Source organism: Neorhizobium sp. LMR1-1-1.1, assembly GCF_040675795.1.
GTDB classification, from domain to species: Bacteria; Pseudomonadota; Alphaproteobacteria; order Rhizobiales; family Rhizobiaceae; genus Neorhizobium; species Neorhizobium cellulosilyticum.
In genome coordinates this window covers 112,927-169,586 of the sequence record NZ_JBEGHE010000047.1, presented here as the reverse complement: position 1 = coordinate 169,586, position 56,660 = coordinate 112,927, and the positions used below count along the sequence as shown (strand labels likewise).

56 protein-coding genes and 2 riboswitches (2 of these 58 only partly in view) are annotated in these 56,660 nt (G+C 59.6%); of the genes, 40 read left to right on the top strand and 16 right to left on the bottom strand.

Translation table 11 applies throughout. The features are described 5' to 3' along the window. The 4 genes from uvrC to MRBLMR1_RS24050 all read left to right on the top strand — a co-directional run. A protein-coding gene (gene uvrC / locus MRBLMR1_RS24065) for an excinuclease ABC subunit UvrC (RefSeq protein ID WP_500066676.1) crosses the window boundary here: on the top strand, positions 1–1,661 show its 3' portion. Its footprint begins 406 nt before the window's first position; only the last 1,661 of its 2,067 coding nucleotides appear in the window; its start codon lies beyond the left edge, outside the window; its stop codon occupies positions 1,659–1,661. Between the two features lie 142 nt (positions 1,662–1,803). Next, positions 1,804–2,391, top strand: coding sequence for a CDP-diacylglycerol--glycerol-3-phosphate 3-phosphatidyltransferase (gene pgsA, locus MRBLMR1_RS24060; protein ID WP_148145375.1), 588 nt, complete (start codon positions 1,804–1,806; stop codon positions 2,389–2,391). A 10-nt stretch (positions 2,392–2,401) separates the two neighbouring features. Beyond that, on the top strand, positions 2,402–2,659 hold the full coding sequence (moaD, locus tag MRBLMR1_RS24055) for a molybdopterin converting factor subunit 1 (protein WP_500066674.1): 258 nt from the start codon (positions 2,402–2,404) through the stop codon (positions 2,657–2,659). 4 nt (positions 2,660–2,663) lie between these two features. Then, positions 2,664–3,128, top strand: a complete 465-nt coding sequence (locus tag MRBLMR1_RS24050) for a molybdenum cofactor biosynthesis protein MoaE (protein WP_500066672.1) — start codon at positions 2,664–2,666, stop codon at positions 3,126–3,128. Positions 3,129–3,140: 12 nt separating this feature from the next. Here MRBLMR1_RS24050 and MRBLMR1_RS24045 read toward each other — a convergent pair whose 3' ends face one another. Beyond that, positions 3,141–4,037: a branched-chain amino acid ABC transporter permease gene (locus MRBLMR1_RS24045; RefSeq protein WP_500066670.1), complete on the bottom strand. Its 897-nt coding sequence runs from the start codon at positions 4,035–4,037 to the stop codon at positions 3,141–3,143. A 65-nt stretch (positions 4,038–4,102) separates the two neighbouring features. Between MRBLMR1_RS24045 and MRBLMR1_RS24040 the strand changes: the two genes are divergently transcribed. Together MRBLMR1_RS24040 and MRBLMR1_RS24035 are read left to right on the top strand one after the other, a co-directional pair. Then, entirely contained in the window at positions 4,103–4,648 is a 546-nt protein-coding gene (locus MRBLMR1_RS24040) for a CGNR zinc finger domain-containing protein (RefSeq protein WP_500066668.1), read from the top strand. After that, positions 4,645–5,148, top strand: a complete 504-nt coding sequence (locus MRBLMR1_RS24035) for a hypothetical protein (RefSeq protein ID WP_500066666.1) — start codon at positions 4,645–4,647, stop codon at positions 5,146–5,148. The genes MRBLMR1_RS24040 and MRBLMR1_RS24035 overlap by 4 nt, the downstream gene beginning before the upstream one ends. A 55-nt stretch (positions 5,149–5,203) precedes the next feature. On the opposite strand, the gene ndk is transcribed toward MRBLMR1_RS24035, so the two are convergent. Further along, entirely contained in the window at positions 5,204–5,626 is a 423-nt protein-coding gene (gene ndk, locus MRBLMR1_RS24030; RefSeq protein WP_112457152.1) for a nucleoside-diphosphate kinase, read from the bottom strand. 128 nt (positions 5,627–5,754) lie between these two features. Further along, a complete protein-coding gene (locus tag MRBLMR1_RS24025; protein WP_500066664.1) occupies positions 5,755–6,447 on the bottom strand; it encodes a glutathione S-transferase family protein in 693 nt (230 codons plus the stop codon). Positions 6,448–6,597: 150 nt separating this feature from the next. Here MRBLMR1_RS24025 and MRBLMR1_RS24020 point away from each other — a divergent pair, with 150 nt between their 5' ends. The 5 genes from MRBLMR1_RS24020 (at position 6,598) to MRBLMR1_RS24000 (ending at position 14,328) form a co-directional block, all read left to right on the top strand. Further along, positions 6,598–7,110, top strand: coding sequence for a DinB family protein (locus MRBLMR1_RS24020; RefSeq protein ID WP_500066662.1), 513 nt, complete (start codon positions 6,598–6,600; stop codon positions 7,108–7,110). A gap of 125 nt (positions 7,111–7,235) precedes the next feature. Continuing rightward, a complete protein-coding gene (locus MRBLMR1_RS24015) occupies positions 7,236–8,270 on the top strand; it encodes a GGDEF domain-containing protein (protein WP_183827281.1) in 1,035 nt (344 codons plus the stop codon). 61 nt (positions 8,271–8,331) lie between these two features. Continuing rightward, a complete protein-coding gene (locus MRBLMR1_RS24010; protein ID WP_500066660.1) occupies positions 8,332–10,218 on the top strand; it encodes an ABC-F family ATP-binding cassette domain-containing protein in 1,887 nt (628 codons plus the stop codon). Positions 10,219–10,402: 184 nt separating this feature from the next. Beyond that, entirely contained in the window at positions 10,403–12,445 is a 2,043-nt protein-coding gene (locus MRBLMR1_RS24005) for a prolyl oligopeptidase family serine peptidase (RefSeq protein ID WP_500066658.1), read from the top strand. Further along, entirely contained in the window at positions 12,442–14,328 is a 1,887-nt protein-coding gene (locus MRBLMR1_RS24000) for a hypothetical protein (protein WP_500066656.1), read from the top strand. Before MRBLMR1_RS24005 ends, MRBLMR1_RS24000 begins: the two co-directional genes overlap by 4 nt. 11 nt (positions 14,329–14,339) lie before the next feature. Here MRBLMR1_RS24000 and MRBLMR1_RS23995 read toward each other — a convergent pair whose 3' ends face one another. Then, a complete protein-coding gene (locus tag MRBLMR1_RS23995; RefSeq protein ID WP_500066654.1) occupies positions 14,340–14,789 on the bottom strand; it encodes a DNA polymerase III subunit chi in 450 nt (149 codons plus the stop codon). Beyond that, a complete protein-coding gene (locus MRBLMR1_RS23990) occupies positions 14,789–16,273 on the bottom strand; it encodes a leucyl aminopeptidase (RefSeq protein WP_500066653.1) in 1,485 nt (494 codons plus the stop codon). The genes MRBLMR1_RS23995 and MRBLMR1_RS23990 overlap by 1 nt, the downstream gene beginning before the upstream one ends. Before the next feature lie 248 nt (positions 16,274–16,521). Between MRBLMR1_RS23990 and MRBLMR1_RS23985 the strand changes: the two genes are divergently transcribed. The 6 genes from MRBLMR1_RS23985 (at position 16,522) to rsmA (ending at position 24,099) form a co-directional block, all read left to right on the top strand. Continuing rightward, positions 16,522–17,700, top strand: a complete 1,179-nt coding sequence (locus tag MRBLMR1_RS23985) for an LptF/LptG family permease (protein WP_500066652.1) — start codon at positions 16,522–16,524, stop codon at positions 17,698–17,700. Continuing rightward, positions 17,697–18,785 (top strand): LPS export ABC transporter permease LptG, encoded by a 1,089-nt coding sequence (gene lptG, locus MRBLMR1_RS23980; RefSeq protein WP_148145391.1) that lies wholly within the window; start codon positions 17,697–17,699, stop codon positions 18,783–18,785. The genes MRBLMR1_RS23985 and lptG overlap by 4 nt, the downstream gene beginning before the upstream one ends. After that, complete coding sequence (locus tag MRBLMR1_RS23975; RefSeq protein ID WP_500066651.1) at positions 18,785–21,118, top strand: LPS-assembly protein LptD; 2,334 nt, start codon at positions 18,785–18,787, stop codon at positions 21,116–21,118. The genes lptG and MRBLMR1_RS23975 overlap by 1 nt, the downstream gene beginning before the upstream one ends. 140 nt (positions 21,119–21,258) lie before the next feature. Next, a complete protein-coding gene (locus tag MRBLMR1_RS23970; protein WP_394353680.1) occupies positions 21,259–22,191 on the top strand; it encodes a SurA N-terminal domain-containing protein in 933 nt (310 codons plus the stop codon). Positions 22,192–22,213: 22 nt separating this feature from the next. Next, the gene (gene pdxA, locus MRBLMR1_RS23965) at positions 22,214–23,254 is read left to right on the top strand and encodes a 4-hydroxythreonine-4-phosphate dehydrogenase PdxA (protein ID WP_500066650.1); all 1,041 of its coding nucleotides are present in this window, start codon (positions 22,214–22,216) and stop codon (positions 23,252–23,254) included. Next, positions 23,254–24,099: a 16S rRNA (adenine(1518)-N(6)/adenine(1519)-N(6))-dimethyltransferase RsmA gene (gene rsmA / locus MRBLMR1_RS23960; protein WP_500066648.1), complete on the top strand. Its 846-nt coding sequence runs from the start codon at positions 23,254–23,256 to the stop codon at positions 24,097–24,099. The genes pdxA and rsmA overlap by 1 nt, the downstream gene beginning before the upstream one ends. Before the next feature lie 35 nt (positions 24,100–24,134). Here rsmA and zigA read toward each other — a convergent pair whose 3' ends face one another. Then, complete coding sequence (zigA, locus tag MRBLMR1_RS23955; protein ID WP_500066647.1) at positions 24,135–25,340, bottom strand: zinc metallochaperone GTPase ZigA; 1,206 nt, start codon at positions 25,338–25,340, stop codon at positions 24,135–24,137. A 127-nt stretch (positions 25,341–25,467) separates the two neighbouring features. Then, positions 25,468–25,664, top strand: a riboswitch (cobalamin riboswitch). A 146-nt stretch (positions 25,665–25,810) separates the two neighbouring features. Here zigA and MRBLMR1_RS23950 point away from each other — a divergent pair. From MRBLMR1_RS23950 to MRBLMR1_RS23930, 5 genes are all read left to right on the top strand, one after another. After that, on the top strand, positions 25,811–26,830 hold the full coding sequence (locus MRBLMR1_RS23950) for an ABC transporter substrate-binding protein (RefSeq protein ID WP_500066646.1): 1,020 nt from the start codon (positions 25,811–25,813) through the stop codon (positions 26,828–26,830). Between the two features lie 78 nt (positions 26,831–26,908). Beyond that, the gene (locus MRBLMR1_RS23945) at positions 26,909–27,910 is read left to right on the top strand and encodes an ABC transporter substrate-binding protein (RefSeq protein WP_500066645.1); all 1,002 of its coding nucleotides are present in this window, start codon (positions 26,909–26,911) and stop codon (positions 27,908–27,910) included. Positions 27,911–27,984: 74 nt separating this feature from the next. After that, complete coding sequence (locus tag MRBLMR1_RS23940; RefSeq protein ID WP_500066915.1) at positions 27,985–28,938, top strand: FecCD family ABC transporter permease; 954 nt, start codon at positions 27,985–27,987, stop codon at positions 28,936–28,938. A gap of 8 nt (positions 28,939–28,946) precedes the next feature. Beyond that, positions 28,947–29,708, top strand: coding sequence for an ABC transporter ATP-binding protein (locus MRBLMR1_RS23935; RefSeq protein ID WP_500066914.1), 762 nt, complete (start codon positions 28,947–28,949; stop codon positions 29,706–29,708). A gap of 9 nt (positions 29,709–29,717) precedes the next feature. Further along, positions 29,718–30,497, top strand: coding sequence for a class I SAM-dependent methyltransferase (locus MRBLMR1_RS23930; protein ID WP_500066644.1), 780 nt, complete (start codon positions 29,718–29,720; stop codon positions 30,495–30,497). Here the strand turns inward: MRBLMR1_RS23930 and gmk are convergent, their stop codons facing one another. From gmk to fabD, 7 genes are all read right to left on the bottom strand, one after another. Next, the gene (gene gmk, locus MRBLMR1_RS23925) at positions 30,498–31,172 is read right to left on the bottom strand and encodes a guanylate kinase (RefSeq protein WP_183827318.1); all 675 of its coding nucleotides are present in this window, start codon (positions 31,170–31,172) and stop codon (positions 30,498–30,500) included. A 3-nt stretch (positions 31,173–31,175) separates the two neighbouring features. Beyond that, positions 31,176–32,063, bottom strand: coding sequence for a YicC/YloC family endoribonuclease (locus MRBLMR1_RS23920; protein ID WP_206826409.1), 888 nt, complete (start codon positions 32,061–32,063; stop codon positions 31,176–31,178). A gap of 52 nt (positions 32,064–32,115) precedes the next feature. Continuing rightward, entirely contained in the window at positions 32,116–33,372 is a 1,257-nt protein-coding gene (gene mltG, locus MRBLMR1_RS23915; protein ID WP_500066643.1) for an endolytic transglycosylase MltG, read from the bottom strand. 127 nt (positions 33,373–33,499) lie between these two features. Next, the gene (gene fabF / locus MRBLMR1_RS23910; protein ID WP_500066642.1) at positions 33,500–34,762 is read right to left on the bottom strand and encodes a beta-ketoacyl-ACP synthase II; all 1,263 of its coding nucleotides are present in this window, start codon (positions 34,760–34,762) and stop codon (positions 33,500–33,502) included. A 117-nt stretch (positions 34,763–34,879) separates the two neighbouring features. Beyond that, complete coding sequence (locus MRBLMR1_RS23905; protein WP_003502080.1) at positions 34,880–35,116, bottom strand: acyl carrier protein; 237 nt, start codon at positions 35,114–35,116, stop codon at positions 34,880–34,882. 286 nt (positions 35,117–35,402) lie between these two features. Continuing rightward, positions 35,403–36,140 carry a 3-oxoacyl-[acyl-carrier-protein] reductase gene (gene fabG, locus MRBLMR1_RS23900; protein ID WP_148145404.1) on the bottom strand — a complete coding sequence of 246 codons (738 nt, stop codon included), beginning with the start codon at positions 36,138–36,140 and terminating at the stop codon, positions 35,403–35,405. A gap of 16 nt (positions 36,141–36,156) precedes the next feature. Next, positions 36,157–37,101 (bottom strand): ACP S-malonyltransferase, encoded by a 945-nt coding sequence (fabD, locus tag MRBLMR1_RS23895; RefSeq protein WP_183827330.1) that lies wholly within the window; start codon positions 37,099–37,101, stop codon positions 36,157–36,159. A gap of 265 nt (positions 37,102–37,366) precedes the next feature. Here fabD and MRBLMR1_RS23890 point away from each other — a divergent pair, with 265 nt between their 5' ends. The 9 genes from MRBLMR1_RS23890 to MRBLMR1_RS23850 all read left to right on the top strand — a co-directional run bounded on the left by MRBLMR1_RS23890 (position 37,367) and on the right by MRBLMR1_RS23850 (position 45,165). Then, positions 37,367–38,410, top strand: a complete 1,044-nt coding sequence (locus MRBLMR1_RS23890) for an aldo/keto reductase (RefSeq protein ID WP_183827333.1) — start codon at positions 37,367–37,369, stop codon at positions 38,408–38,410. Positions 38,411–38,578: 168 nt separating this feature from the next. Further along, positions 38,579–39,004 carry a hypothetical protein gene (locus MRBLMR1_RS23885; protein ID WP_500066641.1) on the top strand — a complete coding sequence of 142 codons (426 nt, stop codon included), beginning with the start codon at positions 38,579–38,581 and terminating at the stop codon, positions 39,002–39,004. A 138-nt stretch (positions 39,005–39,142) separates the two neighbouring features. Next, positions 39,143–40,111, top strand: coding sequence for a hypothetical protein (locus tag MRBLMR1_RS23880; protein WP_500066640.1), 969 nt, complete (start codon positions 39,143–39,145; stop codon positions 40,109–40,111). Positions 40,112–40,122: 11 nt separating this feature from the next. Continuing rightward, the gene (locus tag MRBLMR1_RS23875; RefSeq protein ID WP_183827339.1) at positions 40,123–40,620 is read left to right on the top strand and encodes a hypothetical protein; all 498 of its coding nucleotides are present in this window, start codon (positions 40,123–40,125) and stop codon (positions 40,618–40,620) included. 259 nt (positions 40,621–40,879) lie between these two features. Further along, complete coding sequence (gene rpsF / locus MRBLMR1_RS23870) at positions 40,880–41,344, top strand: 30S ribosomal protein S6 (RefSeq protein ID WP_148145409.1); 465 nt, start codon at positions 40,880–40,882, stop codon at positions 41,342–41,344. A gap of 24 nt (positions 41,345–41,368) precedes the next feature. Beyond that, positions 41,369–41,617, top strand: a complete 249-nt coding sequence (gene rpsR / locus MRBLMR1_RS23865; protein WP_112457119.1) for a 30S ribosomal protein S18 — start codon at positions 41,369–41,371, stop codon at positions 41,615–41,617. 162 nt (positions 41,618–41,779) lie between these two features. Then, positions 41,780–42,757, top strand: coding sequence for a YybS family protein (locus tag MRBLMR1_RS23860; RefSeq protein ID WP_312404811.1), 978 nt, complete (start codon positions 41,780–41,782; stop codon positions 42,755–42,757). A 21-nt stretch (positions 42,758–42,778) separates the two neighbouring features. Continuing rightward, positions 42,779–43,354: a 50S ribosomal protein L9 gene (gene rplI, locus MRBLMR1_RS23855; protein WP_148145411.1), complete on the top strand. Its 576-nt coding sequence runs from the start codon at positions 42,779–42,781 to the stop codon at positions 43,352–43,354. A gap of 308 nt (positions 43,355–43,662) precedes the next feature. Further along, positions 43,663–45,165 carry a replicative DNA helicase gene (locus MRBLMR1_RS23850; RefSeq protein WP_183827345.1) on the top strand — a complete coding sequence of 501 codons (1,503 nt, stop codon included), beginning with the start codon at positions 43,663–43,665 and terminating at the stop codon, positions 45,163–45,165. Between the two features lie 52 nt (positions 45,166–45,217). Here MRBLMR1_RS23850 and MRBLMR1_RS23845 read toward each other — a convergent pair whose 3' ends face one another. Together MRBLMR1_RS23845 and MRBLMR1_RS23840 are read right to left on the bottom strand one after the other, a co-directional pair. Continuing rightward, positions 45,218–45,895, bottom strand: a complete 678-nt coding sequence (locus MRBLMR1_RS23845; protein WP_500066639.1) for an energy-coupling factor ABC transporter permease — start codon at positions 45,893–45,895, stop codon at positions 45,218–45,220. A 34-nt stretch (positions 45,896–45,929) separates the two neighbouring features. Continuing rightward, a riboswitch (cobalamin riboswitch) is annotated at positions 45,930–46,124 on the bottom strand. A gap of 86 nt (positions 46,125–46,210) precedes the next feature. After that, positions 46,211–46,735 (bottom strand): ClbS/DfsB family four-helix bundle protein, encoded by a 525-nt coding sequence (locus tag MRBLMR1_RS23840; RefSeq protein ID WP_500066638.1) that lies wholly within the window; start codon positions 46,733–46,735, stop codon positions 46,211–46,213. A 234-nt stretch (positions 46,736–46,969) separates the two neighbouring features. Between MRBLMR1_RS23840 and alr the strand changes: the two genes are divergently transcribed. The 6 genes from alr (at position 46,970) to MRBLMR1_RS23810 (ending at position 53,546) form a co-directional block, all read left to right on the top strand. Then, on the top strand, positions 46,970–48,142 hold the full coding sequence (gene alr, locus MRBLMR1_RS23835) for an alanine racemase (RefSeq protein WP_500066637.1): 1,173 nt from the start codon (positions 46,970–46,972) through the stop codon (positions 48,140–48,142). A 104-nt stretch (positions 48,143–48,246) separates the two neighbouring features. After that, positions 48,247–49,662, top strand: coding sequence for a DNA repair protein RadA (gene radA, locus MRBLMR1_RS23830; RefSeq protein ID WP_183827356.1), 1,416 nt, complete (start codon positions 48,247–48,249; stop codon positions 49,660–49,662). Between the two features lie 114 nt (positions 49,663–49,776). After that, positions 49,777–50,364: a CvpA family protein gene (locus MRBLMR1_RS23825; RefSeq protein WP_148145417.1), complete on the top strand. Its 588-nt coding sequence runs from the start codon at positions 49,777–49,779 to the stop codon at positions 50,362–50,364. 138 nt (positions 50,365–50,502) lie between these two features. Beyond that, positions 50,503–52,005, top strand: a complete 1,503-nt coding sequence (purF, locus tag MRBLMR1_RS23820; protein WP_500066636.1) for an amidophosphoribosyltransferase — start codon at positions 50,503–50,505, stop codon at positions 52,003–52,005. 110 nt (positions 52,006–52,115) lie between these two features. Then, a complete protein-coding gene (locus MRBLMR1_RS23815) occupies positions 52,116–52,856 on the top strand; it encodes an SDR family NAD(P)-dependent oxidoreductase (protein ID WP_148145419.1) in 741 nt (246 codons plus the stop codon). A 99-nt stretch (positions 52,857–52,955) separates the two neighbouring features. Further along, the gene (locus MRBLMR1_RS23810) at positions 52,956–53,546 is read left to right on the top strand and encodes a DedA family protein (RefSeq protein ID WP_500066633.1); all 591 of its coding nucleotides are present in this window, start codon (positions 52,956–52,958) and stop codon (positions 53,544–53,546) included. Between the two features lie 18 nt (positions 53,547–53,564). On the opposite strand, the gene MRBLMR1_RS23805 is transcribed toward MRBLMR1_RS23810, so the two are convergent. Further along, the gene (locus tag MRBLMR1_RS23805) at positions 53,565–54,179 is read right to left on the bottom strand and encodes a TetR/AcrR family transcriptional regulator (RefSeq protein WP_148145420.1); all 615 of its coding nucleotides are present in this window, start codon (positions 54,177–54,179) and stop codon (positions 53,565–53,567) included. Positions 54,180–54,337: 158 nt separating this feature from the next. Between MRBLMR1_RS23805 and MRBLMR1_RS23800 the strand changes: the two genes are divergently transcribed. The 3 genes from MRBLMR1_RS23800 to cysS all read left to right on the top strand — a co-directional run. Beyond that, the gene (locus MRBLMR1_RS23800) at positions 54,338–54,895 is read left to right on the top strand and encodes a hydrolase (RefSeq protein ID WP_500066631.1); all 558 of its coding nucleotides are present in this window, start codon (positions 54,338–54,340) and stop codon (positions 54,893–54,895) included. Beyond that, positions 54,888–56,000: an AbrB family transcriptional regulator gene (locus MRBLMR1_RS23795; RefSeq protein ID WP_500066629.1), complete on the top strand. Its 1,113-nt coding sequence runs from the start codon at positions 54,888–54,890 to the stop codon at positions 55,998–56,000. Before MRBLMR1_RS23800 ends, MRBLMR1_RS23795 begins: the two co-directional genes overlap by 8 nt. A 204-nt stretch (positions 56,001–56,204) precedes the next feature. Continuing rightward, positions 56,205–56,660: the 5' portion of a cysteine--tRNA ligase gene (gene cysS, locus MRBLMR1_RS23790; protein ID WP_500066627.1), read on the top strand. Its footprint extends 942 nt past the window's final position; only the first 456 of its 1,398 coding nucleotides appear in the window; the start codon lies at positions 56,205–56,207; its stop codon lies off the right edge, out of view.

The following is a 56,660-nucleotide window of genomic DNA, read 5'->3' as shown; positions in this document are numbered from 1 at the left end:
TGCGCCCGCGCTTCAACGTGCTTTTGCGCGACGACAAGTCGTTTCCCTATATTCTGATCAGCGGCGATCACCGCGCTCCTGCTCTATTGAAGCATCGCGGCGCGCGGGCACGCAAAGGCCAGTATTTTGGGCCGTTCGCCTCCGCCTCCGCCGTAGGCCGCACGATCAATTCACTGCAGCGCGCGTTCCTGCTGCGCACGTGCACCGACAGCGTGTTCGAGACGCGCACGCGACCCTGTCTTCTCTATCAAATCAAACGCTGTTCCGGCCCCTGCACGCATGAAATCAGTGATGCGGGGTATGCTGATCTGGTCAAGGAAGCATCGGACTTTCTGTCGGGCCGCAGCCAGAATGTGAAGAACACGATCGCTGCTCAGATGCAGGAAGCTTCGGAAGATCTCGATTTCGAGCGTGCGGCAGTCTATCGCGACCGACTGGCGGCACTTTCGCATGTCCAGAGCCATCAGGGCATCAACCCGGCCGGCGTCGAGGAGGCGGATATCTTCGCCATCCATCACGAGGGCGGACTGACCTGCATCCAGGTCTTCTTCTTCCGCACCGGCCAGAACTGGGGTAACCGCGCCTATTTCCCCAAGGCCGATCCGCAGATGACGGCGGCCGAAGTGCTGAACGCCTTCCTTGCGCAGTTCTACGACGACAAGCCGGTCCCGAAACAGATCCTGCTTTCCGAAACGGTCGAGGAACAGGATTTGCTGGCGCTCGCCTTTTCCGAAAAGGCAGGACACAAAGTGGCGATCCTGGTCCCACAGCGGGGCGAAAAGCGCGATCTCGTCGATCACGTTCTCGCCAATGCCCGCGAAGCGCATGGCCGCAAGCAGGCCGAAACATCCTCGCAGGCGCGACTGCTCAAGGGATTGGCGGAGACATTTGCGCTACCCTATCAGCCGCGCCGCATCGAGATCTACGACAACTCGCATATCATGGGCACCAATGCCGTCGGCGGCATGGTCGTGGCGGGGCCGGAAGGTTTCGTGAAGGGCCAGTATCGCAAGTTCAACATCAAATCGACCGACATCACGCCTGGCGACGATTTCGGCATGATGAAGGAAGTGATGACGCGGCGCTTTTCCCGCCTCATCAAGGAAGAGGGGATTCCGGACCGCAGCATTTCGGCTGGCACGAATGCCGAGGCCGCAATGGAAACGACCGGCGACGATATCAATGACGCCGCCTTCCCGGCATGGCCCGACGTGATCCTGATCGACGGCGGCCAAGGGCAGATGACGGCTGTCCGCGCCATTCTCGATGAACTCGGCATTCGCGATGTCGTCACCGCCATCGGCGTCGCCAAGGGCGTCGACCGCGATGCCGGCCGCGAGCGATTCTTTGCCGATGGCAAAAGCGACTTCTCGCTGCCGCCGCGCGATCCGGTTCTCTATTTCATCCAGCGCATGCGCGACGAGGCGCATCGGTTTGCGATCGGCTCGCACCGGGCACGACGCAAGAAGGAGATGATCAAGAACCCGCTGGACGAGATTTCCGGCATCGGACCGGGCCGAAAACGCAAGCTCCTGCAGCATTTCGGCACGGCCAAGGCCGTATCACGCGCGGGCCTCAACGATCTCATGGCCGTCGAAGGGATTTCAGAGGCTGTGGCCAAGCAGGTCTATAACCATTTTCACGAAACGAGGGCCAATTGATCCCGCTTCCGAGCCTCGATCTGGCCTTTCGCAACTCTCGGCGGATCGCCTGTCACAATCGTCTGTAAAAAAGCCGCGAAACCGGTTGACGCTTGGCCTTCGACGCATCAACTAGGGAACAACACGCACGCATAGGTACGATATGGCTTCCCGCGCATACAATATCCCCAATCTTCTCACCTATGCGCGCATCGTTGCCGTGCCGGTGATCGTTCTCTGTTTTTTCGTCGAGGGGAAGCTTGAAAGCTCTGACACTGCCCGCTGGACGGCGCTGTGGCTGTTTGTCATCGCCTCGCTGACCGACTATCTCGACGGCTATCTCGCCCGCATCTGGAACCAGACGTCGAATATCGGCCGCATGCTCGATCCGATCGCCGACAAGCTGCTGGTCGCCTCGGTCCTGCTGCTGATGGCAGCGGATGGAACGATTGCCGGCTGGTCGCTCTGGGCGGCGATCACAATCCTTTGCCGTGAAATCCTCGTATCGGGCCTGCGTGAATATCTCGCCGCGCTGAAAGTCTCCGTGCCGGTCACACGGGTCGCCAAATGGAAGACGACGATCCAGATGGTATCGATCGCCTTCCTGCTCGCCGGTCCCGCCGGCGACAAGGTCGTGCCTTATATAACCGAAATGGGTATCGCGCTTCTCTGGGTTGCTGCGATCCTGACCTTCTACACCGGCTACGACTACTTCAAGGCCGGCGTGAAGCATCTGGTGGATGCGGATTAAGGACTTTGGAATGAAGGTCAATCTCATCTATTTCGCCTGGGTTCGCGAACGTATCGGCAAGACCGAGGAGGAAATCGAGCTTCCTGAAAGCGTCGTGACCGTTGGCGATTTGCTGAATCACCTGAAGGGCTTGGGTGAGGTATACGAGGCTGCACTTGAATTTCCCGATGTGATCCGCGTGGCGATCAATCAGGAACATGTCGAGCATGACGAGGCGATCGCCGGTGCCCGCGAGATCGGCATATTTCCACCGATGACCGGCGGGTGAAACGGTGAGTATCCCCTCTCCCACCATCCGCGTGCAGGCGCATGATTTCGATCTTCAGGCGGAAGTCGATGCCCTGAGCGGTGGCCGCACGGATATCGGCGCGATCGTCTCATTCGTCGGGCTCTGCCGCAGCGAGCAGGGAAAGCTTTCGGCGCTGGAACTCGAGCACTATCCCGGCATGGCGGAAATGGAGATGAAGCGGATCGCCGATCTTGCAATCGAGCGTTTTTCGCTGATGGGGGCAACCGCCATTCATCGTCACGGCCGGATCGAGCCGGGCCAGAATATCGTGCTGGTCATCGCTGCCGCGCCGCACCGGCAGGCCGCCTTTGACGGCGCCAATTTCATCATGGATTACCTCAAGACCTCGGCCCCCTTCTGGAAGAAGGAACATGCGACCGACGGCACCGCCGGAGCGTGGATCGAGGCCAAGGGCATCGATGACCAAGCGAAGAACAAGTGGGACTGAATTCCACCTCCGTCAGATCGTTATCCGCTCCCGGCGGCTGAGAACAAGAAGCAGAACCAGCCCCGAAATTACCGCCAGATCGCGCCAGAAAATCGGGCCGTAGCCGCCCCATAGCGTTTCGGCTATCCCGACCAAAGCCGCCCCGGCCGCAGATTTGATCGGGCTTGAATGTCCACCCGCAGCGGCTATCAGCACGACTTTCAGACCGAAAAGCAGGCCGGCACCGAAATCCATCGTGCCGTAATAGGATGTCGCGAGTATGCCGCAAACTGAGGCATAGAGGGCCGCCAGCGCGTAAGCTGAGACGAAGATCCACGCGGAATTGACGCCGGACAGCTCTGCCGCAAGGGCATCGTCGGACACCGCCCGCCAGCAACGGCCGAAACGGCTATGCGCAAGCGCGATATGGCCGGCGAAAACCATCACCAGCATCAGCGCCGTGTTGATCACTTGCAGCATTGTCAGCCCAACGGAAAAGTCAGAACCCTGCCAGAAGACGATGCGGCCATTCAGGAAAGGCGGCAGCCAGAGTTCGCGCGTATCGGAAGCAAGCCGCGCACCTTCCATCAGCACCATCACCAGACCGAGTGAGGCGACGATCATGGCATTCGGCGATATGGCTGAAAGCGGCCGCATGACAAACTGCCCGATCGCAGCACCTGCCCCTACCCCACTGATCAATCCAAGCACCGCACCAAGCCCCAGCGATGCAGGCAGAACAAGCCACAGCCGATCCCAGCCTATATGGGCGAAGAGAAGATAGATGTGGCCGGAAAAGGCGAAGATCGCACCGTAGGTGATGTCAGCGCGGCGGGTGACGGCAAAGGCGATCGCATAGCCGAAAGCCAGCGCCGCGTAGAGCGATGCGGTCGGCAAAGCATTGGCGATTTGCTGCAGGAAATAGGCCATCCGGCGCTCCAATACGTGAGATCGAATATAACTGGTAAAAGGCATTTTGGAAGTTATAATCGCCCATGACCTTTTCATGGACACCACATCGTTTTGCCGGGGGTGCGCTGGCGCTGGACGTCGCCAACAGCGTCATCCTGCGTTTCGACCCTGCCCGCAGCGTGGATCGATTTGCCGAACCGGCGCAACTGAATGCATTTGCGAAAGCGGCAGGCGAATTCTCCGCGGAACGCGCGCTGTTCGGCACGCCTGCTGCCCTACCGAAGCCGAACGAGGCATCGTTCATTGCCATGCGTGAGGCGATCGACGGTTATTTTCGGGCCTGCGTAAGCGAGGCAGAAACACCGCTGCTTCTCGCCTCCCTGCTGGAGGCGGTAGCCGCGATACTGCGGCTGGGAGCCAGGGGATCACTCGAGACCGAGACGGCCTATTCGGCTCTGAGGCTGTTGTCCGACACCGAAAAAAAGAGGATCAGGATCTGCGGCAATTGCGGCTGGCTGTTCATCGACCGCAGCAAGAACCGCAGCCGCATCTGGTGCGACATGACTGTGTGCGGCAACCGGGTCAAGGCTGCGCGTCACTACAATGCCAGGAAGGATCGGCTGCCATGAAGGGCACGGCGCTCGCGGCCGCTCTCGCAATCCTTGCTCTCGCCTCCTGCCAGCGAGAAACCGAAGGCAAGTTGGTCGAGCTCTCCGGACGCATTTTCGTGTTCAACTATCGCGTGGCCACAGCCAACTATCTCGTTACGCTGAAAAAGCTTCGCCCCTTGCCGGAGGGCAGCATCGTTGCGGCGGAGTTCGAAAATCCGAAGGGCGGTAATGCGCTCACGGCTCGGGAAAAGATCTTTCCGATCGACGAAAAGATCGTCATCCAGAGCCCGCATCTGCAATGCGTGCGCAAGGATCACCCCTATGCGGTGACCATTCGCATCCTGTCGGCGTCGGGAGATACGCTGCAGGAGATCGAAACGAGCATCACCTCGGATGTCGACCAGAGCGTGCTGCCCGCCAAGCCGCTCGTCGTCGGGCCCGGCTATACGCCCAATCCCGATGTCTTTCACGCGGATGGAAGCGAGGACATGTCGAGTGACAGCAGTTGCCCTAGATAACAAAAAAGCCGGTGCGTCAGCCCCGGCTTTTTTTCAATCATCAATCGTGTGGCGATTAGCCGACGATTTCGGTTTCTGCGAACCAGTAGGCGATTTCCTGAGCCGCGGTTTCCGGAGCATCCGAACCGTGAACCGAGTTTTCGCCGATCGACAGGGCGAACTGCTTGCGGATCGTGCCTTCGTCAGCGTTTGCCGGGTTGGTCGCGCCCATGATTTCGCGGTTCTTCAGGATGGCGCCTTCGCCTTCCAGAACCTGAACGATGGTCGGGCCAGAGGTCATGCCTTCAACCAGTTCGCCGAAGAACGGACGTTCCTTGTGAACTGCGTAAAAGCCTTCGGCTTCGCGCTTCGACATCCAGACGCGCTTGGACGCGATGATGCGCAGGCCGTTGTCTTCGAATACCTTGGTGATAGCGCCGGTCAGGTTGCGCTTGGTGGCGTCCGGCTTGATCATCGAGAAGGTGCGTTCAATCGCCATCTTGTCTATCCTTTGTTTCCAGGGGCACTTTGCCAGGGGAAAGTTGGCGGTGTTTACCCGCCCCAAGCGCCGGAAACAAGGGGGTCTTGGCCTTTGTCTTGGCTATTGTCATCCCGCCAAGCCGAATTTCACGCCGCCGTCACACTGCGCCCGACGCCTTCATGCAGGTCGAGGCAGCGCTCGAACCACTTCGTCACCGGGTCATCGGCAGCAAGCACATTCCCGCCGCTGGTGATCCGCATCCACTGCAGCGCGCCGAACAGGATATAATCGGCAAACAGCGGACCATCGCCACCGATAAAATCCTGATAACCGAGCATCTGACGCATCGGCTCCAGCTTTGCCGCAAAGCCTGCAACAGCAGCCTCACGCCCGGCACGCAGATCTTCCAGTGACCTGCCCAGCATCTTCTCGCGTGTCGTCCTGAAATAGGTCCGGTCGGTCTCGTCCAGCATGTCGTGGATATCGGCAACCGCAATGCCGGTGATCGCCGGATGGATAATGCTTTGCGAGAACCGCTCGACGAACCGTGAAAGCGCCTTGCCGCCCTCTCCGCCGAACAAGGTCGGCTTGTTCGGATAGTGCTCCTCCAGATAAAGCGCGATATCGAAACTGTCGCGGATCAGCTCGTTGCCGTCCCGCAGGATCGGAACCGTCCTGGAAAATCCGTTCTCCAGTTCCGGTATCTGGGTGAAGGGCGTCGGCTTCTCGATGAAATCCAGCTCCTTGTGCTTCAGCGCCAGAACCACCTTCCAGCAATGGGGAGAAAATGGACGGCTCTCGTCGGCACCGCAAAGGGAATAAAGGATACGGGTGGTCATCAAGGGGCTCCAAATCTTCCGTTCGAAACCTGATGATGATCAGGAATTCGGCTGCAATCCAATCAGAAGATTTCATGCATTGCATAAGTCCATCGTGATGCGCTTTGCTGTAGAGGGAAATTCTCGAAACGGGCCACGCGGGAGGACCATATGCAGCGCCATTTCCAGATGCTTGCCGATTACAATCGCTGGGCCAACACCCGGATCTATGATAGCTGCGACGCCCTTAACGACGCGGATTATCGTGTCGACCGCGGCGCATTTTTCGGCTCTGCGCATCGCACGCTCAACCATCTTCTCGTCGCTGACCGGATCTGGCTGAGACGCATCACGGGCGTCGGCACGGCACCAATGGAACTCAACGTCATACTGTTCGAGGATTTTGCAGAACTTCGTACCGCGCGAAAGGCCAAAGATGACCGCTTCATCGCGCTGACAAAATCCCTTTCGCCGCAGGATTTCGAGCGCGCGGTGACTTATACGCCGGTCAGCAATCCCGTTCCTGTTACCGATCCGCTCGCCGGCATGCTGGCACATGTGTTCAACCACCAGACCCACCATCGCGGGCAGATCCACACGATCCTGACCTCGCTCGGCCAGCCCTCCATCGTGCTCGACATGATTGCGTTTCTGAGGACGGATGGAAAACACTGGATGTCGTGAACTGGGCCTTAACCCTCTTTCGCACGAATCCGAGCCTCAATTGCAATCCATGGCCGTATTTCAGCGGATGTTAACGCGCTGTCGCAATCAATCGTCTTCACGCACGAACGATCAGGAGACGACGGATGCCGACCCAGGCCCGAAAAGCAGCTCAGGACAGGACATTGCAGGCGGTAAGCCAACATATGGCCCGCATCGAGGTGAACGGCCTGCCGCGCAATTACGAGCTCTTTTACGAGGCTCATTGCGGCACCGACGTCGGGCTGTCGCGCGAAGTCATGGCCCTGCCGGTATCACCTAACCAGACGGCGCTGGACGAGATCGGCATCCGCTACCAACTGCCGGGCTTTGTTGCCAGCGGCCTGCCGAAATCCCGCAATCCGGATATCCTGCTGATCGCCAGCCTGCGCGAGAAGATGGCGAGCGGCGCCGAGCAGAAGCGTGGCTTCAGCCGAGCACTGGAAGCCGTTGCAAAAAGTCTGCGCGAGGATAACGGCGCCGGCCCCGGCGATATCCTTGCCGAAATCGAATATCTCAGCGTCTCGCTTTCCGATGCCGTGGTCGCAGAAACGGAACTCGAAGCCGCCCTGCGTTCCGGCGCCAATCTTCTGACCGTTGCCGAACAGGACGCCTCCAGCGCCCGCGCCGTGATGCTGCGCGACCGGATGACCGGCCTGCCGAACCATGCCGCCTTCACAGAAAAGCTCGAAGCGCTTTATGCGGACGACAACGAGAGCCGCGATACGGCACTCTTCCTCGTCGCCGTCAGCGACATTTCCGACATTGCCGACACTTATGGCGAGGCAGCAGCCACCCGAATCGTCAAGAAAACCGCCGCTATCTTCCGCAAGACGATCAAGAAGGACGATTTTCTCGCGCGCATCGGCAAGGCAGAATTCGCCTTCCTGTTCCGCCATGTCGGCCGCGATGCGATCAAGCCGATAGCAAACCGCCTGACCGCTTCGATCAACGACAATCTCGTCTTCGCGACCTCCGAGGGCACGCCGGCGATCCGGCTTTCCATGGGAGCCTCCATGGCAACTGAGGCGTTTTCACCGCAGCAACTGCGTCAGCAGGCCGTGCTTGCGGCCGAAGCCTCACGGGCCTATCCGCGCACCAATGTGATCATTCACGGGGACACCGGCCGATCGGGCGTCTAATCTGCGATCTGATCCGGGCGATCCCTTGCGTTGACAGCGTGTTTCGGCCAAAACCGCCGCCATGATCACGATTACTGACCTTTCCGCCCGCATTGCAGGCCGTCTGCTTCTCGACAACGCCAGCGTCTCGCTCCCGGCGGGCGCCAAGGTCGGCCTGATCGGCCGCAACGGTGCGGGAAAGTCGACGCTTTTCCGCGTCATCACCGGCGATCTCATTGCCGAGAGCGGATCCGTGACGATCCCGAAGAATGCCCGGATCGGACAGGTTGCACAGGAAGCGCCTGGCACGGAAGAGTCGCTCATCTCCATCGTCATGGCTGCCGACAAGGAGCGCACGGCGCTGATGGCGGAAGCCGAAACGGCAACCGACCCGCACCGCATCGCGGAAATCCAGATGCGGCTCGTCGATATCGACGCTCACTCGGCGGAAGCGCGTGCAGCAAGCATTCTTGCCGGCCTCGGTTTTAATGCAGAAGCCCAGCTTCGTCCCGCCTCGTCATTTTCCGGCGGCTGGCGAATGCGTTTGGCGCTGGCGGCCGTGCTGTTTGCCGAGCCTGATCTGCTTCTGCTCGACGAACCAACGAACTATCTCGATCTCGAAGGCACGATGTGGCTGGAAGACTATGTGCGCCGTTACCCGCACACGGTCATCGTCATTTCACACGACCGCGATATGCTGAACAACGCGGTCAATTCGATCGTGCATCTCAACCAGCAGAAGCTGACCTTCTATCGCGGCAATTACGACCAGTTCGAGCGCCAGAAGGCCGAAGCCGACGAATTGCAGATGAAGGCGAAGGCCAAAAACGACGCCGCGCGCAAGCATCTGCAGAGTTTCATCGATCGCTTCAAGGCCAAGGCGACCAAGGCCAAGCAGGCCCAGAGCCGGGTGAAGGCGCTGGAGCGCATGGGTACGGTGGCAGCCGTGATCGAGGACCATGTCCAGCCGATCAGTTTTCCGAAGCCGGAAAAGATCCCCGCCTCGCCAATCGTTGCAATCAACAAGGGATCAGTCGGTTATGAACCCGGCAAGTCGATCCTGAAGAACATCAGCCTGCGCATCGACAATGACGACCGCATCGCGCTGCTCGGCTCCAACGGCAATGGCAAATCGACCTTCGCCAAGCTGATTTCTGGCCGCCTGCAGACAGATGGCGGCGAGATGAAACTGCCGCCGTCACTCTCTATCGGTTTCTTCGCTCAGCACCAGCTGGATGATCTGATTCCCAACGAAACGCCGGTCGATCACGTGCGCCGGCTGATGCCTCAGGCGGCGGAAGCGCAGGTACGTGCCCGCGTCGCGCAGATGGGGCTTGCAACCGAAAAGATGAATACCGCCGCCAAGGATCTGTCGGGTGGCGAAAAGGCACGCCTGCTGATGGGGCTTGCCGCTTTCCATGCGCCGAACCTTCTGATCCTCGATGAACCAACCAACCATCTCGACATCGACAGCCGCCGGGCGCTGATCGAGGCGCTGAACGATTATGACGGCGCCGTCATCCTGATTTCCCATGATCGCCACCTGATCGAGGCGACCGTCGACCGGCTGTGGCTGGTCAATGACGGCACGGTCAAGCCGTTCGAGGGCGACCTCGAAGAGTATCGTGAGCTGATCATCGCTTCAGGCCGCAAGAAGGACGACAAATCGCAGGCTGCAGCAGACGAACAGGTCAACAAGGCCGACCAGCGCAAGGCAAATGCCGAAAAGCGAGCCTCGCTTGCGCCGCTGAAGAAAAAGATCAACGAAATCGAATCCTTGACCGCCAAGCTTGAGAAGCTGATTCAGGCGCTTGATAAAGAACTTGCGGACCCTGCCCTTTATGAAAAGGCGCCGGCTAAGGCAGCTCAAAAGGCCAAGGAGCGAGGCGAGGCCGCCGCAAAGCTTTCGACCGCCGAAGAGGAATGGCTGATGCTGTCCTCGGAATATGAAGAGGCGATGGCGGGGTGACTTTCATTGCAACGTCTTTCTCGGGCCTGTCCCGAGAATCTACTCACGTTGCAGCCAGCCGAAATGACAGCAGATCCTTGGGACAAGCCCAAGGATGACGGACAGCACAAATGCCGTCAGGCCGGTTGCCACCGCCCTTCGTGATGCATAGGTAGAGGCTTCCCGAGCACACGAGGAGGCCATGATGAACCTGTTTCTCGAAACAGACGACGACCAGAACACGATCGCTTTCGTTACCGAGCAGAACAGCAAGTCGGACCGCCAGTTCAGGACACCGGAATTCGAAAACGATCGCGATGCGCTGAAAGCGATGATCGAGCGCGAGGACCGGCTGATCGTGCCGGTGCGGCGCGGCAAATGGCTGTTCGATTTCCATCGCTCGAAGGATAATCCGCTTGGGCTCTGGCGTCGGTTGCCGACAGACGTTGAGCCGCGGCACGACGCGGCCTGGGAAACTGTTTTCGATTTCGACACCTTCTGTCTGAAAGAAGGCAAGCGCTGGATCTATTCCGGCGCGATCACCTCCCCTTATGAACCCACGCGAGTCCTGCTGATCCTGTCGGATGGAGGTTCGGATCAGTTGCGGCTTCTGGAATTCGACACCGAAACCAGGACGATCGTCGAGAGTGGCTTCGACACACCGACGGCGCGGGCCCATGCAACTTGGCTGAGCCCGGACGAGATCGCCTATTTCGGGTCGGTCGACGAGTTTTCCGCCACCCGCTCCGGCTGGCCGCGGGTCGGCCGTATTCTCAAGCGCGGGGTCGACCCCAAGGATGCACCGATCCTTTTCGAAGCCGGCAAGGACGATGTCTATGGCGCGGCCAGCGTCATCGATCCGCTTTTCTGGGGCGGCAAGCCGGACGAGCGGAAGATCGAGTTCTTCACCGTTGGTCACGAAATCGGCAAGGCGAGCGTGCATATCCGCAACGCGAGTGGAGAGATAGAGCGCCTCGATCTGCCCGTCGAAAGCGACAGCGACCTCAATCACACCCATGCGATCTGGCGGGCGAAGACCGGCGAACGCTATCCGACCGGCACGCTCATCCTGCAGGATTTTCATCCTTTCGGGTCAGAGCCGCTGACAAACCCACGCGTTCTATTTTCGCCGAAAGACGGCCAGTCGGTTTCCCAGTTCACGCTGCTGAAGACCTGGGCCGTCTTCATCATCGTTGATCGTATGGTGCCGAAATTCTATCTGGTCGACCTGACCAAGCCCGATCCCAAACCCGAAGAACTGCCTCTGCCGGAAGAGCTGCAGACGGTCGGCTTCCGGATGTTCGATGCCGACCTGACGCTCGGCGAGGAAATCCTCACCGTCATCGGCCAGGGCTTTCTTCTACCCGCCAGCAGCTTCCGTCTCGACCTAACGGATCACAATGCCAAACGCGAGCTCGTCCCGACCGGAACCTCGCCCGCCTATTTCGATGCGGAGGGTATGACCTCGGAACTTCTCGAGGCAATCTCGGAAGACGGCACCCGAGTGCCCTATCACATCACCCTACCCCGCAACTGGACCAAAGGCGAACTGCCGGTACTGATGTATGGCTATGGCGGTTTCGGCGTATCGCTGTCGCCCGTCTATTCCGGCGCCTATGGCATGCTGCTCGAACAGGGCGGAACCTTCGTGCAGGCCTATATCCGCGGCGGCGGAGAGCTTGGACCGGACTGGCATAATGTCGCCAAGGGCAAGGGTCGCCACAAGGCGTTCGAGGATTTCGTCGCGGTCGCCCGCGATCTGGTCAAGCGCGGTTACACCAAGCCATCCCGCATCGCCTGCAACGGCGGCAGCAATGGTGGGCTTCTGACTGCTGTCATGGCAACGCGCTACCCGAATGATTTTGGCGCGATGTGGACCTCGGTGCCGGTGATCGACATGTCGCGTTTCCACATATTCCCGGCCGGACGCGCCTGGATGGACGAATACGGCAATCCGGACGTGGCCGACGATCTCAATGCGATGCTCACCTATTCGCCGCTGCATCAGGTGAAGCCGAAGAGCGAGATCACCTATCCACCGATCTATATCGAAAGCTCGACCAATGACGATCGGGTGCATCCTTCTCATGCGCGGCGTTTCGCCAAGCGACTGATCGATGCGGGTCACGAGCCCTTCTTCCGGGAATACGGATCGGGCGGTCACGGCGGCGCCGGCGACACGACCGAAATGGCCGAACGCCGCGCGATGGGCTACAGCTTCCTGCGCCAGACGATCATGAGGAAGTGAAACAGACGTGGGTCGATGCTGATGAACACATCGACCCACAACCTTTTACGTGCAATTATATTTTATGCAACCACTTGCATTTATATTATTGTGAAATAATAATTTCGAAGAATTTGATCAGGCTTTCGGGGGATAGCGTGTTTTTAAAGTTCTTCTCAAGCGTCACTATCAGCTCCTTTCTTTTTCTAAACTCCACTCTTCCAGCACATTCCCAATACGACGCCCAGAAATACTGGGACGGCGTCAGATCTCCACCTCTGAAATGGAGCCAAGGCTGCACCAAAGATCCGGATCTATTCGCCAGAGACAATCCCGACTATGCATCTCCGCCACTCATGGCGATCGGAGACAGCTTATATAACGGGGTCCAGTCGCTTCGGATCAACTGGTGGCTCTCCGAGTGGTCGGCGCCTTCGCTTGTCGCCATTCGACTTGGATTAATCGAGGAATCCGCAGCGGATCGAACAGGTGCCCGAGAGTTCTACGGGCCTCAATATCCCGGACAAGGAGGCTCTCCGGGCGAGGTCAAGAATTACGGCTTCAACCTGGAAAAACCTGGCATAAGCGGCCTTAGAGACCGTGCCCGGAATATTTGGGATGTGCCGAAAGAGCAGAGAGAAAGCCTCCGCGACCTTCTGGATAATTACAGCCCGCCTAACGGCCGCGCAATGGTCGACAACATCGCCTTCTCCGGGGCAAATTCGCTTGATCTTGTCTACTGGACGGCTGGCGAACACCGCTCTCTGGCGCATACGGCCCTCACCAGGATGAAGGGGCGTTTCCCCAGCGCCTTTTCGGCCCTCGGTGATGCCTACACCTATGCAAATGCCGCATTCGTGCTCAATCCCACCCGCGATCGCTGCCTTGATCAAATGACGCCGCTCGAGCAGGTGCAACTGCGCCGACCAAAACGGCTTCTGGTCAATATCGGCTCCAACAACGGTCTCTACAAGGTGGCCTTTTTGGGCAGGGCGATAGGTGAGAAGGATAGCTGCCCGGCTGCGGAACTGGAAAAGGGCGTCAGGGAAATGGCGCATTGTGTCCAGCCGATCAAAAGCTTTCTTAACGAAAGACTTCCGGCAGACATGAAGACGCTGATGAACGGGCTGCAGGGCGTCAAAAATCTCGAATACGTCTATATAAACAATCTCGCATTGCCGAGTCAGGTGGCAAACGTTCTCTTCGGCTCAAGGAAAAATGCGAACACCCCCAGGTTCACAATCCACATCCTGAACAACAAGCAAGTTCCGCGGCAATTTATCGATGACGGCGACAAGCTTGTAACAGGGGTCAATGCAGGCTTGCGGCGGGAGATCGAGACGCAGAATTCGAAGAGTTCCGGACCTCGGTTCGTTTATGTCGACCTAGCGGAAAAGCTGCGCTCCTTCGACTACAAGAAATGCGTGTTTCGGCAAGAAGGCGATTGTGACGATCGAAAGCTTGTGGTTTCAAAAAGCACGAGCGAAACCGACAGGGACTACAGCTTCGATAACAGACCTCTGCGCGCAAGTGGATCAAGCGGATATGTCAGCGGATCTGCCTTCGCGGCAAGGATAAGCCAAGGTGGCCTTTTCAGCTTCGACAACATGCATCTTTCCTCGCTCGGCTACGAGATCATGGCTTTTGCGGTAAGGGAGGCGATGCAAGGCGCCGAGGATCCGATACTTGCGCCTCTTCCGAGAGCACAGGACAGCCGGTGCAGAAAACGTAGCGATCCGGATGCGCATATAATGCAGCCCGGCGACTGCATCGGGCAGCTTTCTCTCCCGGGTTGGTCGATAGCGGATGCGACACGCCGCGATTTCATATTTCAGCGTATTGCCGGCGACGATGAAATGCGGAACCGTGAGTTTATCCGCGCACTGCTGGCGTTCATGCAGTAACGGTGCTCCGGTCAGGCCTTCTTCACCCAACGGCCTTCGGGCGATTGCTGCCAGTAGGTCAGCGCATGCCCCTCCCCCTTCAGCCGCTTCCATTCGGCGCGCGCGCCTTCGAGCTGGCTCTGGTCGTAACCGTCGAACATGAAGACGATGCGCTCGTAAGGGTCGAGCGGCGGTGGGGCGGCACCGTCCACCATGAAGCGGACGGTCGCCTGGTTGGCGTTTTCACTCGCTGTAGTCAGAAGCACCGGCTGGGCTTCAGCCATAGGCGCGGCATCCGTTCCATGCGGCAGAAAACTCTCATCGCGAAAGGTCCACAGATGCGCGTCGAGCATGTCCCGGCGCGCCTCGTCATTCGTCTGCACAACCACCTTCCAGCCGCGTTCGACACTTTTTTCGAGGAGCGCCGGCAGCGCATCCTCGAGCTTCGATTCGGTCAGGTGGTAGAAGAGAACTTCGGTCATCAGCCCTCGTAATTCGCCCGGATGAGTTCGTCCAGCAGGCGCACGCCATAACCCGATGCCCAGGACGTGTTGATCTCGGTCTGCGGCGAATTCATCGCTGTGGCGGCGATGTCGAGATGCGCCCAGGGCGTGTCGCCGACGAAACGCTTGAGGAACTGCGCTGCCGTGATCGAACCCGCGGGACGACCGCCGCTGTTCTTCATGTCGGCAAAACGGCTATCGATGATCTTGTCGTATTCCTTGGCAAGCGGCATGCGCCACAGCTTTTCGGAGGTCGTCTCTCCTGCTGCCGTCAACTGGCCTGCAAGCGTGTCATCGTTGGAGAACAGGCCAGCATGGACATTGCCGAGAGCCACGACGATCGCGCCGGTCAGGGTTGCTAGATTGACCATGAAACGCGGCTTGAAACGTTCCTTGGTGTAGAAAAGCGCGTCAGCCAGAACGAGACGGCCTTCGGCATCGGTATTGATGATCTCGATCGTCTGGCCGGACATGGAGGTGACGATGTCGCCCGGACGCTGAGCGTTGCCGTCCGGCATGTTTTCCACAAGGCCGAGAATGCCGACGGCGTTGACCTTTGCCTTGCGGGCTGCAAGCGTATGCATCAGACCGATGACGGCAGCGGCGCCGCCCATATCGCCCTTCATGTCTTCCATGCCGGCGCCCGGCTTGATGGAGATGCCGCCCGTATCGAAGACGACCCCCTTGCCAACAAAGGCAACAGGTTTGTCCTTTGCCTTGCCGCCGTTCCAGTGCATGACCGCCAGACGCGGCGGGCGGACCGAACCCTGTGCCACGCCCAGGAGCGCGCCCATGCCGAGCTTCTTCATCTCGACTTCGGTCAAAACCTCGACCTCCACACCCAGCGCCTTCAGTTCCTTGGTCTTGTCGGCGAATTCAACAGGGCCAAGTACGTTCGGCGGCAGGTTGACAAGATCACGGGCAAGCACAACGCCGCTGGCGATTGCTTCAGTTGCGGCAAATGCCTTCTTTGCAGCGGCATGCCCAGCCATGACGATCTTCACGTCGACCGTTGCCGGCTTATCGTCGTCCTTCTTCGCCGTCTTGTAGCTATCGAACGCGTAGGAACGCAGCAGCATGCCGAGAGCGAAATCGGCGGCCTGGGCTGCACTCACGTCGAGGCCCGGTACATCGAGAAATACGACGGCCTTTTTGGCGTTCTTGAGATTTGCGGCAGCGACACCACCGGCCCGCAGCCAGTCATAAGCAGTCAGCGTATCCGGCTCTCCAAGCCCGATAACCGTCAGGCGATCCGCGTCTGAGCCATGCGGTGCGATCACATCGAGTACAGTCATCGCCTTTGCGGAAAATTTGGCGATCCCGGCTGCCCGCGCTCCGACACCCTGCGGATCGACCTCGGATAGACCAGAAGCGGGCAGATCGCCGGAAAGCTTGAGCTGAATGGCCAGAGAAGCAGCCACGGAAGAAGATTTGGCAAAGGAGATATTCAGTTGAACGGACATCGGCACTCCACGTCTTTTTATACGCACATGGCCCGATCTTCACCCTTTCGGCCACGAAGGCAACCCCGGCAAGGCAAGGCTTGGCTGTCTGCGGGCGAATGTCACCCGTTTTGAAATGTCACAACAAAAAATAAAAGTCGGCTAGCCAACATTTTTGTGACGTGGCATCTGTCGCAAAGACCTCATCGATCACATAGATAGGCTCAGCGTCATCATGGGATGGCGGAGCAGCAAAATGTCGGACGGGAATGAAGCTTCTCGAAACTTACATATTGCGCCGGATATTCCAGATGTTCCTGGTGGCACTCATTCCAGTGCTTACGATCATCTGGACCATTCAGGTGCTGGGGCGTATCAATCTGGTCACGGACACGGGCCAGTCGATGGGCTCGTTCATGCTGCTTGCCAGCTATATCCTGCCGACGATCCTGCCGGTCGTCATGCCGTTCGCCTTCGTCATCGGCATCACCCAGACGCTGACGGCGATGAACAACGACTCGGAACTTCCGGTCATCGACGCGGCAGGCGCCAGCCGCAGCATTATCTACAAGCCGGTCATCGGGCTGGCTGTCGCACTCAGCATCGTATCCTTCTCGGTAACGAATTTCCTCGAGCCGGCATCACGGACGGGCGTGCGCACGATGATTGCCGCCGCCTATGCCGACCTTCTTTCTTCGGTCATTGAGGAAAAGACGTTCCGCAGTATCGAAGACGGTCTCTATGTGCAGATTTCCGAACGGCATTCGGGCCGTCTGCTGAAGGGACTGTTCGTCGTCGATTATCGCGACCCGAATTTCGATCTCATCTATTATGCGAAGGAAGGCTCTGTCGATCCAGGTGGCACGTCGCTGACGATGCGCGATGGCGAGGTCCACCGCAAATCGCCTGATGGCCGCATCTCTATCGTCCGCTTCGATTCCTATGCCTTCGATCTCTCGGCCATGACAAAGTCGGACGGCGAAGCCTTGCCTATGTCTTCGGGCGACCGTGGCCTCGGCTTCCTGCTTAATCCCGACCCGAATGATCCTGCCTATCAGCGATCACCCAGCAAGTTCTACTCCGAGCTTCATCGCAGGCTTTCCGACTGGCTTTATCCAATTGCCTTTGCCTTGGTCTCGCTGGTCGTCGCCGGCAGTAGCCGTTCGCATCGGCAGGCGCGCGTTCATCCGATGATATATGCGCTGATCGTTGCCTTCGGCCTGCGCTGGCTCGGCTTTTCGGCGACGAACTTAGTGGAGCGCAGCCCGTCTTACATGCCGCTCGTTTATGCGATCCCGCTCGTCACGATCGCGATTTCTTCCTATATGCTGGCAACCAACCGGCAGCTCCAAATGCCGCGCACCATCACCCGAAACATCGGGCGCATGAACAGCATGCTGATGCGTCGCCTGAAGATATCGTCCAATTCCGGTGGAGGTGCATCATGATCTTCTCCACGCTTGGTCGATATTTCTTCCAGCGGTATGTCGTGACCACCTTCTGGTTCCTTCTGGGGGTGAGTGCGATCATCATGCTCGCCGATTTCAGCGAGACGACGCGCAAGCTTTCGGGCCTTGCCGAGTACAGTGTTCTCGGCGCCTTGGGCATTACGCTCATGCGCCTGCCGCTCATCCTGCAGCAGACGATACCGACACTCAGCCTCTTCATTGGCATGACCGTGCTGATCGCGCTGAACCGCCGCTACGAACTGGTAGTCACGCGAGCAGCCGGTATTTCCGTCTGGCAGTTCATCTTCCCGTTCATTGTCGGCTCCTTCCTGCTCGGCCTGTTCACGATCCTGGTCATCAATCCAGTCGGTGCTTGGGGTCAACGCGAATCGGTTTCCATGGAAGCCAGCTGGCGGCAGGCGAGCAATCGCGCCAAGGCCAGTAAGTTCGTGCCATGGATTCGCCAAATCAGCGACGATGAGGATGTCATCATCGGCGCCAAGAGCTACAAGGATCAGGGCGCAGAACTCATCGATGTGGTGGTTTTCCACTTCGACAAGGGTGGCGCGGTGATCATGCGGCAGGACGCGCGCACAGCAAAACTCGAAAATGGTTACTGGCTTCTTACCGATGTCCTGGAGAATCGCCCCGGCGAGATTCCATCGCGCAAGGCGACGGAACAGGTTCGTACCAACCTGAAACAGGAATACCTTCAGGAGAGCCTTGAGCAGCCTGAAAACGTTGCATTCCTTGATCTTTCCCGAAAGATCGAAATCAGCCGATCATTCGGCATCTCAACCAAGGCGCTGGAAACCCAATTCCACTCGCTTCTGTCGCTGCCCATCCTGCTTGTGGCCATGACTCTCATTGCTGCAACAGTTTCGTTAAAATTCAGTCGCTTCGCCCAGTCCCGATCCATGATTCTGGGTGGCATAGTTTCCGGCTTCGTGCTTTATGTCGTCAGCGTGCTTGTAAAAGCGTTCGGAAGCAGCGGAGCGATTCCTCCGTCAGTGGCGGTCTGGATACCAGTCATCGTCGCAACGGCATTGGGGGCTACGATCTTGCTTCATCAGGAGGACGGCTAGTGGCGGTCAGTAACCGCAGAAATATAAGACGGCTTGCCGCCGCTCTGCTGACAGGTGTGTCTGCGTTCGTATGTGGCTTCACGACGAATGTCGTGCATGCGCAAGGTCTCGTGCCTGTCCAATCGGACGACGCGAAGATGCTTCTGCGTGCCAACGAGCTCACCTATAATCAGGATGCTCAACGCGTCACCGCCCGCGGCGGTGTGCAGATTTATTACAATCGTTACCGCATGGTCGCCCAGCGGGTCGAATATGACCAGAAGAGCGGACGCGTCATGGCGTCCGGCAATATCGAGCTCATCGAGCCGGGCGGAACGCGCGTCTATGCCGAAGAGTTGGATGTTACCGACGATTTCGGTCAGGGTTTCCTGAATTCCCTGCGTGTCGAGACCACCGATAATACGCGCCTTGCAGCGGAAAGCGCCGAGCGGCAAAGCGGCGACGTGATGGTACTCAACAATACCGTCTATACAGCATGCCTTCCCTGCGCCCAGACGCCAGGCAAAGCCCCGTTGTGGCAGGTCAAAGCGCAGCGTGTGATTCGCAACGGCCAGACCCACACGATCCGGCTGGAAAACGCCCAGTTCGAGTTGTTCGGCATGTCGCTCGGTCGGCTGCCGTTCCCGATCACCGTTCCCGACGAAACCGTCGAGCGTAAGTCAGGCCTGCTGTTCCCGCGGTTCAGCGCCGACGATAATCTCGGCTTCGGGATAAGCGTCCCATATTACCATGTCTTCTCGCCAAGCATGGATGCCACGCTGACACCGACCTATTACAGCAATCAGGGCCTGCTCGTCGAAGGTGAGATCCGCAACAAGTTCGAAACAGGCGAGCACACCTTCCGATTCGCCGGTATCAACCAGCAGGATCCCGGTTCGTTTGACCTCGGCACAGCCGACAGGGATGCCGATACCCGAGTGATGGGCGCCTCCAAGGGTGAGTTCCACATCAATCCGCGCTGGACGTTCGGTTGGGACGTCATGGTGCAGAGCGACAACAATTTTTCGCGTACATATAACCTTGAAGGCTTCGACCAGGAAACGTTCACCAATGACGTGTACCTGACCGGTCTTGGCACGCGGAACTATTTCGACCTGCATGGCTATTACTTCGATGAGCAGGACGATGCGAAGACCAGCTTGCTGGAGCGTCAGCAGGCAATAGTTTATCCGGTTCTGGACTATAGCTGGTTCGCACCGGAACCCGTTTTCGGCGGCCAGCTGTCGATCAATGCCAATCTGACGAACCTTTCCCGGCGCGCCGAGGATAGTTACCTTGAAGGGGTCGATAGCTATCGCTTCCCTGGCCTTGAAGGCAGCTATACCCGCTTCACGACCGAAGCTGAATGGAAGCGCACAATCACTACGGATCAGGGACTGCAGCTGACGCCGTTACTGGCATTGCGCGGCGACGGTTTGCGTAGCACCTCATCCAGCGCCGGCGCCTTCTATTCCGGTTCACTGGAAGACGATCCGAGCGGGCGTTACATGGCGACCGCAGGTCTTGAAGCTCGCTATCCGTTCCTGATCACGGCCGGCAGCAGCAGCCATATCATCGAGCCGATAGCGCAGATTTATGCCCGTCCCGACGAGCAGATGGCGGGCGGCCTGCCGAACGAAGATGCACAGAGCTTCGTCTTTGACGCGACAAGTCTGTTCGAACGCGACAAATTTTCCGGTTATGACCGGATCGAAGGCGGCACACGTGCCAATGTCGGCATCCGGTATACGGGCTCGTTTGATAACGGTGTGGGCCTGCGCGGCATTTTCGGCCAGTCCTATCAGCTCGCCGGCGAAAATTCTTTCGCCAGCGCCGATCTAGTCAATGCTGGCGCCAATTCCGGTCTTGAAAACGACGTGTCGGACTTTGTCGCAATGGCGGCGATCGACCTGCCGCAGGGTTTCAGTCTGTCCACGAACACCCGGTTCGACAAAGATACGTTTGATATCCGCCGTACCGATGTCGGCTTCGACTACAAGACGCCTCGCGTGACCGGAAAGCTCGTCTACACCAAGGTCGAGGCTCAGCCTGACTATGGCTCCACCAGCTCGACCAATATCCTGGAAAAGTCGATGAGCTTCCGGATCAACGAGAACTGGTCGATTTCCGGCAAGGCGACGTGGGATCTGGACGACAACGAAGTCACGCGCCGTGGGCTGGGCTTCAGCTATGCCGACGAGTGCACCATCTTCACCATCGCCTATACCGAGAAGACAGACTCGAGCAAGGCGAACGACTGGAGCATCGGCGCGCGCCTGAGCTTCAGAACGCTCGGCGACGTGAATATCGGTTCGACGAGCGATTACGACAAACAACAGACTTTCCGTTATTGATCGCGCAGAATTGACGGCGCTCTGATGGCGCCGTCATGGTTTTGCCGCAACGATTGCGCATTCGGGCACGCTTATAGTAAAAGGCGACCCGCAAGTCGCATGACAAGTCCGAGCGCAAGAGGAGTGGACTGATGTTTGGAGTGATCGGAACGCGCAGACTGGCGATAGCCATGGCTGCACTGGCGGCTTCGCTCGTCATCGATCCCATCGTGGCCGCGGCCCAGACCAGCGGCGTCGCCGCAGTGGTCAACCGCACGCCGATCACCACTGCCGACGTTGCACGTCGGGTGGCTTTCCTTCGTTTGCAGCGCCAGAAGGCCGACAGCAATACTGCGCGTGAACAGCTGATCGACGAGACGCTGAAGCGTCAGGAGATCGCTCGCGTCAAGATGTCCGTCAGCACCGACGATGTCGATGCGTCCTTCGCGCGGTTTGCTGCCAGCAATAAAATGACACCTGACCAGATGGGCAAGATCCTCGATCAGGCTGGCGTGACGTCACAGCATTTCAAGAATTTCATCGCCGTGCAGATGAGCTGGCCACGGCTGCTCAACGCCCGTTATGGCGGCGGCGGCAGCCGCATGTCCAGCCAGGAGCTGGTCACCCGGATGATGGAGAGCAAGGAAAAGCCGGTCACCACCGAATACTTCCTGAAGCAGATCATCTTCGTCGTTCCGCCGGCAAAGCGCAATGCGATCATCAACAAGCGCAAATCGGAAGCGGAAGCATCCCGGTCGAAATTCCCGGGCTGCGATCAGGCAAAGGATTTTGCGGCAACTATGATGGACGTATCCGTTCGCGACCTCGGCCGCGTCATGACACCCAACCTGCCGGATGACTGGAAACCGCTGATCGAAAAGGCGTCTCCAAATGGGACGACCGCTACCAAGATCACCGAACGTGGCGTCGAGTTTCTTGCGATCTGCAACCAGCGTCAGGTTTCCGACGACGTTGCCGCGGAAGCCGTGTTCCGTGCCGAAGACCTTGGCAAATCCGAGAAGAGCGGCACCAATCCGAACGACAAGAAATATCTCGACGAGTTGCGCTCCAAGGCGCAGATCGATCGTCGCTGACCCAAGGCATTCCGGAGTTATCATGGCGCCCGACCGCCCGCTTGCATTGACCCAGGGCGATCCTGCAGGGATCGGCCCGGACATTACCTTGGCTGCATGGGCGGCGCGGCGGGAAACCGGCCTGCCGCCTTTCCTTTTCATCGGCGATCCTGAGGTTCTGAAGTCTCGCGCTGCTTTGCTCGATCTCGATGTATCGATCCGCGAGGCTACTGCGGAAACGGCGGTATCGGTCTTTGATCATGCCATCCCCGTATTGCCCATTTCATCAGGCGTCGAAGTCGCCGCCGGCGAGCCGCATGTGGCGACCGCCCGCGGCACAATTTCGTCGATCGAGATCGCAGTCGATCTTTGCTTTTCCGGCAGAGCCTCGGCAGTCGTCACCAACCCGATCGCGAAATCGGTTCTCTATCAATCCGGTTTCAAATTTCCGGGTCACACGGAATTTCTCGCCGACCTCGCGCAAAAGGTAACGAGTCGGTCCTATCTGCCCGTGATGATGCTTGCCGGGCCGAAGCTGCGTGCCATCCCCGTGACGATCCATATCCCGCTCAAGGATGTACCCACTGCGCTGACGGAAGACCTTATCGTAGACACCTGCCGTGTCACCAATGAGGATTTGAAGAACCGTTTCGGCATCGCGAAGCCGCGTATTGCCGTTGCAGGCATCAATCCGCATGCGGGCGAAGATGGCGCGATTGGTGTTGAGGATCAGGAGATCATTCATCCTGCCATCGTCAGATTGCGTGACGAGGGTCTGCATGTGTTTGGGCCGCTGCCGGCGGATACGATGTTTCATGACGAAGCACGCTCACGTTATGACGTCGCGGTCTGCATGTATCACGATCAGGCGCTGATCCCGGCGAAGGCGCTGGGCTTCGACACGTCGGTCAATGTGACGCTTGGCCTTCCCTTCATCCGTACGTCCCCCGACCACGGCACGGCCTTTGGCATTGCCGGTCAAGGCGTGGCGCGCGAGACGAGCCTCGTTGCAGCACTGAAGCTCGCAGCCGAACTGGCGACGAATACACAGGCAAAAACTCCCGCATTCGGCGTAACCGTCTGATGGCAACACTTGACGGACTCCCGCCGCTTCGCGACGTCATCCAGCGCCATGGGCTGGATGCGAAAAAGTCGCTTGGCCAGAATTTTCTCTTCGACCTCAACCTCACCCAGAAGATCGCCCGCTCGGCGGGTTCGCTCGAAGGTGTGACGGTCTTCGAGGTCGGCCCCGGCCCGGGCGGACTCACTCGCTCCATTCTTGCGCTTGGCGCGAAGAAGGTGATCGCGGTGGAACGCGATGCACGGGCGCTTCCGGTGCTTGCCGAGGTCTCCGATTTCTATCCGGGTCGTCTCGAAGTTCTCGAAGGCGATGCGCTGAAGACCGATTTCGCGGCTCTTGCGGCAGAAAAGGCAGATGGCGGGCCGGTGAAGATCATCGCCAACCTGCCCTATAATGTCGGCACGCAACTGCTCCTCAACTGGCTGTTGCCGGAAAACGGAAAATGGCCGCCCTTCTGGGAAAGCCTGACGCTGATGTTCCAGAAGGAAGTCGGCCTGCGCATCGTTGCGGACGAGGAAGACGATCACTACGGCCGGCTCGGCGTGATCTGCGGCTGGCGGACGGATGCACATATGGTGTTCGACGTGCCGCCGCAGGCCTTCTCACCACCGCCGAAGGTGACGTCGACCGTTGTGCATCTGACACCGAAGGCCAAGCCCCTGCCCTGCGATGCCAACAAGCTGGAACGCATCACCCACGCCGCCTTCGGCCAGCGCCGCAAAATGCTGCGCCAGAGCCTGAAGCCGGTCGGCGGCGAGACGCTGCTCAACAAGGTTGGTATCGATCCCCAGCGCCGCGCAGAGACGCTTTCCGTCGAGGAATTCGTTGCATTGGCCAACGCGCTTTAAGGCGCGTCGGCCACGGCGATCAACACAGCCTCAGTTCACGAGGCCTTGCGTTCCCAGTTTGCGAAGGGATCGGGTAAATTCGTCCAGAGTTCCGGGGTGAATGCCGGGGCGTCGACCAGACAGCTATCCAGCTCGGCCCGGATATTCTGCTCATCCATCGGATCAGCGCCGATGAAGACGATCTCCTGCCGCCGGTCACCCCAGACGGGATCCAGATAGGGCTTCATCATCTCGGCGAATTCCGGCGTCTGCGGCCAGCGTTCCTTCGGCACCGCCGACCACCAGAGTCCCGTTCTACCAGTGCGAACCAGCGCACCCGCCTGGCTGATCTCGCCGACGAAATGCGGACGTGTCGCCAGCCAGAAGAAGCCCTTGGCACGGACGACACCCGGCCATGACCTGTCGATGAAGCGCTGGAACCTGGCCGGATCGAACGGCCTTCTGGCGCGGTAGACGAAGGAGCGGATGCCGTATTCCTCCGTCTCCGGCACATGATCCCTGAACCCGTGCAGTTCCTTGAACCAGAGCGGGTGCTGTTCCGCCTTGTCGATATCGAATCGGCCGGTGCCCAACACATCCCTGAGGTCCACTCTGCCGAAATCCGTCTCGATCAACTTGGCATCAGGATTGAGCGCCACGATGATTTTTCGCGCGGCGTCGCGTTCGTCCGGGGTGGCGGTGCCGATCTTGTTCAGCACCACGACATCGGCGAACTCGATCTGCTCGACCAGAAGATCGACAATGGTGCGATTGTCGCCCTCGCCTGCCGTCTCGCCGCGATCGGCAAGGAAATCGCCTGAGCCATAGTCCTTCAACAGGTTGGCGGCATCGACGACGGTCACCATCGTGTCCAGTCTTGATATGTCCGAAAGGCTCTGGCCGTTCTCATCGCGAAAATCAAAGGTGGCGGCGACCGGCAGAGGTTCGGCGATACCGGTCGATTCGATCAGCAGGTAATCGAACCGCCCCTGCTCGGCGAGCGCACGCACCTCCTTCAGGAGATCGTCGCGCAGCGTGCAGCAGATGCAGCCATTGGTCATCTCCACCAGTTGTTCCTCAGTGCGCGACAGATTGGCGCCGCCGTCGCGCACGAGAGCCGCGTCGATATTCACCTCGCTCATGTCGTTGACGATCAGCGCCACGCGCATTCCCTGCCGGTTGGCGAGGATGTGGTTGAGCATGGTCGTCTTGCCGGCGCCAAGGAAGCCGGAGAGCACGGTGACGGGGAGCCTGTTTTTCATTGCAGATGTCCATTGCGACTTTTGTTACGTTATACTATTACGTCATCATGTGACCGGGACGCTGTCAAGCCATCGGGTTGGAAGCGGCTCATCACGCAAGTTCACTGGACAAGCTCCGGTGTGTCTCCTATCAAGGGCACGCTACGGTTCTGCATTCGCAGATGAAAAGGGAACGCGGTGAGGTCTTTTTGACCGAGCCCGCGACTGCCCTCGCAACTGTAAGCGGCGAGCCTTTCGTCACATCCACTGGTTTTTTGACCGGGAAGGAGACGGCAAGGCGCTCGAGCCGCGAGTCAGGAGACCTGCCGTCAGCTTTGGGCCTAACCAATACCGGACGAGGTGTTCCGGCAGGGAGAATGATATGACGCAAGCGACCCCGTCGCCCGCCATTTTGATGTGGACCGCAGAAGCGGCCTCGCATCGTCCTGCCTTTCATCCCGGCAAAGCCATTTCCTTCGAAAGGACAGGACATGAAACTCGGCTTGATCGCCGCACTGTTTGCGGTTTCCACCGCAGCGCTTCCCGCAACCGCATTCGCAGCCTCGACCAGCTATCCGCTGACGGTTGAAAATTGCGGACAGAAGGTGACCTTCGACAAGGCACCCGGCGAAATCGTTTCCATCGGTCAGGGCATGACCGAAATTCTCTATTCGCTCGGTCTTGCAGACAAGGTCGCCGGCACGGCCGTCTGGGTCGGCCCTGTGCTGCCGCACTATGCCGAGGCGAATGCGAAGATCAAACGGCTTGCCGACAACGATCCGAGCTTCGAATCCATCGTCGGGCTTGAACCGGATCTCGTCGCTGCCGAGTTCGAATGGCATGTCGGGCCGATGGGCTCTGTTGCCAAGCGCGAACAGTTTTCCGATATCGGCGTCAACACCTATATCTCGCCGGCCGATTGCGTCGCCAAGACCAATCTTGAAGGCGGCGATGGCGTGCGCAAGGAACTGTTCACGATGGACCTGATCTATCGGGAAATCGCCGAACTTTCCGAAATCTTCGATATCCAGGATCGCGGCGACAAGTTGATTGCCGAACTGAAAGCCCGTGAAGCAGCCGCTGTCGCCTCGATCAAGGGTGTGGAGGCAAAGAACCTGTCGATCGTCTTCTGGTTCTCCAGCAAGGAAACCAAGGGCGACGCCTTCATCGCCGGCAAGAACAGCGCACCGGCCTATATCCTCAAGACGCTCGGCGCGAAGAATGTCGTGACGACCGAAGAGGAATGGCCGCTGGTCGGTTGGGAAACGATCGCTGAGGCCAATCCTGCCGTGATCGTCATCGCCACCATGGATCGCCGTCGTTACGCCGCCGATGATCCGGCGGTGAAGATTTCCTTCCTCGAAAGCGACCCGGTCGTCAGCCAGCTCGATGCGGTGAAGAACAAGCATTTCGTGATGATGGATGCGCAGTCGATGAACCCGACGATCCGCACGATCGACGGGATCGAAACGCTCGCCAAGGGCATCCAGTCCTTCGGACTTGCGAACTAGGCCACGCCGCCTGCACCGCCCGCCATCCGGCCGGGCGGTGTTTTCCGGCACCTCATCCGTCATCCGAAAGGACAGGACATGAAATACGGCCTGATCGCCGCTCTTGTTGCGCTTCCCCTCACCGCCCTCACCTCCACGGCATTCGCCTACCCGCTGACGATCGAGAACTGCGGTTCGAACGTCGTCATCGACAAGGCTCCACAGAAAGCCGTGGGCCTCGGCCAGAACAGTACCGAAATCCTGCTGATGCTCGGTCTCGCAGACCGCATGGCCGGAAGCGCCATCTGGGTATCGCCGGTTCTGCCGGAACTTGCGGCAGATAACCAGAAGGTCCACCGCATCGCCAATAGCACACCGAATTTCGAGGCTGTGGTCGCACGCGAACCGGATTTCATCGCCGCGCAGTTTCTGACCTCGGTCGGGCCGCAGGGCCGCGTCGGCACGCGCCAGCAGTTTGCCGATCTTGGCGTGCCGAGCTACGTGTCCCCCACCGATTGCGCGGTGACGGATAACGCGGCTTCGGATGGCGCCCGCAAGAAGATGTTCTCGATGGATCTGCTCTATCAGGAGATCGACGAACTCTCGCGCATGTTCGACGTAGCTGATCGTGGCGAAAAGCTGATCGCCGAGATCAAGGCCCGCGAAGCTGCGGTGCGCGCGCGCGTTGCCGACAAGGCAAAGGATGTCAGCCTCGTCTACTGGTTCTCCTCGCCGGAAGTGGCGGGTGATGCCTGGGTGGCCGGCAAGAACGGCGCATCCGGTTACATCACGCAGGTGCTCGGGGCGAAGAACATCGTCACCTCAGAGCAGGAATGGCCGCTGATCGGCTGGGAAGCGATTGCCGCCGAAGATCCGACGGTGATCGTCATCGGCACAATGGACCGCCGCAACCAACCTGCCGATGATCCGGTTGCCAAGAGACAATTCCTCATCACGGATCCGGTCGTCAGCAAACTCGATGCGGTCGAAAAGGGCCATATCGTCGAGATGGACGCCCAGGCGATGAACCCGACCATCCGCACGATCACGGGTCTGGAAACCGTCGCCGCATCCCTCGAAAGCTTTGGATTGCTGAAGTGACTGCATCCCGCATCAGGCTCTGGGCCGCCGGCACTGCCGGCGTCCTCCTCGTGCTTGCCGCCCTTCTCGTCGCCATGACGGCAGGGGTGGCGATCGGCGAGATGACCATTCCAATGAAAACCACGGTCGCGGCAGTCACAAACCGCCTCGGCCTCACGGAGATTGCCGTACCGCGTATCCAGGAAGCGGTGATCTGGGATTATCGCCTGTCGCGCTCGCTGGTTGCCGCCTTCTGCGGCGCTGGCCTGGCGCTTTCCGGCGCGATCCTGCAGTCGCTCTTACGCAATCCGCTGGCTGAACCCTATGTGCTCGGCATATCCGCCGGCGCCTCGACGGGTGCCGTCTCTGTCATGCTGCTCGGTTTCGGCGCCGGCGCGATCTCGCTGTCGGCAGGGGCTTTTGCCGGTGCACTGCTCGCCTTCGCCTTTGTCGTGATGCTCGCCAGCGGACGGCAGACGGCGGACAGGACGATCCTTGCCGGTGTGGCGGCCTCGCAGCTCTTCAATGCGCTGACCTCCTACATCGTCTCGACATCGGCGAATGCCGAGCAGGCCCGCAGCGTAATGTTCTGGCTGCTCGGCAGCTTTGCCGGGGTGCGCTGGCCGGATGTGGCGCTTGCCGCGTCGGTCGTCAGCATCGGGCTTGTCGTCTGCATCTGGCATTCCCGCGCGCTCGACGCCTTCACCTTCGGGGAGGATGCCGCCCGCTCTCTCGGCATCGCCGTCCAGCGGGTGCGCATCGTGTTGCTGCTCGTCACCGCGCTGATGACCGCCACGATGGTGAGCATGGTCGGCGCGATCGGTTTCGTCGGGCTGGTCATCCCGCATGCCGCCCGCTTCATCGTCGGGCCGGGACATATGCGGCTCCTGCCCGCCTGCGCCCTTGTCGGCGCGCTGTTCATGGTGGTGGCCGATATCGTCTCGCGCATTATCATCGCGCCGCAGGTGCTTCCCATCGGCGTCGTCACGGCGCTGGTCGGCGTGCCGTTCTTCTCGGTCATACTCTACCGGGCAAGGAGGGTCGCATGAGCGCTCACTTGATGCTCGCCGCCAATGCGGTGCGCTGGCTTGCCGGCCGCAAGATCATCGTCGATGGCGTTTCTGTCTCGGTAGAACCGGGCCAGACCCTCGGGCTGATCGGCCCGAACGGCTCGGGAAAATCCTCGCTCATCCGTCTCCTGGCGGGTCTCAGGGCCCCGGCCGAGGGCGACGTCATGCTCGACAATCGCAAGATCTCCGGCTTCGGCCGACGCGAGCTTGCCCGTCGTGTCGCCGTCGTCGAACAGCATTCGATGACCGAGGCGAATGTCACCGTGCTCGATGTTGTGAAGCTCGGACGCACACCGCATCGCTCCGCGCTTTCCCCCTGGACCGGTGCCGACGACGAGATCGTCGAGAATGCGCTCGTCCGTGTCGGCCTCACCGACCGCCGCGACCAGTTCTGGCATACGCTTTCGGGCGGCGAGCGGCAGCGGGTGCAGCTTGCCCGGGCGCTGGCGCAGTCGCCTTCGGTCCTCATCCTCGACGAGCCGACCAATCATCTCGACATCCAGCACCAGATCGACATCCTGCGGCTGGTCGAGGATCTTTCGGTGACGACGGTGGTGGCCATCCACGATCTCAACCTCGCCGCCCGCTTCTGCGATCGGATCGCCGTGCTGTCGGAGGGTAAACTCGTCACCTGCGGACCACCCGCGGAGATCCTCACCGAGAAGATGATCGCCGACGTCTTCGGGGTCGAGGCACATGTCTCCACCTCCGCCCATCACGGCCGTCTCCATATTCAATTCCTGATGTAGGCAAGGTACATGCAGAACTGGGCGATCAAGGACGAAATCCGCGACTACTGGAGCCTTCGCGCCGAAACCTACGACAGCAGCCCGGGCCATGGGATCGCCAGACATGCTGAGATCGATGCCTGGAGCCGGCTTATCCGCCGTCATCTCGGTGACGGAGATGGCAGGGCAGCGCTCGATCTCGCCTGCGGCACGGGCGTGATGACGATGCTGATTCACGGCCTCGGCTTCAAGGTGACGGGACTGGACTTCGCCGAGCCGATGATGGCGCGTGCAAGGCGCAAGTCTGACGAGGCGAATGCTGCGATCCGGTTCCTGACCCGCGATGCAGAAGAAACGATGGAGCCGGACGATAGCTACGAAGTCATCATTGCCCGACATCTCGTCTGGACGCTCACTAATCCCGACAAGGCGTTTTCCGACTGGCTGCGCATCCTGAAACCTGGCGGCCGCCTGCTGATCATCGACGGCGATTTCGTCCGCCAGCACTGGCTGGAAAGGCTTCTACCCGTGCTCGACCGCGTTTTCGGCAAACAGCAGGATGGCCACAGCCTGTTGACGCCGGAACAATGGGCGCATCACGAACGGATCGTCGGCCAGGTGCATTTCAAGGGCGGGATCAGGGCGGACGATACGCTGCAGCTTTTCAGGACTGCAGGTTTTGGCGAGCTGAAGATCGAGACGGATCTCGCCGACATTCGCCGCAGCCGCGGCATCAAGCTTCTGTCGCGCAAAGGCCTTGCCTCGACGCTGCAGCACCGTTTTGCGATATCCGGCCGAAAGCCGCTCTGACTAGAGCTTCGGCTCTTCGGTCAGCAGCGTCGCGACGAAGTCGAAAAGGCCGTGCCGGCGATCGCGGCGGACGCGCTCGGCATTGACGATACAGTTGACGTGGCCGAACGCCTCATCGAGATCGTCGTTGACGATGACATAGTCATATTCACGCCAGTGCTCGATCTCGGCGCGGGAATTCAGGAGCCTGGTGCGGATCACCTCTTCGCTGTCCTCCGCGCGACGATGCAGGCGCGACTGAAGTTCGGTCATGGTCGGCGGCAGGACGAAGATCGAAACAATGTCGGCCTTCATCTTTTCCTGAAGCTGCAGCGCACCCTGCCAGTCGATATCGAACAGCATGTCACGGCCCTCGGCCATCGCCTGTTCGACCGGCTCGCGCGGAGTGCCATAGAAATTACCGTGCACCTCGGCCCATTCCAGCAGTTCGCCATTGTCGCGCATGCGCTCGAACTGCGGGATGGTGATGAAGTGATAGTGCTTTCCGGCAATTTCGCTCGGACGCTTCGCACGAGTCGTGACGCTGATCGAGATTTCCAGGCTATGATCGTCTCTGAGCAGGTTGCCAGCGATCGTCGATTTTCCGGCACCGGAGGGAGACGACAGTACGAGCATAAGCCCGCGTCGGGCAATTTTCGTATCTGCCTTGTCTGACGATGTCGGGGCCGGGCTCATTTCTTACTCCAGATTCTGGACCTGTTCGCGGAACTGGTCGATGACGACTTTCAGTTCGATGCCTGCAGCCGTTACAGCAGCAGAATTGGATTTGGAACAGATGGTATTCGATTCCCGGTTAAATTCCTGTGCAAGGAAGTCGAGCTTGCGGCCGATCGGCCCGCCTTTTTCCAGAAGCTCGCCGACTGCGGCCACATGGCCCTTCAGCCGGTCGATCTCTTCGCGCAGGTCCGCCTTGGTCGCCAGCAGGGCCACTTCGGCGTAAAGCCGGTCGCGATCGAGCGCCGCCTTGTCCTGCATGATCTGGTCGAGCTGGAGGTTCAGGCGGCGGGCGATCTCTTCGGGCGAGCGCGACGCATCGGTCTCGACGATATGGGTCAGTTCAGCGATACGGGCCACATGGGCTGCAAGGACAGCGCGCAATGCCGCCCCTTCGGTCTCGCGCATGCGCTTGAGGTTCGCAAGCGCCGTGGTCAAGCCGGACAGGATCGCCGCGTCGCGGGCGAGAAGCGCATCCTCGCCATCCTCCTGCTCGCGGATATCGACGAGGCCACGGATCGAGATCAACGTATCGAGGCGCAGCGGCGACGGATCGATGACGTCCTTCAGTTCTTCGCGCAGCGCAAGTACGGCTGCCAGTGCATCGCGGTTGACCACCGCTTCCATGCGCGTCTCGTCCACCGAGATCGTAAGCGACGCCTGGATATTGCCGCGGGAAAACGCCTCACCGACCATGCGGCGGGTGTCCGGCTCCAGCCGCTCGAGCCCAGGCGGCAGGCGCAGACGTGCATCCAGCCCCTTGCCGTTGACCGATCGCAGCTCCCAGACAAAGCGGCTACGCCCGCTGACACCTTCGCTGCGGGCAAAACCGGTCATCGACTGCAATGTCATTCAATCTACTCCATAAGCGTGCCACCGCTTGGCGCGGTGGCAGAAATTCTGGTCAATTGCCTGTCGGCCTTTCGGCGTCCGCGCCGTCCGGCTGGCCGTCGACAACCTCTTCCCCCGCGTTTGCTGCAGCAGCGGTGCCTGCCTTGCGCTCGGCCTCGATCCTGCGCCAGCGCTTGACGTTGGCATTATGCTCTTCGAGCGTCGGCGCAAAGACGTGACCGCCGGTGCCGTCGGCAACGAAGTAGAGATCCTTGGTGCGCCACGGGTTGGCGACGGCTTCGAGTGCTGCACGGCCCGGATTGGAAATCGGAGTCGGCGGCAGGCCCTTGATCTTGTAAGTGTTGTACGGCGTCTCTTTCTGCAGGTCGGACCGGTAGATCGGGCGATCGGATGGTTTTCCATCACCGCCGAAGATGCCGTAGATGATCGTCGGGTCGGACTGAAGGCGCATGCCTTTCTGCAGCCGGTTGAAGAAGACCGAGGCGACGTGGGCGCGCTCGTCATCCTTGCCGGTCTCGCGCTCGACGATCGAGGCCAAGACGACGAACTCTTCCTTCGTCTTGATCGGCAGGTCCGGGTCGCGGCGCTCCCAGATCTGGTCAATCAGCTTCTGCTGGGCAGCATGCATCTGCGACAGGATTTCAGAACGGTTCGTCCCGCGGGAGAATTTGTAGGTATCCGGGCGAAGCGTGCCTTCCGCCGGCAGGTCGGCAGGAAGATTGCCTTCCAGGATTGTGTCCTCTCTCAGTCTGAGCGCCATCTGGCGGACGGTCAGGCCTTCCGGCATCGAGATCGAATAGAGGATTGACTTGCCGGATTCCAAAAGATCGGCGATCTCCTGCATCGTGGCATGGGCCTTGATCTCATATTCGCCGGCTTTGAGGCTACGGCGATTTTCGGCCGAACCGGCGTAACCGAGATTGACCGAGGTAACGTAACGGAAGACCCGTGCATCCTCGATGATCTCGTTGCGCTCCAGGCTTGTGGCGATCTCGGCAATGCCTGCGCCTTCGCGCACGACGAAACTGGTATTGGCTGCAAGAGGGCCAGGGCTGTGATAGCTGGACAGCGCGTAATAGAAAATCGCGGCACCGGCGAGGCACACAAGCACGATCATCGTCATCACGAAGTTGAAGAAGATGATGACCTGGCTGCGGGCTTTCTTTGAACGTCGCGGCGGATCCGGCACGCGTTCCGGCTTCAGGGCTTCGTTCGGTGATTTGGGAATGATCGGGCCGCGGCTGCTGCCGTTGTTGGCTGCATTGCCACCGCTGGGCGGAAGCTCGCCACCATTATCGGAATTGCTCAACCGCACCCCCCTTTGCACTAATCGGAATCATTGCCCGCTGTTTGGCCAAGCAATACGGCAAAAAGCAGGTTCAGAATATGATGTCGGCTAGACAGTAATGTCCAGCCGACGATGGAGGCGATCACAATTACGCGTCGTAACGCTTCAGAACGAGCGACGCATTGGTGCCGCCGAAGCCGAAGGAGTTCGACAGCGCGACGTTGACGTCACGCTTGCGGGCCTGATGCGGCACGAGATCGATTGCGGTCTCGACGTCCGGATTGTCGAGATTGAGTGTCGGCGGCACGATGTTGTCGCGGATCGCAAGTGTCGCGAAGATCGCTTCAACGGCACCGGCGGCACCAAGAAGGTGGCCGATCGCCGATTTGGTCGACGACATGGAAACCTTCGAAGCCGCATTGCCGACCAGACGCTCGACAGCGCCGAGTTCGATCGTGTCGGCCATGGTCGATGTGCCGTGGGCGTTGATGTAGTCGATATCGGAGGCAGACAGGCCGGCACGCTTCAGAGCCATGGTCATGCAGCGGAACGCGCCATCGCCATCTTCCGACGGCGCGGTGATGTGATAGGCGTCGCCCGACAGACCGTAGCCGACAACCTCGGCATAGATCTTGGCGCCGCGGGCCTTGGCATGTTCGAGTTCTTCGAGAACCACAACACCGGCGCCTTCGCCCATGACGAAACCGTCGCGGTCGCGGTCATAGGGGCGCGATGCTTTTTCCGGATTGTCGTTGTGCTGGGTCGACAGCGCCTTGCAGGCGGCAAAACCTGCGAGACCGATACGGCTGACCGGAGATTCCGCGCCACCGGCGACCATCACGTCGGCGTCGCCGAAAATGATCAGCCTTGCGGCATCACCAATCGCGTGGGCACCGGTGGAACAAGCGGTGACGACGGCATGGTTGGGGCCGCGAAGCTTGTGCTTGATCGAAACCTGTCCGGAGACAAGGTTGATCAGGCGGCCGGGAATGAAGAAAGGAGAGATACGGCGCGGTCCTTTGTCGCGGAGCGTATAACCCGCCTCGACAATACCTTCGAGACCGCCAATGCCCGAGCCGATCATCACGCCGGTCATGATCTGGTCTTCATCCGTCTGAGGATGCCAGCCGGCATCTTCCAGCGCCATATCGGCGGCAGCCATGCCGTAAAGAATATAGGGATCGACCTTGCGCTGTTCTTTCGGCTCCATCCATTGATCGGCATTGAATGTGCCGTCGGAACCGTCGCCGACCGGAATGCGGCAGGCAATCTTTGCCGGCAGATCGTCAACTTCGAATTCGGTGACCAGTCTCGCACCGCTCTGGCTGGCGAGAATGCGCTGCCAGGTAACTTCCGTTCCGCATCCAAGCGGTGATACCATGCCGGTACCGGTGATAACGACACGCCTCATCGCCAACAACCCACCCCGTATTTCATGATCAATTTGCTGAAACGGCCCGAACTAGCGGGCCGTCATGTGAGATCGATGCCCGCAAAACGCGGGCAATCGTCCCAGATATGTCGTCGATTAGGCCTGTGCCTTCTCGATGAACTTGACCGCGTCACCGACGGTCAGGATCGAGTCAGCAGCGTCGTCCGGGATTTCAACGCCGAACTCTTCTTCGAACGCCATGACCAGTTCGACGGTGTCGAGCGAATCCGCACCCAGATCGTCGATGAAGCTTGCGCCTTCAACAACCTTGTCGGCATCAACGCCGAGATGATCAATAACAATTTTCTTAACGCGTTCTGCGATATCGCTCATGTCGGTTTCCTCGACCTTTATCTTTCACCGGATACCCATTGAGGCATCCTCGTCCTGTTAAACCTTCAACTGCACCTTATCGGGTGCCGATGCCGGCAAACCCCGCCACCCCTTTTCCGGTTCCGTGCATCATTGCTCACGCAATATGACGACCTGAATTTCAGGGTGACTTTTCACAGTCATGGCCCGATTAACACGGTTTGACTGTTCCGAAAAGCCAGAATTTGTTCCCTCCCACAGCGCAGAACCCTTGTTCTCCACTGGTTTTACGAACAAAGCCCGGCAATCAGATCATTGCCATGCCACCATTGACGTGAAGCGTCTGGCCGGTGACGTAGCCTGCCTCGTCCGAAGCGAGATAGAGAACCGCCGCTGCGATGTCCGATCCGGCGCCCATGCGCTTCATCGGGATCGCGCCCATGATGGCTTCCTTCTGCTTGTCGTTCAGCTTGCCGGTCATGGCGCTTTCGATGAAGCCTGGAGCCACGCAGTTGACCGTGACGTTACGGGTGGCGATTTCCTGGGCGAGCGACTTGGAGAAGCCGATCATGCCGGCCTTAGACGCACAGTAGTTGGTCTGGCCAGGATTGCCGGTGACGCCAACGATCGACGTGATGTTGATGATGCGGCCGTGGCGGCGACGCATCATCGGATGGGTCAGCTCGCGCGTCAGGCGGAAAACCGAGGTGAGGTTGACTTCCAGGACCGCATCCCAGTCCTCGTCCGACATGCGCACGAACAGGCCATCCTTGGTGATGCCGGCATTGTTGACGAGAATATCGACGCCGCCGAGAACTTCCTCAGCCTTCTCGCCGAGCGCCTTGACCTCGGCACGATCGGAGAGGTTGGCCGGGAAGATATGGACGCGGTCGCCGAGTTCTGCGGCCAGTGCCTCAAGCTTTTCGACGCGGGTACCGTGGAGGCCGACGACAGCGCCCTGTTTATGGAGAAGGCGAGCGATCTCTTCGCCGAGGCCACCGGTAGCGCCGGTGACGAGTGCCTTGCGGCCGGTCAGATCAAACATATCGAAATCCTTTTCTTCAGCCGAGAATGGCAGCGATTGCCGCGTCGATATCGGCCGGGGTGTTGACGGCTACGCCAGAGATATTCTTGTCGATGCGGCGGGCAAGCCCCGTCAGCACCTTGCCGGAGCCGATTTCATAGAGAGTGGTCACGCCGTTCTGACCGAACCACTCGACAGTTTCGCGCCAGCGGACCTGGCCGGTAACCTGGGTAACAAGCAGCTGCGCGATTTCTTCAGCATCGGAAACCGGGGCGGCGCGCACATTGGCAACGACCGGCACGACCGGGCTCTTCTTTTCGACCTTGGCGAGCGCGTGACGCATGGCGTCGGCGGCCGGCGCCATCAGGTCGGAATGGAAGGGAGCGGATACGGGAAGCATGATGGCGCGCTTGGCGCCCCTTTCGGTCGCAAGGGCCGCTGCCTTTTCGACAGCTGCCTTGGAGCCGGAGATGACAAGCTGTCCGCCGCCATTGTCGTTGGCGATCTGGCAGACGCCTTCTGCCTTTGCTTCAGCGCAGATGGCGTCGACATCGGAGTGTTCGAGGCCGATGATCGCAGCCATGGCGCCCTGTCCGACCGGAACGGCCGACTGCATGGCATCACCGCGGATGCGCAGAAGCTTTGCCGTATCCGACAGCGAGAAGGTGCCGGCGGCACAGAGCGCCGAATATTCACCGAGCGAATGCCCGGCGACATAAGCGACCTTGTCGGCAAGGTTCAGCCCACGGGCTTCGAGCACGCGCATCGTGGCGATCGAAACGGCCATCAGCGCCGGCTGGGCGTTTGCCGTCAGCGTCAGCGTATCTTCCGGGCCATTCCACATGATATCGGAGAGCTTCTGGCCGAGAGCCTCGTCGACTTCCTCGAAAACCGCGCGGGCTTCCGGATAGGCTTCAGCGAGATCCTTGCCCATGCCGACGGCCTGGCTACCCTGACCCGGAAACGTGAATGCAATGCTCATTGGGATAATCCTTCCCTTATGTTTTGCCTCTCCATTCACATTTGAACCTTGAGAGTCAAGGGTAACACCCTGCGGCGGCCCTGCCATTCCAAAGCAAATCGGCCCGGAGCGGTGGTTTGTCGAAGCGGTTTGAGGCGAAATAGAGACCGGGGCGCGAAGTTGATCGCGTGATGCCCTTGCGATTCATCAACCGGGCGCTAAAGTCCCCCGCCTTGTCTTTACTCCCGGCCCCTCCCTCCCGGCCTCCTCATCCAGGACTGCATTGATGAAGTACAACAAACTCGGCCGCACAGACTTTTCCGTGTCCGAAATCTGCCTCGGCACCATGACCTGGGGCACCCAGAACACCGAAGCCGAAGCGCATGCCCAGATGGATTATGCCGTCGAACACGGCGTCAACTTTTTCGATACGGCTGAACTTTATCCGACAACGCCTGTCAGCGCCGAAACCTATGGCCGCACCGAACAGTATATCGGCACATGGCTGAAGAAACGGGCCAAGCGCGGGGATATCGTGCTTGCCACCAAGATCGCCGGCGCCGGTCGTCCGCATATCCGTGAGGGCCGCCCGATCGAGGCTGCGACCATTCGCGAGGCGGTCGATGCCAGCCTCAAGCGGCTGCAGACCGACTATATCGATCTTTACCAGATCCACTGGCCGAACCGCAGCCACTATCATTTCCGCAATTCCTGGACCTTCGACGCCTCGACCCAGGACCGAGAAAAGTCCATCGCCGACATTATCGAAAAGCTGCAGACGCTGGATGATCTGGTAAAGGCCGGAAAAATCCGCGCGCTCGGCCTTTCTAACGAGACCGCCTGGGGTACGATGCAATATCTACGCCTGGCGGAAGAAAAAGCGTTGCCGCGCGTCGCGTCGATCCAGAACGAATACAATCTGCTTTACCGTACTTTCGATCTCGACCTTGCCGAAGTCGCCCATCACGGAGATGTGGGCCTGCTCGCCTACTCGCCGCTGGCGGCCGGCCTGCTCACCGGTAAATATCTCAACGGAGCCCGCCCCGCCGGCACGCGCGCAACCGTCAATACCGATCTGGGCGGGCGGCTGCAGCCGAAGCAGGAACCAGCGGTCAAGGCCTATGTCGGTGTGGCAGCGAAACATGGGCTCGACGCCGCGCAGATGGCGCTGGCTTTCTGCCTCGCTCGCCCCTTTATGACTGCAGCCATCATCGGCGCCACCTCCATGGAGCAGTTGAAGATGGATATCGGCGCGGCAGATGTTTCGCTTTCCGATGAAGTGATGAAAGACATCGCCGAAATCCACCGGCAGTACCCGATGCCGATCTGATCCACCCCATGCCAACCTCCACGACAAGGTCGCCGGTCGTGTCGTGGAAGTGCCCGAGGACTACTCAACCCGCTACAATTGGCGACCCCTCTTTATGCAATCTATGATTGATTGCGCAAGCTATATGCAACCATTATCTATGATTGCATATAACGGGAGGATCACGCCATGGTAGACGTAAACGTCGAAATCAAAGCAGAAGATTCGCCGATTTCGAACGCGGTGGATCTGTATTACAGCCAACTATACGAGATCTTGAATCCGCAAACGGAACAAAAGATCGCGCTCAACAGCAGCCTCGTCACCTTCGACATCATTCCCCAGGCGCCGATGTTCACGGAATATGTTTTCCGCGCCTTTGCCGACAGGACGGTGACGATTTCCCCCACCGAATATGGTCCCGTCGCCCTGGGTGTAGCCAACACGAACGACAGGTATTCATTCTTCTTCACGGAAGTTCTGAAACAGGCCGTATTCAAGCTGGACACCGCGCTGCGGCAAGACATCGTCGACAAGATCGACCTTATAGACAGGGAAGTCCGCCAAAGCCGGCAGGAACTTCAGCTCTTCTACCAGACAGTGTTCACCGCCTAGAACTCCTATGCCACGCAGAATGGCGTCGCCGCAGATGACGCCTACTACCTCGACAAACAAACGGCTTTTTTCAACACGAATAACTTCGCCGAACAGATCAGCTATTACAAGAACATCATCTCTGACGGCCTTGTCCGCATGCACATCCTGCGCGACGCACAATATCCGGATGTGGAGGCGAGGCACATATCCTCGCTGCTCAAATACGCAACGCTCGACCAATATCTGATGCCGCGGCCAAAAGATCCGATACTCGAAGAGATCAACAAATACGACCCGATCCGATTGGGGCAGGCATACATCTACAACAACCTGAACTATTTCGAGCCATCCGTCGAAATCCGTCCGTCCGGATATCTACCGAAATTCCTGACAAATATCGGCAAGCGCTCCGTGTCGATCGAAAAGACCGCGGCTGCGACCCACCAGCATGATGTCAGCTGGAGCGCCTCCGGAACGGCCCGGAAGTGGTTCTTTTTCAAGGCAAGTGCCAGTGTCTCGAGCGAGAGCCACCTCAAGGAAACCATTGCGGCGACCAACAGGGTCGGGATGGCTTTCGAGAATCTGGCGGAATACTGGGTCAATCGCGGCCCGTGGTTCTCGTCGGGCGTTTTTGCATACAAGAGGATCCGCGAGGTTCTTGCCGCAAATCCGATTTATGCCGGTCTCCTCGGACATGCCATCTCCTCCGTAATCCTTGGCCGCGGCCTGGAGCTGACCTTGCATTTCGACAAGGTGTCGACATTCTCCGAGTGGTCGAAATTCACGGCGTCGGCGAGCGGCTCATTTTCCGTTTTCGGCATGAATATTCCGGCTACGTCCGGTTCGATGTCGGATTACAAATTGAACACCCGCGAGTCCGAAGACAAGAAGAGCGTCACCTTTCTCGACGATCCAGCACATACCCGGCTGCTCGGATTTAGGGTCGACAAGCTCTTCGATGGGGCTGAAGAGTTTGCTCTTGCCGCATCCCCTTACATCGACGAGGTCGGCCCCGATGACAAGGCTATTTCATCCCTTGGAACGTGGAGTTCTGCAGTAGATACATCTGCCGAAAAAAGAAAAAACAAGCTGCTGAAAATCGCGACAGAAAAGCTCCTCGACTGAGGTTCGCAAAGATGCGTTTGCTGGCGAAAGTCGTTGTCTTGATATTGTCGGCCACCTCTGCGACCGAGGCGGCCGACATGCCCGAAGCGGGCAAAGGCACCCGTTGCTCCTGCGGCGAAAACACCGCGGCCCAGGCACCCGTTGTCACACGCTCCTATCCAATCTGCTATTTCAACAAGAAGCCCGGTGACGAGGAACTGGCCCGGCTGGAGCAGAAGCTGATCGAATTCATGAAGCCCTATATGCCAAGTGGCGTTCTGCAGACGGGAATGTCGCCAAACAATCGCTGGATCAGCGTGAAGGGAATGCAGTCGGGGCACGTCGCCCTGAAAAAGGTATGGCCCCAGATAGGCTGTTACGGTAACTACATAACCCAATCCGAATATGTACAGCACAAACGCTGCACGGGTTACCTTGAGCAGCTTCTGAAACAGAACTCCTATACGTTTTCAGGCGAAACAAGCGATGGAGAAGGCATTACCGGGCAGTTGTTTTGTGACGGAAAATGATCGCCCCTTGCCTTTCGCCTAAAAATCCGTATAAGCCGCCCTGTTCGAAACACCCGGTCTTCTGGCTGGTGGCTGTACGGAGGGCAGGTTCGCTCAGGCGAGCCTCAGGGACGAAAGCGTTCCGGCCTCCCGTGTCTCCGCTCTCGACCGTCTCGAAACAACAACTTTTCTTGCCGGCCTTTTGGCCATCAGGAGCAGTCGTTGAGGCTTAGCCGCCGAACCCGGGTGCAAAACAACCGCAAGAAAAGGCAAAGCTTACATGGCTCTTTACGAACACGTATTCCTTGCCCGGCAGGATATGTCCGCTCAGCAGGTTGATGCCCTCGTCGAACAGTACAAGGGTGTCATCGAAGCTAACGGCGGCAAGGTCGGGCGCGTCGAAAACTGGGGCCTCAAGTCCCTGACGTACCGCATGAAGAAGAACCGCAAGGCTCACTACGCCCTGATGGACATCGATGCTCCGGCTGCTGCCGTGCACGAAATGGAACGTCAGATGCGCATCAACGAAGACGTTCTTCGCTACATGACGCTTTCCGTCGAGAAGCACGAAGAAGGCCCGTCTGCCATGATGCAGAAGCGTGACCGTGACGACCGTCCGCGTGACGATCGTGGCCCGCGCCGTGACTTCGGCGATCGTGGCCCGCGCCGCGAATTCGGCGATCGTCCTCCGCGTGAAGGCGGCTTCGAGCGCGCACCGCGCCCGTCCGCTCCGCGCGAATCCTAATCTGGGCCTCAAGGAGAAAACACAATGGCTGACGTATCCTCGTCCCCGGCACGCCGTCCTTTCCATCGTCGTCGCAAGACCTGCCCCTTCTCGGGCGCAAATGCACCGAAGATCGACTACAAGGACGTTCGTCTCCTGCAGCGCTACATTTCCGAGCGCGGCAAGATCGTACCTTCGCGTATCACCGCAGTTTCCCAGAAGAAGCAGCGCGAACTGGCCCAGGCCATCAAGCGCGCCCGTTTCCTCGGCCTGCTGCCGTACGTCGTATCGTAATTGATACCGGACCCGCTGATCAAAAATCAGCGGGTCTACTCCCTTCCGCGTTGGGCGCGGATCGGAAATGAACTGCAAACCCCATGTTGGGGATGAAGCGCCTGTCAAATTGATTCAGGCCCGTCCCCTAACTGCTTGATCTGGCAGGACAGCGAGAGCGTAATGAACAAGACACAGACAGTGCTGCCCACCGGCATTCTGGCCGGCGTCGTTGCCACCCTCCTCGTGATGGGTGCCGGCACGCAATCGTCTTTTGCCGCCGTTCTTTATGCCGCCTCTGCTCTTCCGATCTTCATCGCCGGCCTTGGCTGGGGTAACCGCGCAGCCATTACCGGCATCGTCACGTCGGGCATTCTCGGCGCAGTTCTCATCTCGCCGATCTTCGCCGTCACCATGGCGATCTTCACGCTGATCCCGGCCGGCTGGCTGTCGCACCTTGCCAATCTGGCGCGCCCGGCTTCCGAACTCGGCGGCCCTGACAACCTGCTCGCCTGGTATCCGATCTCAGATATCCTGCTGCATCTTTGCGGCCTGGTGACGATCGCCGTCATCGCGCTTGGCGTCGCCATCGGTTATGGACCGGAACTTGTCGGGCAGATCGTCGACGTGCTCGGCTCCGCACTGCAGACCCAGGAACCCGGCCTGTCACTCACCGCTGCCGATATCGGGCACCTGAAGGGCACGATGCTGCTCACGTTGCCGATGGTTCAGGGCGGCATATGGGTGATCCTGCTGTTTGCAGCCTTCTATTTCGCCGTACGCATCGTCTCGCGCTCGGGCCGCGCGCTTCGCCCGCGTGAAGACATGCCGTCGGCACTGCGCATGAACCGCCATGCGATCTACATTTTTCTCGCCGGCATCGTCATGACCTTTTTGGGCGGCGTACCTGCAATGGTCGGCGCCACAATCTGCGGTACCTTCGGCGCAGGTTTCCTGATGTCGGGTTTCGCCGCCATCCATTTCCGCAGTCAGGGCAAGGACTGGCGCCTGCCGGTCCTCGTGCTCGCATACCTCTCCTCCATGCTCGTCATTCCTGCCTTCGCGATCCTCGCTTTCGGTCTCACGGACACCCGCCGGACCATTGCGCTGACGCCGGCAAAGGGCGGCACGGATCAGAACACAACCAATCCAGACAATTGAGAACTAGAAAGGAACTCCAACATGCAAGTCATCCTGCTTGAACGCGTACCGAAGCTCGGCCAGATGGGCGAAACCGTAAAGGTTCGCGACGGTTACGCTCGTAACTTCCTGCTGCCGCAGGGCAAGGCACTTCGCTCCAACGAAGCCAACAAGAAGCGCTTCGAAAACGAGCGCGCAACGCTCGAAGCCCGTAACCTCGAGCGCAAGGGCGAAGCCCAGACGGTTGCCGACGCACTCGCCGGCAAGACCTTCGTCATCGTTCGTTCGGCTGGCGAAACCGGTCAGCTCTACGGTTCTGTTGCTGCTCGCGACGTCATGGACGCACTGGCTGCAGAAGGCTTCAACGTCGGCCGCAACCAGGTCGACCTGAACCACCCGATCAAGGCTATCGGCCTGCACGAAGTAACGCTCCACCTGCATTCAGAAGTCGAGATCCAGATCTCGGTCAACGTTGCACGTTCGGCTGAAGAAGCTGAGCGTCAGGCACAGGGCGAAAGCCTCACCTCCGCTGACGCCATCTACGGCGTTGACGAAGACGCACTGCGCCCGGAAGACTTCTTCGATCCGGAAGCTGACCGCGACGGCGACGAAGAATAATAGACCTCTCGCAGATTCGTCTGTGACAGCGCCCGGCCTCACGAAGGCCGGGCGTTTTTTTGTCTCTTTTTGCGGGTAAGATGGCGTTTGCTCCGGTGAGTCGCGACCCGTTCGCACCACTCCTGCGACGTCGGCCCGAATGAGGCACAGTCAACCGGATTTGTCGCTTCATTACGTTTTTTGTTTCGCGTAAATGACGCCCGCTGTGGATATCTGTGGGTAACATCCGAAGGCAAAATGCACGGTTTCGGTGCGGTCCAGTTATCACTAGAACCGAGGCCTTGAACGGACAGGACGGGTAGAAGATCATGAACGAAGTTCCGCGCAACATGGGGTCGCTCAGCAACAAGGATGCAGCGCCGCACTATCGCGAGGCGCCGAACAATATCGAGGCGGAACAGGCGCTGCTCGGCGCGATCCTGGTCAACAACGACGCCTATTACCGCGTCTCGGACTTCTTGAAGCCGCCGCATCTCTACGAACCGCTGCATCGCAAGATTTACGAGGTTGCCGGCGACATCATCCGTATGGGCAAGACAGCCAACCCGATCACGCTGAAGACCTTTCTTCCGGCCGATGACAAGGTGGGTGACCTGACTGTTGCGCAGTATCTCGCACGTCTTGCCGCCGATGCCGTCTCTATCATCAATGCGGAAGACTACGGTCGGGCGATCTACGACCTGGCGCTTCGCCGGGCGCTGATCACCATTGGCGAAGATGTCGTCAACATCGCCTATGATGCGCCGCTCGACATGCCGCCGCAAAGCCAGATCGAGGATACCGAACGCCGTCTTTTCGAACTGGCGGAAACCGGCCGTTACGACGGCGGTTTCCAATCGTTCAACGACGCGGTGGCGATCGCCATCGACATGGCGGGGCAGGCATTCGAGCGCGACGGCCAGCTTTCCGGTATTTCTACCGGCATCATGTCGCTCGACGGCAAGATGGGCGGCTTGCAGCGCTCCGACTTGATCGTGCTCGCAGGACGCCCCGGTATGGGCAAGACCTCGCTTGCCACCAATATCGCCTACAACATCGCGGCCGCCTACGAGCAGGAAATCGCCCCCGATGGCTCGTTCAAGGCCAAGAATGGCGGTGTCGTCGGCTTCTACTCGCTCGAAATGTCGTCGGAACAGCTCGCCACCCGTATCATCTCCGAGCAGACGGAAGTTTCGTCGTCAAAGATCCGTCGCGGTGACATTACCGAGGCCGACTTCGAAAAGCTGGTCGCCTGCAGCCAAATGATGCAGAAGGTGCCGCTGTTTATCGACCAGACCGGTGGTATCTCGATCGCCCAGCTATCGGCGCGCGCCCGCCGCCTGAAGCGCCAGCGCGGCCTCGATTGCCTGGTGGTCGACTATATCCAGCTGATGACCGGTTCGGGCAAGTCGGGTGAAAACCGCGTGCAGGAAATCACCCAGATCACCACGGGTCTGAAGGCGCTCGGCAAGGAACTCAACGTGCCGATCATCGCGCTGTCACAGCTGTCGCGCGGTGTCGAAAGCCGTGAAGACAAACGCCCGCAGCTTTCCGACCTTCGCGAATCAGGCTCGATCGAGCAGGACGCCGACGTCGTGCTCTTCGTGTTCCGTGAGGAATATTATGTAAAGAACATGGAGCCCCGCGACTTGGCCGATCCGAAATACCCGGAATGGGAAGCACATATGGAGCGCGTCAAGGGTACGGCCGACGTCATCATCGCCAAGCAGCGTCACGGACCGACCGGCACGGTCAAGCTCGCCTTCCAGTCCGAATTCACGCGCTTTGCGGACCTCGCCGAGCCGAGCTTCACGCAATACGAAGAACCGTGATCGAACAGCCTCGCCGGCAGTACACCGGCGAGGCTGAGAGTCGCGGGCTAACTCAGGCCGCGTTGTAAAGCCGTCGCGTAACGAAGCCTGAACCGTTCAGAGCATTCAGGGTCTTGGCGATGGCAAGTACGGCCAGGTCCGCCAGCGGCTCGATCAGCACGACCGACATATAGGCAATACCGAACGTGCCGATCGCCACAAGATTTTCGCTTGCGAAACCGGCACCATAAAAGGCCCAGAAAGCCACCCAGGCGACGACACCGGCCTGATAGGCGGTCGATAGCTGGAGCGCCTGCCTATAGGTGAGATCGACATAGGCCGTGCCTGGCGAAATGATACGATCCGCCAGCGCTTTCACCGCAAACAACGGCACCAGCAGCGTCGTGACGTTCATTCCAAACTGCGGCAGGTCTGCCGGCGCGAAGAACATTCCCTGGATCATCAGACCGAGCGCCAGCCCGATTGCCGCCGGCGCTGCGCCGAACAGCAGAAACAGCGTCGAGCCGAGAATGAAATGGACCTCGGATACGCCGACTGCGTAATGCGGCAGAAGCTCAAAGAAAGAGAAGACAGCCGCTGCAGTAACTGCAGTGCGCGAGACCAAGGAGACAAGCCCCTGTTGCCGGATCGTGTCTCGCACCAGCTTCAACGTAAAAAGTCCCGCCCCTGCTGCAGTGGCATAGCTCAGAATGATTTTGGCCCCGTCTACGAGGCCCGGTTCGATATGCATGTGCGCTCCTGTCCGTCACACCCGACGGTCGTTGATTGATAAGATGCACACGGTCGGTCTCCTGACTCGCGGGTCGATGCCTTGTCGAACCTTCCCATGGCGCGAGGCCACAGTGGTGTTTCGCAAAGCTCGCCGCTCACAGTCGCGGGGGCGGTCGGGTTCAACAGATGCTGCCCTTATTCCCATGCGGTCAACGGATGTCGGCCGCACCATGTGCGGGAATGAGGTAGCAATTTCCCGCAGAGGCAGCAAACAACAGCAGCCGAAATCGCACCGATCTAGCGCTGTCATAGGGTCGCATGCAGCAAGACGGGATCATAGGTGTTGCTGCGTGCACTCCTGGGCCTTCAGCCATTTGCGAATGCGCGCTCTTGCATTGGCATAGGGCGATGCGGTGTTGAACTGGATCATGCGCCCCTTGGTCCATTTGCCGTACCAGCCTTTGCCGTAAAGCTCGTCATTTGACCGGTTGCTGATTGTCGAGACCAGCTGCTCCCTCACCGTCCTCAGTCGTTCCAACCGCTCGGGCCAGTCCAGTGCGTCATGGTCTGCGTAGAATTTTTGAGCAAGCGGCCCTAGTTCGTTCCACTTGAACCCGGTCTCCGGAAAATCGATCGCCTCACCCCGGTCATCCCGATCTAGCCATTTCAGCACCAGTTCGTTCCAGCCGATCAGGTATGCGACGAGATCCGCCGGGCTCATCATCGAGCCTGCCATGTGGCCCTGCATGGATGCCTCCCTCGCCCGGGGCCCTGGAACGCGGGCAAGATCGTCCCAAAGCCTGTTGAAGGTCGTGGAGACCGCCGCAAGAAGTTCCTGCCTGGAACCGGGTACAGCCATGGAGTGCCTTCGGATGCTGTTCAAATACAGCGTCTAAACTACGCCTCTATCCACGGGATATGAAGCCGTCCGGCTGTCGCAGCCGGGCACCGACCCTAGGATTGCTGCACAATTATTGTGGTGTCAAAAGCCTGTACGGAGAACCTTATTCTTTACCCGCGGCCTTTTTCCAGCCGGCAAAAAGGTTAGGATCGGCCACTCCGATTTTCAAAAGCATATTCAGTTGAGACCGCCATGACAGAACAGACCGATTTTGACAGCGACGAAACCTATCTGGATGATTTCGATATCGCGCCCGTGAGATTGACGGTCGATCTCGGCGCACTCGTCGACAACTGGAAGGAAATGGCACGCCGCTCTGGAAGGGCTTCAACCGCCGCAGTCGTCAAGGCGGATGCCTATGGTCTGGGGCTCGAGGACTGCGGTACGGCGCTCTATGAAGCCGGCGCACGGGATTTCTTCGTTGCCGCGGTGCAGGAAGGCGTAACCTTGCGCACCTATGCACCGGATGCCCGCATCTATGTGCTTTCCGGCATATGGCCGGGCCAGGAACGGATGTTTTACGAAAACGATCTGGTCCCGGTGATCATCTCCGAAGAACAGCTGGCCTTCTGGATGTCGGCCACGGCCGAACATGGCGACCATCCTTGTGCGCTGCATATCGATACCGGCTTCAACCGGCTTGGCCTTCCCGCGGAAGAAGCGATCGCCTTTGCCGAGGATGTCTCGCGGCCGGCAAGTTTCTCACCCGTTCTCGTTATGTCGCATCTTCACAGCGGCGATTCGCCAGCCTCGCCGCTCAACCGATCACAGCTTGAGTCTTTCCAACGGGTTGCGGCGGCTTTCGAAGGCGTTCCGACAAGTCTGTCTGCTTCCGCCGGCATCTTTCTCGGCCCCGAATACCATTTCGATCTCACCCGTCCTGGAATTGCCGCCTATGGCGGTGAAGCGGTCAACGGTATGCAGGCGCTGAAACCCGTGGCAAAGGCGGAAGCACGCATCATCCAGATCCGCGATGCGCCGTCCGGTTCGACCGTCAGCTACGGCGCCACCCATCAGCTCTCGCGCAACAGCAGGCTTGCCGTTGTGTCGGCCGGTTATGCCGACGGCTACCTGCGTTCGCTGTCCGGTTCCGGCGTACCGCTTCGGGCTGGCGGCGCACCCGGCGCCTTCGGCTTCATCGCCAACAGGCGCGTGCCCGTGATCGGCCGGGTCACGATGGATCTGACGATCTTCGACGTGACCGACGTACCCGAAAACGAAATCCGCACCGGTGACTATATCGAACTGTTCGGCCCGAACATCGCACTCGACGACACCGCACGCGCCGGCGGCACGATCGGTTACGAACTTCTGACCGCGCTCGGGCTGCGTTATGAACGGCGCTACATTTATCCGGACGATTGATATCACCGCCGTCTTGTCATCACCTGCCAGTTTCGCTTAAAAGGCCATTGGTTCCGCTTTTGTTCTTGCGGGTATCCGAGATATTGAAGGCGGCGATCAAATCTATGGCAAAAACCAAAACCCAATTCGTGTGCCAGAACTGCGGCACGGTGCATAGCCGCTGGGCCGGCAAGTGCGACGGCTGCGGCGAGTGGAACACGATCGTCGAGGAAGACCCGATGGGCGGCATCGGCGGCGGTCCCGGCAAGGCACCGAAGAAGGGCCGTGCCGTTGCGTTGACCACGCTGTCGGGCGAAACCGAACAGGCACCGCGTATCTTTACCGGCATTTCCGAACTCGACCGCGCCACCGGTGGCGGTTTCGTGCGTGGGTCTGCGGTGCTGATCGGCGGCGACCCCGGCATCGGCAAATCGACGCTGCTGATGCAGGCGGCAGCAGCACTTTCACGCCGCGGCCACCGGATCATCTATGTCTCGGGCGAAGAGGCGGTTGCCCAGGTGCGCCTGCGCGCCCAGCGCCTCGGTGCGGCGGATTCGGACGTGCTGCTTGCTGCGGAAACCAATGTGGAAGACATCCTTGCCACGATTTCCGAAGGCAAGCGCCCCGATCTGGTGATCATCGATTCCATCCAGACGCTGTGGAGCGATACGGCAGATTCGGCCCCCGGCACCGTCACCCAGGTGCGCACCGGCGTGCAGGCGATGATCCGCTTTGCAAAGCAGACGGGTGCCGCCATGGTTCTCGTCGGCCATGTGACGAAGGAAGGCCAGATCGCCGGTCCGCGCGTCGTCGAGCACATGGTCGATGCCGTGCTTTATTTCGAGGGCGATCGCGGCCATCACTATCGCATCCTTAGAACGGTAAAGAACCGTTTCGGGCCGACCGACGAAATCGGCGTGTTCGAAATGTCCGATAACGGCTTGCGCGATGTTTCCAACCCGTCCGAACTGTTTCTCGGCGAGCGCAATGCCAAATCTCCGGGTGCCGCCGTCTTTGCCGGCATGGAAGGCACACGACCGGTTCTGGTCGAGGTGCAGGCGCTTGTGGCAGCCACTTCGCTCGGCACGCCGCGCCGCGCCGTGGTCGGCTGGGACAGTTCGCGTCTGGCAATGATCCTTGCCGTGCTCGAAGCCCATTGCGGGGTCAGGCTCGGCCAGCACGATGTCTATCTCAATGTCGCCGGCGGTTACCGCATTTCGGAACCGGCAGCCGACATGGCGATTGCATCGGCGCTCGTTTCGTCGCTCGCCGGCGCAGCCCTGCCTGCCGATTGTGTTTTCTTCGGCGAAATCAGCCTTTCAGGCGCCGTACGCCCGGTGTCGCAGACATCCCAGCGCCTGAAGGAAGCGGAAAAACTCGGCTTTGCCGGTGCCATGCTGCCTGCCACCTCGGCGGAACTGCCGAAGAACGGCAGCGCCCGCTGGACGATGATCGAGGACCTTCCCGATCTTGTCGCCCGCATTGCCGGATCCGCCAAGAAACTGGGGAAAGGCCATGAAAATGCCGGAGAAGATGATTGATCTTCCGTTAATGAGTTGGCTGATGTAAGACACTGCGCCCAATGCTGGAATGCCGGGCGAAAATGCCGGTTCCTCCGGCAGGTGTGGAACGGCAGGTTCTGGAGTAGAGTTTACATGCCCATTACGATCTTCGACGGTATTGTCATCGGCGTCACCCTGTTTTCTGCGGTGCTTGCCATGGTCCGCGGCTTTTCCCGCGAAGTGCTGTCGATCGCCAGCTGGGCCGGCTCGGTTGCCGCCGCCTATTATCTTTATCCGCTGGCTGTGCCTTATGCGGAAAAATACACGTCCGATCACCGTATCGCGATTGCCGCCTCTGCAGGCGTGATCTTTCTGATCGCGCTGATCGTGATCTCCTTCATCACGTCGCGGATCGCCGATTTCATCATCGACAGCCGCATCGGCGCGCTCGACCGCACGCTCGGCTTCCTTTTCGGCGCTGCCCGCGGCATCCTGCTGCTCGTCATCGCAACGGCCTTCTGGAACTGGCTGGTGCCGGTCAAGGCGCAGCCGACCTGGGTGGTGGACGCCAAGTCGAAGCCTTTCCTCGATACGCTTGTCGGCCGTCTTGAAGCCGTATTGCCCGAGGATATCGAGCCGCAGATCCGCGCGCGCATCACCGGCAAGGAAGAAGCGCCGGCGGATGTTCAGCCCGGCCAGGAACTGCCGCCGGTGGGCGACGCACCTGCTACAAATAATTGACGCTGTGTTGCGCTTGATGCAACGCAATTCGTCACCATTTGTGGTATGACTTGAATTCAGGTAGAGAGCGGGCTCGCACCGGGGACGAAAATTCCCCGGCCGGCCTTTCCATTTTAAGATCAAGGGCACAGGCTCACGATGGACCAGTCGGCTTCACAATCCTTCGACATCAACCGCTCCAATGAGTGGGAAGACGATACGCTGCATGAAGAATGCGGCGTGTTCGGCATCCTCGGGCACCCGGATGCGGCAACGCTGACGGCGCTTGGTCTGCATGCCCTTCAGCATCGTGGCCAGGAAGCTGCCGGTATCGTTTCCTTCGATGGCCTGCGCTTCCATTCGGAACGTCGCATGGGCCTCGTCGGCGACCACTACACGGACCCGGCAACGCTTGCCAAACTGCCAGGCAACATCTCCATCGGTCACGTCCGTTATTCGACGACCGGCGAAGTGGCGCTTCGAAACGTGCAGCCGCTGTTTGCCGAACTGGAAGTCGGCGGTATCGCGATTGCTCATAACGGCAACTTCACCAACGGCTTGACGTTGCGCCGTCAGCTGATCGCCGGTGGCGCCATCTGTCAGTCGACGTCGGATACAGAAGTCGTCCTGCATCTCATCGCCCGCTCCCGTTACTCCTCCACTGCCGACCGCTTCATCGATGCGATCCGCCAGATGGAAGGCGGTTACTCGATGGTGGCGATCACCCGCACCAAGCTAATCGCTGCACGCGACCCCACCGGCATCCGTCCGCTGGTCATGGGCGAGCTCGACGGCAAGCCGATCTTTGCGTCGGAAAGCTGCGCACTCGACATTATCGGCGCCAAGTTCGTGCGTGACGTCGAAAATGGCGAAGTCATCATCTGCGAAATCCAGGCGGATGGCTCCATCTCGATCGACGCCCGCAAGGCCGGCAACGGCCAGCCGGAGCGCCTTTGCCTGTTCGAATATGTCTATTTCGCCCGTCCGGATTCGGTCGTCGGCGGTCGCAGCGTTTACGTCGCGCGCAAGAACATGGGCATCAATCTTGCCAAGGAAGCTCCGGTCGAGGCCGATGTCGTCGTGCCGGTTCCCGATGGCGGCACGCCGGCAGCGCTCGGTTATGCACAAGCGAGCGGCATTCCGTTCGAATACGGCATCATCCGCAACCATTATGTCGGCCGTACCTTCATCGAGCCGACGCAGCAGATCCGCGCTTTCGGCGTGAAGCTGAAGCATTCCGCCAACAGGGCGATGATCGAAGGCAAGCGCGTCGTGCTGGTCGACGATTCGGTCGTTCGCGGCACCACGTCTCTCAAGATCGTGCAGATGATCCGCGATGCCGGCGCAAAGGAAGTGCATCTGCGTGTTGCAAGCCCGATGATCTACTATCCGGATTTCTACGGCATCGACACGCCGGACCGGGAAAAGCTGCTCGCCAACCAGTATGAAAGCCTGGAAGCGATGTGCAAATATATCGGCTGCGACAGCCTTGAATTCCTGTCGATCAACGGCCTCTATCAGGCCGTCGGCGGCGAGGACCGCAACGACGCACGTCCGCAGTTCACCGACCACTATTTCACCGGCGACTATCCGACCCGTCTTCTCGACAAGGACGGCGAAGCGGTCGGTCGCAAGGTCTCGCTACTCGCCAGCAACGGTTGAGCCGGACGCGAAGACCGGTTTCCAATAACCGATAAACATTCTAGAAGGCTGCGGAAACGCGGCCTTCTTTTTTGGCCTCAAAATCAGATTGTCTAAGCGGGGCGGGAAACATGACCATCGATCTCAAAGGCAGGATTGCGCTTGTAACCGGCGCATCGCGCGGCATCGGCTATTTCACGGCGATTGAACTGGCAAAAGCCGGCGCGCATGTGATTGCCTGCGCTCGCACGGTCGGCGGGCTGGAAGAGCTGGATGACGTGATCAAGGCCGCCGGCGGCTCGGCCACACTCGTTCCCTTCGATCTTTCCGACATGGACGCAATCGACCGGTTGGGGGCGTCGATCTATGAGCGCTGGGGCAAGCTCGACATTCTCGTCGCCAATGCCGGCATTCTCGGCGTCATCGCACCGGTCGCCCATGTCGAAGCGAAGACCTTCGATCGCGTCATGACCACCAATGTCACGTCCATGTGGCGGCTGGTCCGCTCTCTCGAGCCGCTACTGGTCAAGTCTGATGCTGGCCGCGCCATCCTGCTTTCGTCCGGCGTTGCCACCAATCCGCGCGCGTTCTGGGGTGCCTATGCGATGTCGAAGGCCGCGGTCGAGACCATGGGCAGGATCTGGGCCGAGGAAATGGCGCATACGCCGCTGAAGATCAACATGGTCAACCCGGGCGCCACCCGCACCGCCATGCGCGCCCAGGCCATGCCTGGCGAAGACCCGGAAACCCTGCCGCATCCGTCAGAGGTTGCCGCAAAGATCCTGCCGCTCGCTTCACCCGAAACGATCGACAGCGGCCGGCTGTTCGTCGTGCGCGAGAACCGCTTCGTCGATTACCGGCTGCCGGAGTGAAGAAAGCACAGGGCGATAAGATCCGGCATGACTTTGGCTGCGGCTCCCCTAACTTGAAGGAGCAGACCTGAAGCATCGTGCCATGCCGGAGACTTGTCCTTGCCGTTCGAACATTTCTCGCTTGAACATCTGATTTCCCAATATGGCGTGCTCGCCGTGTTTTTAGGCGCAGCCTTCGAGGGCGAGACGGCGGTCTTTTTGGGCGGGGTCTTTGCGCACCGGCATTTCATGTCCTGGTGGGAAGCGGCGACGGCTGCAGCAATCGGTTCATTTGCGGCGGATCAGGCATGGTTCTTCGCCGGGCGTTATGCCAACCGGCTGGCGCTGGTTCAACGCTTCCTGAAAACCGATGCGGCGCAGAAGGTCAGTCAGCTTCTCGAAGCCCATCCGACCGGCTTCATTCTCGCCTTTCGCTTCATCTACGGCATGCGAACGGTCAGCCCGATTGCAATCGGGCTAAGTTCGGTGCCGGCACTTCGCTTCGTTATCCTCAATTTCATCGCGGCCGTGGTCTGGGCCGTGCTGATCACCTCGATCGGCTATCTCTTCGGCAATGCGGTCGAGTTGCTGTTCGGGCGATTGAGGCTGCACCTCCATATGCTGATCGCCATCGCTGCAATTGCAGTCATACTCGCTGCCCTCGCCTATCTCATCCGCAGGCAGATACGCGGAGGGTCGGTCACGCGCTGAAGAGGGGCTTGTCTTTTCTTATCCGGTTTTCGTGAGGCCCGCCGCCACAAGCGGCTCGATCAGCAGGCGGGCATCATCGACCAGCCGTTTCGACAGCGCCGGATGTTCCTGGTCGAACTGCCTGATCGCTTTCAATGCATAAAGCAGCATCCAGGCGCGCTGGTCGATGTCGGCGGGCATAGGGCTGCCATCGACCAGCGCCAGGACCGCCGTCAGCTTTTCCAGCATCTGGCTGCGCAGGCCGGCGCGGCGAAGCGAACCGTCCTCGCGGGCATCGGCCAGAACCAGGGCCGCCGCCCTCTCCGTCTGCAATCCGCGCATCATCGCCACCAGCGCCTGAGCCACGTCCCGCACCGATGCGGTTGAAGCGATCGCCACCACCTTTTCCAGCTCGTCGGTAAGATGCGCGCCATAACGGTCCATGATCGCCTGGGCGAGCGCATCCTTTGTCGGAAAGAAGCGGTAGAGCGAGCCGATCGCCGTGCCCGATTGCGCGGCCACTTCCGACATGGTCACGGCTCGATAGCCGTGCGTGGCAAACAGGCCGATCGCCGTCTCGACGATTGTCGCCACACGTTCATGACCACGTTTGCGCTTGGGTTCCACCGCCTTTGGCGGCTTCGCGGTTGACATTTGCGAGGCGATCCTCAAATAGGAGTTATGCGAGTACATCCTCGCATAACATGATGCAGACCTCTCGTCATCCCGTCGCGGATTTCCCTCGCCGCCCTGCCGATCCGGCCTGCAGTTCATCTTGCACACACTCGCGCCTCCTCGCCGAAAGACATCCTATGCTCGCACTCGATCCCAAAACCACCGCGCTCGTTCTCATCGATCTGCAGAAGGGTATTCTCGCCATGAATACGGCGCCGCATGCCAGCGCCGATATTCTTGCCAAAGGCCGCCAATTGGCGGATGCCTTCCGCAAGGCGGATGCACCTGTGGTTCTGGTCAATGTCGATTTCGGCCCGGATTTTGGCGATGCGCCGCGCGGCCTCACCGATACCGCCGCCGGCCGCAACTATCCGGAGGACTGGACGGTGCTGGCCGAAGGCCTGCAGCAGCCGGGAGATCTCACCGTGACCAAGCATCAATGGGGCGCCTTTCACGGCACAGATCTCGACGTCAAGCTTCGTCGGCGTGGCATTCAAACCATCGTGGTCGCCGGCATCGCCACCAATTTCGGCGTTGAATCGACGGTCCGTGCCGGCTGGGAACATGGCTATAACATGGTCGTTGTCGAGGATGCCTCGACCGGCGTTTCCGCCGAATCGCATGACATGACTTTCAAGCTCATCTTCCCGCGCATCGCACGCGTAACCACCACGGCGGACCTTTCACTTGACTGATCGCCTGATGTCCGAGGAGCCCGATGATGTGTCGTCAAACCACCGCTGGCTGAGGCGGGCCGCGGCCCTACCGCCGGCGGCGCGCTGGCTGGTCCTTGTTGCAGGCTCGCTGCTCCTCGGCTGGATTCTCGAACTCATGCATCTGCCGGCCGCATTGCTGCTCGGCCCGATGGCAATGGCTATCGCCATGGCGCTTTCGGGCATGAGTTTCCGCATGCCGAAGGTGGCGTTCAACGGCGCGCAGGCGATCATCGGCGTGATGATCGCCTCCAACATGCCGCCGTCGATCTTTTCTGAACTGGCGGCTCAATGGCCGGTCTTCGCGCTCGGCATCCTCGCCACCGTAGTCGCCTCATCGGCGCTCGGCGCGTTGATGGTCAGAGCGCGGGTGTTTCCCGGCACGACGGCAATATGGGGCTCCTCGCCCGGCGCCGCCTCGGTCATGGTGCTGATGTCCGAAAGCTATGGCGGCGACATGCGGCTCGTCGCCTTCATGCAGTATTTGCGCGTCGTGTGCGTGGCGCTTGCCGCGACCATGGTGGCGCGTCTCTTCGGCGTGACGCCGGCCGACTCGCAAAGCGTCGAGTGGTTCCCTGCCCTTTCGCCTCTTTCTGTCCTTGCGACGCTGGCTGTCGCCTTCGGCTCGGCCTGGATCTGCGGGTTGATGCGTATTCCCGGAGCAGCACTGCTCGGGCCGCTGGCCGGTTGTCTTGTCGCCAAGTTCGGCTTCGGCATGCCGCTGGTGCTTGCGCCATGGATGCTTGCCATTGCCTATGCCCTGGTTGGCTGGGCGGTCGGCGGGCGGTTCACACGCGAGGTCGTCACTTACGCGGCACGCAACTTCCTGAGCGTGCTCGGCTCGATTGCCTGCCTTCTTCTCATCTGCAGCGGCTTTGCCGCCATGCTTGTATTTTTCGCCGGCATCGATCCACTGACGGCCTATCTGGCGACAAGCCCCGGTGGCGCCGATTCGGTCGCCATCATCGCCGCATCGACCAATGTCGACGTGCCCTTCGTAATGGCAATGCAGATCGGCCGCTTTCTGGTCGTGGTGCTGACCGGGCCGATGCTCGCCAAGGCGATCGTGCGCCATATGTCCCGCTAACCGCACGGCTCTTCCACTCTTGACCAAACAGCCGACGCACGCCATAACCGAGCCCATGAAAACGAAGATTTCCATTTGTGGGAACATTATCCGCTAGCGTTCGCGCTGGTCCGGCCGTTTTCGTCTCTCGAAAAGCCTTGAAGACAAACGCCCCGGTCCGGTACCGGTTGCGGCATGTCTTGTTGACGTTGGGAGAATTTTTCGATGAGCGCCACGCTCAAGCTATACAATACCGTGATCCGCGAGAAATCGGCGTTCCAGCCGATCGATGCCGACAACGTGCGCATGTATGTCTGCGGCCCGACGGTCTATGACTTCGCCCATATCGGCAATGCCCGCCCGGTCATCGTGTTCGACGTGCTGTTTCGGCTGCTCAGCCACGTCTACGGCGACGCCCACGTCATTTACGCCCGCAACATCACCGACGTCGACGACAAGATCAACGCGCGTGCTCTGCGCGATTTCCCGCATCTAGCCCTCAATGACGCGATCCACGCGGTGACGGAAAAGACGGCGAAACAGTTCCATGCCGATGTGGCGGCGCTGGGCTGCCTCGAGCCGACCGTCGAGCCGCGCGCTACCGACAATATTGCCCAGATGATCGAGATCATCGAAAAGCTGATCGCCCGCGGCCATGCCTATGTCGCGGAAGGCGAAGTG

Bases quoted from the DNA above. Each gene is read 5' to 3' on its own strand.
- MRBLMR1_RS24025 (WP_500066664.1), bottom strand. From the start codon at position 6,447: ATGACCACCCGTATCCTTTATTCCCTTTGCGGTGCCGACGAGAGCCGT.
- MRBLMR1_RS23825 (WP_148145417.1), top strand. From the start codon at position 49,777: ATGCCCATTACGATCTTCGACGGTATTGTCATCGGCGTCACCCTGTTT.
- MRBLMR1_RS24010 (WP_500066660.1), top strand. From the start codon at position 8,332: ATGATCACGATTACTGACCTTTCCGCCCGCATTGCAGGCCGTCTGCTT.
- MRBLMR1_RS23985 (WP_500066652.1), top strand. From the start codon at position 16,522: ATGAAGCTTCTCGAAACTTACATATTGCGCCGGATATTCCAGATGTTC.
- fabG (WP_148145404.1), bottom strand. From the start codon at position 36,140: ATGTTTGATCTGACCGGCCGCAAGGCACTCGTCACCGGCGCTACCGGT.
- MRBLMR1_RS23800 (WP_500066631.1), top strand. From the start codon at position 54,338: ATGCTCGCACTCGATCCCAAAACCACCGCGCTCGTTCTCATCGATCTG.
- ndk (WP_112457152.1), bottom strand. From the start codon at position 5,626: ATGGCGATTGAACGCACCTTCTCGATGATCAAGCCGGACGCCACCAAG.
- MRBLMR1_RS23815 (WP_148145419.1), top strand. From the start codon at position 52,116: ATGACCATCGATCTCAAAGGCAGGATTGCGCTTGTAACCGGCGCATCG.
- rpsR (WP_112457119.1), top strand. From the start codon at position 41,369: ATGGCTGACGTATCCTCGTCCCCGGCACGCCGTCCTTTCCATCGTCGT.
- MRBLMR1_RS23850 (WP_183827345.1), top strand. From the start codon at position 43,663: ATGAACGAAGTTCCGCGCAACATGGGGTCGCTCAGCAACAAGGATGCA.
- fabF (WP_500066642.1), bottom strand. From the start codon at position 34,762: ATGAGGCGTGTCGTTATCACCGGTACCGGCATGGTATCACCGCTTGGA.
- MRBLMR1_RS24040 (WP_500066668.1), top strand. From the start codon at position 4,103: ATGACCTTTTCATGGACACCACATCGTTTTGCCGGGGGTGCGCTGGCG.
- purF (WP_500066636.1), top strand. From the start codon at position 50,503: ATGGACCAGTCGGCTTCACAATCCTTCGACATCAACCGCTCCAATGAG.
- alr (WP_500066637.1), top strand. From the start codon at position 46,970: ATGACAGAACAGACCGATTTTGACAGCGACGAAACCTATCTGGATGAT.
- MRBLMR1_RS23885 (WP_500066641.1), top strand. From the start codon at position 38,579: ATGGTAGACGTAAACGTCGAAATCAAAGCAGAAGATTCGCCGATTTCG.
- MRBLMR1_RS23840 (WP_500066638.1), bottom strand. From the start codon at position 46,735: ATGGCTGTACCCGGTTCCAGGCAGGAACTTCTTGCGGCGGTCTCCACG.
- rsmA (WP_500066648.1), top strand. From the start codon at position 23,254: ATGGCAACACTTGACGGACTCCCGCCGCTTCGCGACGTCATCCAGCGC.
- MRBLMR1_RS23890 (WP_183827333.1), top strand. From the start codon at position 37,367: ATGAAGTACAACAAACTCGGCCGCACAGACTTTTCCGTGTCCGAAATC.
- MRBLMR1_RS24045 (WP_500066670.1), bottom strand. From the start codon at position 4,037: ATGGCCTATTTCCTGCAGCAAATCGCCAATGCTTTGCCGACCGCATCG.
- MRBLMR1_RS23860 (WP_312404811.1), top strand. From the start codon at position 41,780: ATGAACAAGACACAGACAGTGCTGCCCACCGGCATTCTGGCCGGCGTC.
- rpsF (WP_148145409.1), top strand. From the start codon at position 40,880: ATGGCTCTTTACGAACACGTATTCCTTGCCCGGCAGGATATGTCCGCT.
- MRBLMR1_RS23875 (WP_183827339.1), top strand. From the start codon at position 40,123: ATGCGTTTGCTGGCGAAAGTCGTTGTCTTGATATTGTCGGCCACCTCT.
- pgsA (WP_148145375.1), top strand. From the start codon at position 1,804: ATGGCTTCCCGCGCATACAATATCCCCAATCTTCTCACCTATGCGCGC.
- MRBLMR1_RS23905 (WP_003502080.1), bottom strand. From the start codon at position 35,116: ATGAGCGATATCGCAGAACGCGTTAAGAAAATTGTTATTGATCATCTC.
- MRBLMR1_RS23930 (WP_500066644.1), top strand. From the start codon at position 29,718: ATGCAGAACTGGGCGATCAAGGACGAAATCCGCGACTACTGGAGCCTT.
- MRBLMR1_RS24005 (WP_500066658.1), top strand. From the start codon at position 10,403: ATGAACCTGTTTCTCGAAACAGACGACGACCAGAACACGATCGCTTTC.
- MRBLMR1_RS24015 (WP_183827281.1), top strand. From the start codon at position 7,236: ATGCCGACCCAGGCCCGAAAAGCAGCTCAGGACAGGACATTGCAGGCG.
- MRBLMR1_RS23880 (WP_500066640.1), top strand. From the start codon at position 39,143: ATGCACATCCTGCGCGACGCACAATATCCGGATGTGGAGGCGAGGCAC.
- moaD (WP_500066674.1), top strand. From the start codon at position 2,402: ATGAAGGTCAATCTCATCTATTTCGCCTGGGTTCGCGAACGTATCGGC.
- fabD (WP_183827330.1), bottom strand. From the start codon at position 37,101: ATGAGCATTGCATTCACGTTTCCGGGTCAGGGTAGCCAGGCCGTCGGC.
- MRBLMR1_RS24020 (WP_500066662.1), top strand. From the start codon at position 6,598: ATGCAGCGCCATTTCCAGATGCTTGCCGATTACAATCGCTGGGCCAAC.
- pdxA (WP_500066650.1), top strand. From the start codon at position 22,214: ATGGCGCCCGACCGCCCGCTTGCATTGACCCAGGGCGATCCTGCAGGG.
- MRBLMR1_RS23990 (WP_500066653.1), bottom strand. From the start codon at position 16,273: ATGTCCGTTCAACTGAATATCTCCTTTGCCAAATCTTCTTCCGTGGCT.
- MRBLMR1_RS23845 (WP_500066639.1), bottom strand. From the start codon at position 45,895: ATGCATATCGAACCGGGCCTCGTAGACGGGGCCAAAATCATTCTGAGC.
- zigA (WP_500066647.1), bottom strand. From the start codon at position 25,340: ATGAAAAACAGGCTCCCCGTCACCGTGCTCTCCGGCTTCCTTGGCGCC.
- MRBLMR1_RS23995 (WP_500066654.1), bottom strand. From the start codon at position 14,789: ATGACCGAAGTTCTCTTCTACCACCTGACCGAATCGAAGCTCGAGGAT.
- radA (WP_183827356.1), top strand. From the start codon at position 48,247: ATGGCAAAAACCAAAACCCAATTCGTGTGCCAGAACTGCGGCACGGTG.
- MRBLMR1_RS23950 (WP_500066646.1), top strand. From the start codon at position 25,811: ATGAAACTCGGCTTGATCGCCGCACTGTTTGCGGTTTCCACCGCAGCG.
- MRBLMR1_RS23940 (WP_500066915.1), top strand. From the start codon at position 27,985: ATGACGGCAGGGGTGGCGATCGGCGAGATGACCATTCCAATGAAAACC.
- MRBLMR1_RS23945 (WP_500066645.1), top strand. From the start codon at position 26,909: ATGAAATACGGCCTGATCGCCGCTCTTGTTGCGCTTCCCCTCACCGCC.
- lptG (WP_148145391.1), top strand. From the start codon at position 17,697: ATGATCTTCTCCACGCTTGGTCGATATTTCTTCCAGCGGTATGTCGTG.
- MRBLMR1_RS23805 (WP_148145420.1), bottom strand. From the start codon at position 54,179: ATGTCAACCGCGAAGCCGCCAAAGGCGGTGGAACCCAAGCGCAAACGT.
- MRBLMR1_RS23920 (WP_206826409.1), bottom strand. From the start codon at position 32,063: ATGACATTGCAGTCGATGACCGGTTTTGCCCGCAGCGAAGGTGTCAGC.
- rplI (WP_148145411.1), top strand. From the start codon at position 42,779: ATGCAAGTCATCCTGCTTGAACGCGTACCGAAGCTCGGCCAGATGGGC.
- MRBLMR1_RS24035 (WP_500066666.1), top strand. From the start codon at position 4,645: ATGAAGGGCACGGCGCTCGCGGCCGCTCTCGCAATCCTTGCTCTCGCC.
- gmk (WP_183827318.1), bottom strand. From the start codon at position 31,172: ATGAGCCCGGCCCCGACATCGTCAGACAAGGCAGATACGAAAATTGCC.